At 33.2% G+C, this 57,671-nt stretch carries 36 protein-coding genes and 2 tRNA genes (2 of these 38 cut by a window edge); 24 read left to right on the forward strand and 14 right to left on the reverse strand.

Annotated elements, in window-relative coordinates:
- The 7 genes from FND99_RS13060 to FND99_RS13090 form a co-directional block, all read left to right on the forward strand.
- Nucleotides 1-84 carry the 3' portion of a MerR family transcriptional regulator gene (locus tag FND99_RS13060; RefSeq protein WP_144338395.1) on the forward strand. It extends 249 nt beyond the left edge of the window, so 84 of the gene's 333 nt are visible here — the last part of the coding sequence; its start codon lies beyond the left edge, outside the window; its stop codon occupies nt 82-84.
- Nucleotides 85-118: 34 nt separating this feature from the next.
- A complete protein-coding gene (locus FND99_RS13065; protein WP_144338396.1) occupies nt 119-700 on the forward strand; it encodes a LemA family protein in 582 nt (193 codons plus the stop codon).
- 31 nt (nt 701-731) lie between these two features.
- Entirely contained in the window at nt 732-1,169 is a 438-nt protein-coding gene (locus FND99_RS13070) for a TPM domain-containing protein (protein ID WP_144338397.1), read from the forward strand.
- Between the two features lie 3 nt (nt 1,170-1,172).
- Nucleotides 1,173-1,988 carry a TPM domain-containing protein gene (locus tag FND99_RS13075; RefSeq protein WP_144338398.1) on the forward strand — a complete coding sequence of 272 codons (816 nt, stop codon included), beginning with the start codon at nt 1,173-1,175 and terminating at the stop codon, nt 1,986-1,988.
- 94 nt (nt 1,989-2,082) lie between these two features.
- Entirely contained in the window at nt 2,083-2,496 is a 414-nt protein-coding gene (locus FND99_RS13080; RefSeq protein WP_026730483.1) for an RrF2 family transcriptional regulator, read from the forward strand.
- A 251-nt stretch (nt 2,497-2,747) separates the two neighbouring features.
- Complete coding sequence (locus FND99_RS13085) at nt 2,748-5,294, forward strand: TonB-dependent receptor (RefSeq protein WP_144338399.1); 2,547 nt, start codon at nt 2,748-2,750, stop codon at nt 5,292-5,294.
- Nucleotides 5,295-5,460: 166 nt separating this feature from the next.
- A complete protein-coding gene (locus FND99_RS13090; RefSeq protein WP_144338400.1) occupies nt 5,461-6,198 on the forward strand; it encodes a DUF2490 domain-containing protein in 738 nt (245 codons plus the stop codon).
- Nucleotides 6,199-6,386: 188 nt separating this feature from the next.
- On the opposite strand, the gene FND99_RS13095 is transcribed toward FND99_RS13090, so the two are convergent.
- From FND99_RS13095 to era, 3 genes are all read right to left on the reverse strand, one after another.
- Nucleotides 6,387-9,143, reverse strand: coding sequence for an outer membrane beta-barrel protein (locus tag FND99_RS13095; protein WP_144338401.1), 2,757 nt, complete (start codon nt 9,141-9,143; stop codon nt 6,387-6,389).
- Nucleotides 9,144-9,264: 121 nt separating this feature from the next.
- Nucleotides 9,265-10,578, reverse strand: a complete 1,314-nt coding sequence (gene der / locus FND99_RS13100) for a ribosome biogenesis GTPase Der (RefSeq protein ID WP_144338402.1) — start codon at nt 10,576-10,578, stop codon at nt 9,265-9,267.
- Nucleotides 10,579-10,915: 337 nt separating this feature from the next.
- Nucleotides 10,916-11,797 (reverse strand): GTPase Era, encoded by an 882-nt coding sequence (gene era / locus FND99_RS13105; protein ID WP_144338403.1) that lies wholly within the window; start codon nt 11,795-11,797, stop codon nt 10,916-10,918.
- A gap of 116 nt (nt 11,798-11,913) precedes the next feature.
- Between era and FND99_RS13110 the strand changes: the two genes are divergently transcribed.
- Nucleotides 11,914-11,986, forward strand: a tRNA-Met gene (locus tag FND99_RS13110).
- Here the strand turns inward: FND99_RS13110 and FND99_RS13115 are convergent.
- The 4 genes from FND99_RS13115 to FND99_RS13125 all read right to left on the reverse strand — a co-directional run bounded on the left by FND99_RS13115 (nt 11,946) and on the right by FND99_RS13125 (nt 15,070).
- Entirely contained in the window at nt 11,946-13,502 is a 1,557-nt protein-coding gene (locus FND99_RS13115) for a recombinase family protein (RefSeq protein ID WP_170245704.1), read from the reverse strand. The two genes, FND99_RS13110 and FND99_RS13115, sit on opposite strands and share 41 nt — an antisense overlap.
- Nucleotides 13,459-13,668, reverse strand: a complete 210-nt coding sequence (locus FND99_RS20185) for a hypothetical protein (RefSeq protein ID WP_162615554.1) — start codon at nt 13,666-13,668, stop codon at nt 13,459-13,461. Before FND99_RS20185 ends, FND99_RS13115 begins: the two co-directional genes overlap by 44 nt.
- Nucleotides 13,669-13,863: 195 nt before the next feature.
- Complete coding sequence (locus FND99_RS13120; RefSeq protein WP_144338404.1) at nt 13,864-14,217, reverse strand: hypothetical protein; 354 nt, start codon at nt 14,215-14,217, stop codon at nt 13,864-13,866.
- Nucleotides 14,218-14,221: 4 nt separating this feature from the next.
- Entirely contained in the window at nt 14,222-15,070 is an 849-nt protein-coding gene (locus FND99_RS13125) for a hypothetical protein (protein WP_144338405.1), read from the reverse strand.
- 172 nt (nt 15,071-15,242) lie between these two features.
- Between FND99_RS13125 and FND99_RS13130 the strand changes: the two genes are divergently transcribed.
- The 8 genes from FND99_RS13130 to FND99_RS13165 all read left to right on the forward strand — a co-directional run bounded on the left by FND99_RS13130 (nt 15,243) and on the right by FND99_RS13165 (nt 32,511).
- Nucleotides 15,243-15,638 carry a helix-turn-helix domain-containing protein gene (locus FND99_RS13130; protein ID WP_144338406.1) on the forward strand — a complete coding sequence of 132 codons (396 nt, stop codon included), beginning with the start codon at nt 15,243-15,245 and terminating at the stop codon, nt 15,636-15,638.
- 96 nt (nt 15,639-15,734) lie between these two features.
- Nucleotides 15,735-15,995, forward strand: a complete 261-nt coding sequence (locus tag FND99_RS13135; RefSeq protein ID WP_144338407.1) for a hypothetical protein — start codon at nt 15,735-15,737, stop codon at nt 15,993-15,995.
- Nucleotides 15,996-16,933: 938 nt separating this feature from the next.
- Nucleotides 16,934-21,784: an NB-ARC domain-containing protein gene (locus FND99_RS13140; protein WP_144338408.1), complete on the forward strand. Its 4,851-nt coding sequence runs from the start codon at nt 16,934-16,936 to the stop codon at nt 21,782-21,784.
- A gap of 365 nt (nt 21,785-22,149) precedes the next feature.
- A complete protein-coding gene (locus FND99_RS13145; RefSeq protein WP_144338409.1) occupies nt 22,150-23,601 on the forward strand; it encodes an ATP-binding protein in 1,452 nt (483 codons plus the stop codon).
- A gap of 618 nt (nt 23,602-24,219) precedes the next feature.
- The gene (locus tag FND99_RS13150; protein WP_144338410.1) at nt 24,220-24,660 is read left to right on the forward strand and encodes a T9SS type A sorting domain-containing protein; all 441 of its coding nucleotides are present in this window, start codon (nt 24,220-24,222) and stop codon (nt 24,658-24,660) included.
- Between the two features lie 6 nt (nt 24,661-24,666).
- A complete protein-coding gene (locus FND99_RS13155; RefSeq protein ID WP_144338411.1) occupies nt 24,667-30,969 on the forward strand; it encodes an RHS repeat-associated core domain-containing protein in 6,303 nt (2,100 codons plus the stop codon).
- Nucleotides 30,966-31,568 (forward strand): hypothetical protein, encoded by a 603-nt coding sequence (locus FND99_RS13160; protein WP_144338412.1) that lies wholly within the window; start codon nt 30,966-30,968, stop codon nt 31,566-31,568. The genes FND99_RS13155 and FND99_RS13160 overlap by 4 nt, the downstream gene beginning before the upstream one ends.
- Nucleotides 31,569-31,971: 403 nt before the next feature.
- Nucleotides 31,972-32,511 carry a DUF4468 domain-containing protein gene (locus FND99_RS13165; protein ID WP_144338413.1) on the forward strand — a complete coding sequence of 180 codons (540 nt, stop codon included), beginning with the start codon at nt 31,972-31,974 and terminating at the stop codon, nt 32,509-32,511.
- A 307-nt stretch (nt 32,512-32,818) separates the two neighbouring features.
- On the opposite strand, the gene FND99_RS13170 is transcribed toward FND99_RS13165, so the two are convergent.
- Nucleotides 32,819-34,831, reverse strand: a complete 2,013-nt coding sequence (locus FND99_RS13170; protein ID WP_144338414.1) for a M13 family metallopeptidase — start codon at nt 34,829-34,831, stop codon at nt 32,819-32,821.
- A gap of 398 nt (nt 34,832-35,229) precedes the next feature.
- Here FND99_RS13170 and FND99_RS13175 point away from each other — a divergent pair.
- Together FND99_RS13175 and FND99_RS13180 are read left to right on the forward strand one after the other, a co-directional pair.
- Nucleotides 35,230-35,301, forward strand: a tRNA-Glu gene (locus tag FND99_RS13175).
- A 409-nt stretch (nt 35,302-35,710) separates the two neighbouring features.
- Nucleotides 35,711-36,805, forward strand: coding sequence for a Ppx/GppA phosphatase family protein (locus FND99_RS13180; RefSeq protein ID WP_144338415.1), 1,095 nt, complete (start codon nt 35,711-35,713; stop codon nt 36,803-36,805).
- A gap of 74 nt (nt 36,806-36,879) precedes the next feature.
- Here FND99_RS13180 and nagA read toward each other — a convergent pair whose 3' ends face one another.
- From nagA to FND99_RS13210, 6 genes are all read right to left on the reverse strand, one after another.
- The gene (gene nagA, locus FND99_RS13185; RefSeq protein ID WP_144338416.1) at nt 36,880-37,998 is read right to left on the reverse strand and encodes an N-acetylglucosamine-6-phosphate deacetylase; all 1,119 of its coding nucleotides are present in this window, start codon (nt 37,996-37,998) and stop codon (nt 36,880-36,882) included.
- A 127-nt stretch (nt 37,999-38,125) separates the two neighbouring features.
- Nucleotides 38,126-39,427: a serine hydrolase domain-containing protein gene (locus FND99_RS13190; protein WP_144338417.1), complete on the reverse strand. Its 1,302-nt coding sequence runs from the start codon at nt 39,425-39,427 to the stop codon at nt 38,126-38,128.
- The gene (locus tag FND99_RS13195) at nt 39,427-40,914 is read right to left on the reverse strand and encodes a glycoside hydrolase family 10 protein (RefSeq protein WP_144338418.1); all 1,488 of its coding nucleotides are present in this window, start codon (nt 40,912-40,914) and stop codon (nt 39,427-39,429) included. The genes FND99_RS13190 and FND99_RS13195 overlap by 1 nt, the downstream gene beginning before the upstream one ends.
- 213 nt (nt 40,915-41,127) lie before the next feature.
- The gene (locus FND99_RS13200; protein ID WP_144338419.1) at nt 41,128-42,963 is read right to left on the reverse strand and encodes an outer membrane protein assembly factor BamB family protein; all 1,836 of its coding nucleotides are present in this window, start codon (nt 42,961-42,963) and stop codon (nt 41,128-41,130) included.
- A 409-nt stretch (nt 42,964-43,372) separates the two neighbouring features.
- Nucleotides 43,373-46,288, reverse strand: a complete 2,916-nt coding sequence (locus FND99_RS13205; RefSeq protein WP_144338420.1) for an FAD-binding and (Fe-S)-binding domain-containing protein — start codon at nt 46,286-46,288, stop codon at nt 43,373-43,375.
- A gap of 470 nt (nt 46,289-46,758) precedes the next feature.
- Entirely contained in the window at nt 46,759-47,508 is a 750-nt protein-coding gene (locus tag FND99_RS13210) for a DeoR/GlpR family DNA-binding transcription regulator (RefSeq protein WP_144338421.1), read from the reverse strand.
- 243 nt (nt 47,509-47,751) lie between these two features.
- Here FND99_RS13210 and FND99_RS13220 point away from each other — a divergent pair, with 243 nt between their 5' ends.
- From FND99_RS13220 to FND99_RS13245, 6 genes are all read left to right on the forward strand, one after another.
- Complete coding sequence (locus tag FND99_RS13220; protein ID WP_144338422.1) at nt 47,752-51,024, forward strand: SusC/RagA family TonB-linked outer membrane protein; 3,273 nt, start codon at nt 47,752-47,754, stop codon at nt 51,022-51,024.
- Nucleotides 51,025-51,056: 32 nt separating this feature from the next.
- Nucleotides 51,057-52,799: a RagB/SusD family nutrient uptake outer membrane protein gene (locus FND99_RS13225; protein ID WP_144338423.1), complete on the forward strand. Its 1,743-nt coding sequence runs from the start codon at nt 51,057-51,059 to the stop codon at nt 52,797-52,799.
- Between the two features lie 245 nt (nt 52,800-53,044).
- Nucleotides 53,045-54,244 (forward strand): exo-beta-N-acetylmuramidase NamZ family protein, encoded by a 1,200-nt coding sequence (locus tag FND99_RS13230; protein ID WP_144338424.1) that lies wholly within the window; start codon nt 53,045-53,047, stop codon nt 54,242-54,244.
- Nucleotides 54,245-54,367: 123 nt separating this feature from the next.
- Nucleotides 54,368-55,189, forward strand: coding sequence for an N-acetylmuramic acid 6-phosphate etherase (gene murQ, locus FND99_RS13235; RefSeq protein ID WP_144338425.1), 822 nt, complete (start codon nt 54,368-54,370; stop codon nt 55,187-55,189).
- 326 nt (nt 55,190-55,515) lie between these two features.
- Nucleotides 55,516-57,021 carry a sodium:solute symporter gene (locus FND99_RS13240; protein WP_144338426.1) on the forward strand — a complete coding sequence of 502 codons (1,506 nt, stop codon included), beginning with the start codon at nt 55,516-55,518 and terminating at the stop codon, nt 57,019-57,021.
- Between the two features lie 78 nt (nt 57,022-57,099).
- On the forward strand, nt 57,100-57,671 hold the beginning of the coding sequence (locus tag FND99_RS13245; protein ID WP_144338427.1) for a glycoside hydrolase family 3 N-terminal domain-containing protein. Its footprint extends 2,422 nt past the window's final position; the window shows 572 of its 2,994 coding nt (coding positions 1-572); its start codon is at nt 57,100-57,102; the stop codon falls past the right edge of the window.

Consider the following 57,671-nt stretch of genomic DNA (forward strand, 5'->3'; position numbering starts at 1 on the left):
AAGAAAACATTAGATAAATTCGAAATAATACGTAAATTAGAGTCCATTAAAATACAGTTGAACGACATCAAAAACGAATTGTAATTAAAAATAGAAATAAACTTAAATCAAAACAGATATGAAAAAATGGTTAATCCCCGTAGGAATTATTATTGCACTAATTGCGATCATTGCTTTTTGGTCAATTGGAATAAAAAATACTGGTTTGCAAAAAAGTCAAGCAGTTAATAAAGAATGGGGAAATGTTCAAACAGCTTATCAAAGACGTAATGATCTTATTGGAAATTTAGTAAACACTGTGAAAGGTGCAGCTGATTTTGAAAAATCGACTTTAACGGCAGTTATTGAAGCTCGTGCAAAAGCTACTTCAGTAACAATTGATCCAAGTAATGTGACTCCAGAGCAATTAAAAGAATTCAACCAGGCTCAAAGTGGCGTAAGTTCATCATTGTCAAGATTATTGGTTTCTGTTGAACAATATCCAACTTTGAAGGCAAATGAGAATTTCTTGAAATTACAAGATGAATTAGCAAGTACAGAAAATCAAATTTTAACAGCTAGAACTCGTTTCAACGAAGCTGTACAAGATTACAATGGTTACGTTCTTTCGATTCCAAACAAATGGTTCTTGGACTATAAGGAAAAACCATATTTCGAGGCCTCTACTGGAGCAGACAAACCTGTTGAAGTAAAATTCTAAAATCTACAATCTAAACTCTAAAATCATTCCCATGTCACAAGTAGAAGATTTTTTATCCAAAGAAGAAGAACAAGAAATTGTTGAAGCTATTCGCGTGGCCGAAAATAATACTTCTGGCGAAATTAGAGTACATATAGAACAAACAACTTCTAAAGTTCCTTTTGACAGGGCTTTAGAAGTTTTTCATGAATTGCGAATGAATGAAACCCAGCAACAAAATGGCGTTTTATTTTACTTTGCCGTAGCCGATAAAAATTTTGCTATTTGCGGAGACAAAGGAATAAACGATGTCGTATCTGATGATTTTTGGGATAGTACCAAAGACAAAATGGTCGAACAATTTAAGGCTGGAAACTTTAAAAAAGGTATTGTCGAAGGTATTTTGAATGCTGGAGAGCAATTAAAAAAATACTTTCCGTGGTCTGAAGACGATACTAATGAATTATCTAACGAAATCTCAAAAGGATAAATAATGAAAAATTCCAATCTTAAAATCTCAAATTCCAATAGAATTTTTCAGTTTACTTTTTTATTTATCGCGTTTTTTATCTGCAATACTATTTTTGCGCAATTTACAATTCCCGAAATTCCAAGTGAACAAACTTCTGTTTATGATTATGCCAATCTTTTAAGCCCGACTGAAAAAGCACAGCTTGAAGAGAAACTTATTCGCTACTCAGATTCAACTACCACTCAGATTGTTGTCATAACAATTGAAAGCCTGAAAGGAGAAGATGTGAGTCAATTAGCGACAAATTGGGGGCAAAAATGGGGAATTGGAGGAACCGCAAAAGATGATAACGGTGTTATTATTCTACTAGCAAAAGACGAGAAAAAAATCGCCATAAATCCTGGTTACGGACTCGAAGATCGTTTGACAGCAGGAATTGGCGGTACTATAATTAGAAATATAATTGTCCCTGAATTTAAGGCGGGAAGTTTTTACAATGGCCTTGATAAAGGTACAGATGCTATAATTGATGTTTTTAAAGGAAAATTCAAAGGAGAACGCAAACAATCCAAACAAAAAGATTTCCCGATATTGCCATTTATCGTTATTATTGTAATCATACTAATCTTGCTTTCTCGCAATAAAAGAGGTGGCGGAGGAAATTCTGGGAATAATGGTGGAGGCCCTAGCCTTATGGATATCATTCTGTTAAGCAGTCTTGGCAGAAGCAGCGGAGGCGGATTTGGAGGTTTCGGCGGCGGATCATCTGGAGGTGGCTTCGGCGGTGGTTTCGGTGGCGGCGGATTCTCAGGAGGAGGTTCTAGTGGAGGCTGGTAAGAATTTTTGTTTGAAGTTTTCTTTGTTTCACGTTTCAAAGTCTAGGTTTCAATCTTAAAAAATCATACATTTACACTTTACAATTTATTAATAGATGTTATCACATAAAGCAAAATACGCCCTTAAGGCCTTACTTTATTTAGCTGAACAAGATGAAAATCACATTTCTAGAACTATAGAAATTGCTGATGGAGCCAACATACCTAAAAAGTTTTTAGAACAGATTCTTTTAGATCTAAAACGAGGACGTTTTGTAAGCAGCAAGCAAGGAAAATTTGGTGGATATTATCTGATAAAATCAAAAAATGACATCACTTTGGCAGAAATTCACCGATTATTTGACGGTGCAATTGCACTTTTGCCATGCGCTTCTTTAAATTTTTACGAGCCTTGCTCTGATTGTAAAACCGAGTCTGAATGCAGTCTGCGTCACGGTTTAATGCTAATTAGAGATAAAACTTTGAAGGCTATGGAAGGCATCACAATTGCTTCATTAGTAAAAAAATAAAAAAATATTTTCTAAAGTCTAGTAAATCGATAGAATTAATTATATATTTGCCAAAAAATAATTAACAAACCATTACAAATATTTAACTCATGAAAGTAGATTTCGGTTTATTAGGCGTAACAACAAGTCTTTGGCAAACAAACTCAAATAGTCAGTTCAAAACTGCAAAAAGCATTTCCTGTATGATGTGTATGTGTTGATAAAAAAAATTTTATTATAAACTCTACTAATCATATATACTTAATATAAAAATGAAAAATTCGATTAAAAATATACTTACAATATTAGCCGTTTTAACTGTTTCAATCTCATTTGGACAAAACATAGAAGGTTTCGTTAAAACAACAGAAAATACTCCATTAGAAGCCGCAAATGTTGTTATTAAAGGAACAACTACAAATACAATTACAGACGCTACCGGAAAATTTACTATCGATACAAAAGGAAAACTTCCGGTAACACTTTTAGTTCAGTATGTTGGATATAAAACAACTGAAATCGAGATCGATGATTTACCTGCAACGCCTTTGCAAGTCATTTTAAAAGAAGAAAATGAACTTGTTGAAGTGGTGGTTTCTTCTCGACGCAGAATCGAAAAAGTACAAGATGTGCCAATTGCTATTTCTGTAATTACAGGAAAGCAGGCTGAACAAACAGGAGCTTTCAACGTTAACCGCATTAAAGAACTTGTTCCATCGCTACAACTTTATTCTTCAAATCCAAGAAATACGGGAATCAACATTCGTAGTTTGGGTTCTCCATTCGGATTGACAAATGACGGAATCGATCCTGGAGTTGGTTTTTATGTTGACGGTGTTTATTACGCTCGTCCGGCTGCAACTACTTTGGACTTTATTGATGTTGAACAAATTGAAGTTTTGCGCGGACCACAAGGTTCTTTATTTGGAAAAAACACTACTTCGGGCGCTTTCAATATTACTACTAGAAAACCGAGTTTTTCTACAGGAGCAGATTTTGAAGTAAGCTATGGAAATTACAACTTTTTACAAGCTAAAGCATCGGTTACTGGGGCTTTGGGCAAAAAAGTTGCCGGAAGAATTTCGTTTTCAGGAACTCAAAGAGATGGTTTGATTGATAATATTGCGACAGGAAGACCAACAAATACTTTGAACAATCAAGGGATTAGAGGACAATTACTTTGGACGCCTTCTGTAAATACAAATATTATTTTGGCTGCTGATATCACAACACAACGTCCTGACGGATATGCACAGGTTGTGGCTGGTGTTGCTCCTACTCAAAGAGCTGCTTACCGTCAGTTTGATGCAATCATCAAAGATTTAAATTATCAATTGCCAAGTTTAAATGCTTTTGACCGTAAAATTGATCAAGATACACCTTGGCGTTCAAATCAAGATATGGGAGGTATTTCGCTTAATATTGATACGAAAATTGGCCCAGGAACTTTGACTTCAACAACAGCTTGGAGATTCTGGAACTGGGATCCATCAAATGACAGGGACTTTACAGGACTTCAAGTATTGGCTAAATCACAAAACCCAACAAGACAAACGCAGGTAACGCAAGAGGTTCGTTATGCGGGTCAGCTTTCTTCAAAAGTGAGCGGTGTTGCTGGAGTGTTTTTTATTGATCAAACTTCACAAACTGATGGTACAGAAGAATCTGGAAATGCACAATGGAGATTCTCTCAAAGTACAACGAGCCCATTATGGAAAACTCCGGGACTTTTTGAAGGATATGGAATCAAAACCGATGCAAACATTAGATCATCAAGTGCTGCAGTATTTGGACAAATTGATTGGGCGGTTACAGAACGCTTTCACGTTTTGCCTGGTTTAAGATATAACTTCGATAAAAAAGATGCTCATTATGCACGTACAACTTACGGAGGTTTGCAAACTAATGATCCAGCATTGATTGCTTTGAAAAAATCAGTTTACTCTGATCAGGCTTTTGATTCAAGTACAGACAATACCGATTTTTCAGGAAACTTGACATTGACCTATAAAGTTACAGACAAAATCAATGCTTATGCAACATACGCTAAAAGCTACAAACCAGTTGGTGTAAACGTTGCTGGCCTTCCAACAGATGCAAAAGGCAATCCTATGCTTGATCTTGCGGTAATTAAACCAGAAAAAGTTAATCATTATGAAATTGGAGTAAAAACTTCTCCATTCAAAAATTCGATTTTCAACTTGACGTTCTTCAACACAGATATTAAAGATTTTCAAACAAACGTTCAAGCTGCTGAATTAGGTGTAAACCGTGGTTATCTTGCAAATGCTGACAAAGTACGCGTAAGAGGTGCCGAATTAGATGCGAGCTTTGTTTTCAGCACACATTTAACTGTAAATGCTGCCGCAACTTATACAGATGGAAAATATGTGAAATTTACAAATGCTCCGCTTCCATTAGAAGAAACTGGCGCTCCTGTAGCTTTCAAAGATGTTTCAGGAACTGAATTACCTGGAGCTTCAAGATGGGCAGGATCATTGGGCGGTGAGCTTTCTGACAATGCAACATTCTTTGGAAACAAAGGGAAAATATTTGTAGCTGTTGATTCATACGCACGTTCTGAATTTTCATCAAGCCCTTCGGCTTCAAAATATTTAGTTGTACCAGGTTATGCTATTTTTAATGCACGTTTAGGTTTCCGCGCTTCGCAAGGTTTATCTGTTCACTTTTGGGGACGCAACTTGTTGAATAAAGATTATTACGAGCAATTATTGCCTGCTGGAGGTAATGCAGGACAATATGCTGGTGTTCTTGGTGATCAAAGAACTTACGGAGTTACTCTAAAATATTCTCTGTAAGCGGTTAAGTTAGTTAGTTTAAAATCATTAAAACGAGGCAAGTTTATAAAATTTGTCTCGTTTTTTTATTTTCTGAAATCACAAAATAGTACTGAAACCAAATTTTAATCTGCTCTAAATCAATTCTGATTTATATATATTCGCAGCCTGAATGTATAGAGATTAAATGAAATTTCTCAAATTATTGGTTTTATTCGGATTAGTAAGTCCGCTTTTATCGGCACAAAATGTAAAAAAAACTGATCAGCAGACTTTAAGCTGGATTCGTTATTACAACATTTTGCCTTTAAGCGAAAAATGGGCACTTCATTCTGAATTTGATAATCGTTTTTTTCTCAATCCAGTTCACGAAAATCTTTTTGTACTAAGATCTCAGGTTCGTTTTCGTGCCAGCAAGCTTGTCGAATTAGGAGGTGGTTTGGCTTTTTTCAGCGTAAATACACAAAACCCAGACATTGATCCAAATTTTTCTGTTCCAGAATATCGAATCCAGCAAGATATTACGTTGATTAATGACATTGCAAAAATCACTTTTCACAATCGTTTTCAGCTTGAAGAACGCTTTATCGAAAAAGCTTCACGAACAGAATTACTAGACACTTTCTCATTTGCACTCCGATTCCGTTACCGATTACAGTCGACTTTTGATCTTTGGAAAAAAGATGGGAGAAGCTTAAAAGGTACAATTTCAGATGAAGTAATGTTCAATTTTGGAAAAGACAACAAACTAAATACTTTTGATCAAAACCGATTTTACGTCGCGCTCCGTTATCACTTTAATCCCAATTTAGGTTTAGAACTTGGTTACATAAAAAACTTTCAAAGACGCGCCAGCGGTATCGATTTTTATGATCGCGATATTATTCGTTTTACAGTTTATCATCGAATTGATAGGAAGTTTTGAAAAAAGGTGCAAAGGGACAGAGGGTCAAAGGTCCAAAGTTTAAAGGAGTAAAATCAAAATAGAAGTTTGATTTACCCCTTTTTTCACAATTTTAAAACCTTTGTTCCTTTGATCCTCAGCTCCTTTGAACCTTCAAAAAAAAGCCTTAAAGAGACGCACTTTCATACGTCTCTAAAGAAAGACAAAACCTACTCCTCTCTTTCTCGGCCTCTTCTCTTACCTTTTTCATTTCCTGCAAAATTCCCGATTTTGTAGGCCAATGAAAACATGATATATCTTTTTAAAACGGTGTTTTCTTCATCGCGGATTGAAGTTGCTGAAATTGTTCTTACAGCACTTTGATTCTGATTTAAAACATCATATACTTTCACTTTTGCGTACAGTTTTTTATCTAAAAATCCGTATGACAAACTCGTATTCCATAAGTAGAAATCTTTTTTGAAATCGCTTGAAATATTCGAATTGTATGTATATCCAAAATCATTTCCAAAAATCAACTTAGCAGGCCAGTAACTTGTTGTCTGCAAATTGATTCGGTGTACAACATTTGAGGTTGCATCGCGGGTATAATTCTCATATTTCGTCTCATTATACGTCAAACTATATGATGGCGCAATAACCAGCAATTCGCCATATTCATATGCCAAATAGATTTTTGGCGTTACGGCAGTACCTTTTGCATTATACAAAACTCCATTTGTGTAGCCTTTATCAAAATTGTAAGTTCCGTTTAACTGTAAACCGTAACGAAGCGTGTGCGCATCTCTTTTAACCGACTGATTCCAGTTTCCTCCGACAGAAAAAGTATAAGTATCAGACAAATTCAGATACGTTGTAGTTCTTTTTCCACTATCGTCATAAAATGAAGTCGAATAAATATCATTCGCATAATAGTCTCCTCGTGCATAAAGACTATAACCTGAACGCGTACGGAAATCAAAATTTCTGAAACTGAAATTGATACTGTTTTTTTCAATTGGATCCAAATTTGGATTTCCAATAATGGTATTCAGCGGGTTACTCAAATTAGCAATTGGCAGTAAAAAACTCGAAGCCGGGAGCGTATTTGAATAGTCGTATTTAAATGTAAAATTCTTTGAACGGCTAAACTTGTAACGAAACTGTGCAGTAGCATAAGGCAACGCATATTTCTGATTCAAATCGGTTGATTTTCCTAAATAAAAACCGTGATTGTCATAATCAATAATCGAAGTTTTTGTGTCTAAATTTACCGTGAATTTATTTTTTTGAAGCGTAATTCCAAACTTCGGACTAATCGAATTTTGCTTTGAAGTCGTATAAGTTGTCAACGATTCATTTATCTGAGAATATGACTGAGAACTAGCATCAAAATCAAATGTTTTTTGATCTTTTATTTCTTTCTGCCAATCAAAATCAGAACCAAATCGAATGCGCAATGAATCTGTAATTGGTTCCGTATATTCAATATCTAGCGAATAAGCATCGTTCACGTTATCATTTCTCGTTTTTTGATTTCGCTCATCATTTGGTTTGTTGTCCTGATAAAAAATAGTTTCCGAAACATTGACTCCATCTGTAATTGCATCAGTATTATTGTTATCAAAAACAAAACTCAAATTACGGTTCTTTTTCGCAAAAGCTTTGTTGAAATTAAGTGTATTTGCAAAATTGGTCGTCGTATTTTCTCGATGAGAAACCGCCGTACTTTCGTTTAAGGGCTGATTATTTTCATCTTCAGAAGAACTTGAAGAAGACGAATCGCTATCAACTCTTGTTTGATTAAATTTTGGAGTAAAAACAATTCGGGTGCTTGGATCTAGTTTGTATTCAAATTCAAAATTGGCTTTATTTCCTGTATTCTCATTTTTGGTTTTAGAATCAGAAGCGGTCAAGATATTTCCCGTCGGCAAAAAATTCAGCTGATTTGCTTTGCTGTCGTTATTTGTAATGGTGTTCGAAAAATTATAACTTCCTGTTGCTGTAAAATCTTTAAACCAGTCATCAGAATAATTGATTCCGGCCAAATTAGATTGTGTAATTCCCTTGCCAGTTGTCGTGCTGGCCTGATTTACACTATTATTTCTTCCGCCTCCCATATTGTCAAAAACATCATCCATAGAGAAACCAGTCGAATTAATATTATTTGACGAAGCCAAAACACTAATCTTCTGATTATTATTGAAGAAATTCATCAACAAACTGCTTTCATAACGATTATCAGAACCGTAACCGGCAAGTGCTTTTTCAAAAAAACCTTTATTTTTCTTTTCGTCGATTGTGAAATTAATTGATGAATTATCGGAGCTGGATTCCTGCTTGGCAAGTTCTTCTTTCTTGGTTTTATAATCGGAAACCTGAACTTTTTTAATTATTTCAGCTGGCATATTCTTCAATAAAAGCTGTCCATCTTTATCAAAAAATGCTTTTCCGTTGACTAAAAACTGCGTTACTTCTCGCCCATTTACAGTGACTTTTCCGTCATTATCAACATCAACACCAGGCAGTTGTTTTAATAAAGTTTCAACATTGGCATCTGGCCTCACTTTAAACGCCGAGGCATTAAATTCCAAAGTATCTTTTTTAATGGCGACTGGAGGCGCTTCGGTTTTAATGACTACATTTTCAAGCGCATTTATATTTTCTGCCAAATAAAGCTTTCCAAAATCCTTGCTTTCTATCAGCTCTTTCTGTTCTTCAACCAAAGTTTGATAGCCCATATAATTGACTTTCAAATAAACAGGCTTATTTATTTTTTTTGTATTTATTCTGAAAACTCCATTTTTGTCGGTAGTTGCATATTCAATTACAGCAGAATCCTTTACGGTTGTAAAATATACAGTCGCCATTTCAAGCGGAACCTGTGTGTTAAGATCTACGACGGTTCCTTTGAGAATAATATCATTTTGCGCATTGGCGGCAACGCAAAAAAGAAAAAATAATAAATAAGAAAAATACTTGGTCATAATGGGTTGGTTAGAACTATTAAGACCCAGAAACAACTTAAAGGTTTAATTTTAAGTTTAACAATTAGCGCGCATTTTGTTTAAAAACAAAAAAATCCCCTTTTTACAGGGGATTTCATTTTTATTTTTCTCGGATATAAATATCGATCGGCACTCCGGCAAAGTCCCAATTTTCTCTAATTTTATTTTCAAGATATCGTTTATACGGCTCTTTAACGTATTGCGGCATATTGGCAAAAAACACAAACTGAGGCGTTGGTGTTGGCAACTGCATACAATATTTAATTTTTACGTATTTACCTTTTGTCGCTGGTGGCGGATATGCTTCAATCACCTTCAACATATATTCGTTGAATTTTGAAGTCGAAATTCTTTGTTTTCTGTTTTCGAAAACCTGAACTGTAGCTTCCAATGCTTTCAACAAACGTTGTTTTGTTAATGCTGAAACGAATAAAATTGGCACATCAGTAAAAGGCATTAATTCTTTTTTGATTTTCTCTTCGTAATCACGCGTTGACATGGTATCTTTTTCAACCAAATCCCATTTGTTTACCAAGATTACAACGCCTTTACGGTTTTTCTCAGCCAACCAGAAAATACTCTGATCCTGGCCTTCAAATCCGCGGGTTGCATCAATAACCAAAATACAAATATCGGCATGCTCGATTGCTCTTACAGAACGCATTACAGAATAAAATTCTAAATCTTCCTTAACTTTTGCTTTACGACGAATTCCAGCAGTATCAACCAAGTTGAATTCGAAACCAAAACGGTCAAATTTTGTATCAATTGCATCACGAGTTGTTCCTGCAATATCTGTTACAATATAACGATCTTTACCAATCAAGGCGTTGATAAAACTAGATTTTCCAGCATTTGGGCGTCCAACAACTGCAAAACGAGGCAATTCAACTTCTGGAGTTTCAGGTTCAGGTTTTTCTGGAAAAGCTTCAATCAAAGCATCCAACAAATCTCCTGTTCCACTTCCAGAAATACTTGCAAAAGTGTAATATTCACCTAAACCAAGGTTATAAAACTCCACTGCATCTTTCTCACGCATAGCATTATCCACCTTATTTACGGCTAATAAAACTGGTTTTGTTACTTTACGAAGCAATTTTGCAACAGTTTCATCCATTGGCGTAATTCCTTCTTCAACATCAACCACAAAAATAATAACATCGGCTTCGTCGATAGCAAGTTCTACTTGTTTACGGATTTCACCTTCAAATACGTCATCAGATCCGCGAACATATCCGCCGGTATCAATTACAGAAAACTCTTTTCCGTTCCACTCGCTTTTACCATAGTTTCTATCACGGGTAACCCCAGATACTGAATCTACAATAGCTTCTCTTCTTTGTATCAGCCTATTAAAAAGGGTCGATTTCCCTACATTAGGTCTTCCTACTATCGCAACAATGTTATTACTCATTTTATTGAATTTTAGTCCCGAGGCTTCGGGATTAGATTTTGGATTTCAGATTCTTAGCTTCCTAAAAACCTAATCACTTGTAATCCAAAATGCCTTATTTAAATTTTTTGCAAAGGTAGTTAAAAAAAGTTGCTGAGACGCTAAGTTTCTTAGTACCTAAGTTTTTATTGTTTTTTGTGTAATTTTCAGGAGCTAATCCAGCTATCCGCTATATCTTTTCCTGGCTAAAGAAGCCAGAAAAAGGATACCGCTCCTATCTGGGCTAGGGCACCTATTTTCAAAAAGAACTTTTCGTTTAACGATTAAACAAATCAACGATTAACCGATTAAACAAAAATTACTGATTATAACCAAATCGTTTCAGCATATTAGCGTTGCTTCTCCAGTTTTTGTTCACTTTTACGTAAAGTTCGATGTGAATTTGTTTTCCGAAGAATTTCTCTAGATCAGCTCTTGCATCGGTTCCTACTTTTTTCAACGCTGCACCTTTATGTCCAATGATGATTCCTTTTTGTGTATCACGTTCAACCATAATTACAGAACGGATTCTGATGATATTTTCATCTTCATGAAATTCTTCTGTCACGATTTCAACTGCATACGGAATTTCTTTGCTGTAATTCAGCAAGATTTTCTCGCGGATGGTTTCGTTTACAAAGAAACGTTCTGGTTTGTCTGTTAATTGATCTTTTGGATAATAAGCTGGAGATTCTGGAAGCAACTCGATAATTCTGCCAAAAACTTCCGGAACATTGAAATTCTGTAGAGCCGAGATCGGAAAAATTTCAGCATTTGGCACTTTTTCTTTCCAAAATGTAACTTGCTGTTCTAATTGTTCCTGATTTGAATTGTCGATTTTATTAAGAAGAAGCAAAACCGGAATTTTAGCATGAATGATTTTCTTAAAGAAATCCTCATCTTTTAAGTCCTGCTCGCCTATTTCGACCATGTAAACTAAAATATCAGCATCTTCAAAAGCCGATTTTACGAAATTCATCATCGATTCCTGCATTTCGTACGCCGGTTTAATGATTCCCGGAGTGTCCGACAAAACCAATTGGAAATCCTCTCCATTTACAATTCCAAGAATTCTATGACGTGTTGTTTGTGCTTTTGATGTAATAATTGATAATCTTTCTCCAACGAAAGCGTTCATCAATGTTGATTTTCCAACATTTGGATTCCCGATAATGTTTACGAAACCTGCTTTATGTGACATTTGCATACTATTTTAAGGTGCAAAGGTAGTCATATCAACTCAATAGAGAAAATAAAACATTTTTTAATATTTTCGTTGGATTTCTAAAAAATCGACTTATCTTTGCACCCGAACATCGCGGGATAGAGCAGTAGGCAGCTCGTCGGGCTCATAACCCGAAGGTCACAGGTTCGAGTCCTGTTCCCGCTACTACTTGGGACAAAGAAGAGATATTCTTCTTTGTCCCTTTTTTATTTAAGGATATTTGCCTGTTAATATAGTATATCAGCCACACAACTTCATTTATTCTAGTGGTTCGAAACTCATTTTCTGAAATCGTGAAATTTTCAGGATAAATCGAACCTATCAAATCTCGTGAATCTGCCCAATTGCCTGTATCGTAGTATTCATTGAGCTTCAGAAGGTTTTCGATTCCTGCTTTTAACAACCCTTCAATATCTTTGCTGTCAGTTTCAATTGCTGACAATTTTAGCTCCAGCCTGTTTACCATATCCCCATAATCAGATTTCATATCCCTGTAATCCACTGCATCAATCTGTTGTGTTGAAAGCAAATCTCTGGCATGTGAAATTCTCTTTTCATAATCTTTGATCTGATTCATGATACGATCTTTTTCTTCAAAAACTTCTTTAGTCTGCTCTTTATAGCATTCTGACAAAACAATTGTATACACATTTTTGATTTCACGCATAGGTATATACTGCTTCAAATTATTTATAAATATTTCATTGGCTGTATCTGAATTTATCCTGTATCTGCAACCTGCACTGCAATGATAATATGGATAGTACTTGTAGCGTCCTTTTGAGATGCTGGCTGTAAGTATTTTTCCGCAGTCTGGACAAAGAAAAAATCCTCTCAACGGAAAAGGTTTGGCAGTAATTGCCTTTGGCAGATAAGTCTTCGATCTGCCATCCAATATATCCTGCACTTTATAGAATAATGATTCAGAAATTAAAGCCTCGTGCTGTCCCCTTACATAGCGCAGTTCTTCGTCTTTGTATTTAGGCACGACTATTTTTCCACAATAAAGCGGATTGCGGATAGCACGCCAAAAATGATTTTTGCCTGCTTTAAGCCCTTTTTCCTTTGCCATGTGCAAAACCTGTTCAGTATTGAAGATCCCTTTGGAAAGCTCTTCAAATGCCCATTTCAAAATCGATGCCTCAGGCTGATCAAATGTTATGTATTTGGTTCCGTCTTCCTTTACGCGATTTATATATCCTACAGGCGCGTAACCCATGTATCTCCCCTCTTTTCTTGCTCTTCTCATGCCATGAAAAGTATTTAGGGCTCTCCTGTCATTTTCAACTTCAGGAGCCGCAAGGTAAAAAGCAAGCATCATTTTATTCTCAGGAATAGACAAATCAAGTGGCTGTTCAATCGCTTGTGGCTCAACTCCCTGTTTTCTTAAAATACTTATCATCTGGTAGGCATCTCCCGCATTCCTGCTGAACCTGTCCCATTTGGTAAACAGAACCAAATCTGATTTGTTTTTCATCTTCTTTAAGTTCATCAGGAGCTTCTTCCACTGTGGTCTGTTGAAAGTCTTTGCGGAATGATCCTCATAAATTACAATTCTTATTTCAATAGAATTGATATCGCAATACTTGCGAAGCATTTCTTCCTGATTTCTTTGTGAGTAGCCACGATCTGCCTGTTCATCTGTACTCACTCTCACGTATAGGTCTGCTATTCTTTTCATCTTTTGTGTTTAAATAGTTAGAAACTGCCATGTTTGCCAGTTTTCTCAAAAATTCCAAAATCATTTCCGCCTGTTCAAGCGTCACTTCCACTCCTTCATCTTTCAGCATTTTTAATGTTTTCTCAGCCGTCATTCTCCCTCTCTCATTTCCTTCATCTTTCTCCATTTGACAATCCTTTTCATTAAAAAAAGACCATTACTGGTCTTTTTTGTTCCACAATCATTTATCGCTATAAAGCTAAAGCGTATTTTTCATTTTACCCCCATCAAAATATGGCGGGGATAATAACAAAGATAAAAGCTAAATCAATGGCAATCATAAGTAAAATATACTCATCAAAGAGCTTGATTTTCTCAATGATCAACTCTCTTTAATTGAGTCAGGTTTTTGACTTATATAAAACTGATGCAGTTCATCAAATAATTCAAATTCTCTCTGTGGCATTAACTGAAGTGCTAATTCCAATATTCCCAATACATTTATCTGTGGATTCCGTATCAGCTCTGAAACATATGGAGGATCGCTTTCTAAAGCCAGTATACTTACTTTAAGCAGATCTGCAATCATTATGCTCAGTTCATTATAACCTGAAACTTTTACTTCCAAAACAAATGAATTCTCCTTTTCCTGATCCGTTTTCAACTTTGTGAAAAAATCAATTTTGTTCATGAGGCTGACAAAATCTCTGTGCGAGTCTTTTTCTTCAATTTCCATGACTCTAGTTTCTAAGTTTTAGACTTTCCAGACGGTTAAGTTCTGTCTCTGCCAGTTCAATTGCATTCTGTTGAAAGAGATTACATCTTTTCTGCAATAATTCCGTATTCAGAAAATTTATGCTTTTCAATTTAGTCCAACGAAGTTTGCTTGGATGCATTTTTATAAGATCAAACAGTTTTTTATCCTCCTGTGTATTTCGAGGAAATATCTCAGAAGTCAGATCTGTGAAGATCTCACACAGGTCAAATAAATATGCAATAGAAAAATGATTGGGATTATATCCAAGAAAAATATCAATCAAGCCCAGACACAGCTGTTCAACAGCAGTATGCATCATTGCTTCCTGAATAATTTCAGCATCATTTCCGTCAATCTGATTTTCGCTTTCAAGATAAACCTCAGCAATTCTTTTTCTATTGTTCCAATAGGAGCGTACAGATTCAAAATTACGTATAGGTATTTCGTCAAAAGCAATATTCGGAGGAACATTCACATGTTCATATACAATCTGGCTTTTGGTCAATACTTCATGAAAGAAAAACATTTTATGAGGTGCTAAAAATCTGACTGACGTAGCTTTATGAAGCAATAAAGTAACTGTGTAGCGATTGTCTGTTTTAGTCTTGATTGCATCGGCAATATCACATGAAGCATTTTCTATGATTTCATTAGTAATGACCAATAAATAAAAATGAGTATGCTCTTTCTGTTTGGATAAAGATTCCTGAAAAGGATTCTGAACAGCCTGAGTTTTCTTTTTCTCCCCAAAGCAATAAATACCGCTTGTTGAGATTTTATCAATGATAATGTTGCTGATTAATTGTAATCCTGTGCTGTCGATTGTTTTCATAATTTTACTTTTTTTAATTAATACTTGTCTGAAAAGTTGTATTTTTGTTTAATACACAGCAAGTAAGCAATTGATTGTACCGTACCGAACTAATCGAAATTGTATCAAACAAATTGACGCTTGTATTTTACCAATACAGAAAATTTAAAAGAATTTTAAATATCTTTGAACTATGAACACAGCTACGAAACCAAAACATATTGGAAGAAATATAAGCCGAATTAGAGAGCTTAGAGGAATGAAACAAGAAGCCCTTGCAATAGCTATTGGAGTTAGTCAGCAGTCTGTTTCTAATATTGAAGCAAGTGAAGTAGTTGATGAAGAAAAACTTCAAGCTATAGCTGAAGTTTTGGGTGTTTCTGCTGAAGCTATTAAAAATTATAGTGATGAAACAGTTCTAAATAATATTCAGAATAATTTTGAAGGATCTGTTATTAATAGTGGACCAACTGTAAATCATAACTGCACATTTAACCCACTTGATAAAGTGGTCGAGTTATACGAACGTTTAGTTCAAGCTGAGAAAGATAAAGTTGAATATTTGGAAAAATTGCTAAAGGATAAATAACCTTTATAAAAGATATATTAATTCCAAGTAAGAGACTCAAATTGAGTCTCTTTTTTGTTTTACTATATTCTTCAAACCATTACAAAAAACAATACTATGGATAAGACTATAAAACTTCGAGTAAAAAAAGAAATTAACAGGGACAACGAACTTAAAATATTAAAACTAAAAGGTAATTTGATTACTAAAGGATACACTGAAATTATTCATATTGCAGATGAAAATGAAGACTTTTATTTGAACTCTTTTTCAACTTCTTCTGACTATAAAATAGAAGCGGAAAATTTTGTATTGGAATATATCTCATTAAACAATCTCAGCGATACAATTACTTTACTTAGTGCTTCACATAAATAAAATTTCAGACCAAATTTAAGTTACTAATTCATCCAAAAAACCTTCAGATAAACACCCAAAATTTTAAAGATTACAGCGGAGCAAGCTGTTCAACACTACGTTACTTTCTTTTCTTTATTTTATTTTTCGGATAGGTTTTATATTAAAAAAGAAACAGTTTAAAACACTTCAAAAAAGAATAAAAAGTAAGCCAAATTATGATATTTTGATAAAGTAAGTGCGCATAATGACACTCCTCGTTCCTCGTCCTGCCACCCTTCGGGACTTATAGCACTTACTTCACCAAAATCCCATTTTAAAACTGCTTTCTTTTTCTCCTTTTTCTTTTGAAAATATATTTATCGGAACAAAAAATTAACCTCTCAACTGATCAATTAATAAAGCATTACATCTAAAATAATCTTTACTGATCTGATTTAAAATATTGTATTTAAATTAGTTTTCATCCTTTAAGAGTCTCCAAGATTGCCACGTTCCTGCAATCTGCAAGATGTCCGGTTGTATCACAACCGATATCTTGCCACCTATTGCCTCGGAACTCGGCTGTGGAGAAACTGAAAGGATAAGAGATTAAAAACTTCTTTAATAGTTAACAACTATTAAAGAAAACACAGTACCGTAAAATTTATACTACGTAAAAATACCTGATTAAAATATTTACCAAATATTTTTAATTTAACTTGATAAAGTAATTCTATATTCGCTAACACAAAAAAATTACGATATAGCCAAAAGTACTTGCTAAAAGAATTTCAAAAAACTGATAATAAAACTATTTATGAATTTCAGAATTGTATTTAAAATTAAGATTTAACAAAAAATAGTTTCAAACATTCATTACTGGCTTTAGGAACGCTACAAAGTATTACAAAACGTATTAAAGGTAATTTTATTCTTTATATTTACGAAATTTCTTTCTAATAAATAAATAAACTCAAATGTCTCTAGAAGCAAAAATATTACATACTTACGATTTCTCAATGGGTTTTAATTATAATATTATTCCTAGTATTGACAGGATACAATATATTACAGAGCTAGAGGAATTATTGAATGAAAATCAGGTAGTTTTTTTAAAAGGTGAAGAAGGTTCTGGAAAAACAATTATCTGTCAAGAGTTTGTGAAAAAATATGATGAAATTACTTTTTCAGTTTTTTTTAATCCTCACAATAAGATGGACTATTCGGTGAATTATTTTTTAGAAAACATAATAAATCAAGTATCTTTTAAACTTGGAGAAAGTGAAAATGACGAATTAAATGTTGATCGTTATCGAACTTTACTTACTAAATTAAGAAGGAATTTTAAAGGAAAGAAAATTTATTTTGTGCTTGATGGATTAAGTGACTCCATCAGCTTAATGAAAGAGATAGAAGAACTATTATTTTTAGGGCAGACAGAATTTCGTTATATAATCACAGCCGATGATAAAGTTTTTAAAAAAGAAATCAAAAGTTTTAGTAAAATTACTCTTCTAACAAGTATTAAGGTTGTTGGGATTTCAATTAATGATATTAAATATTACCTGAATTTATCTGAAATTAGTAAAAGTCAGGAGGATGATATATTTAAAATCACAAAAGGCCTTCCTTCTAGATTGTTTTTAATAAAAAGACAATTGGATAAAAATATTTCATTATCAAAGATTATGGAATCGGAAAATTATAAAGAGTGGATAAATATTGAGTTAGAAAAAATTGATCTATCTGATAACATTAATGCTAAAATCTTGTCTTTATTGTCATTAAGCCCAAATAAGCTAACTCTAGAGGATATTTCATTTATAATGGATATTAATAAAGAAGAAATATCTGCTATAATTTCAGAAATTGATTTTATTTTTTATGACGATAGCAACTTGAGATTTATTTCAGATTCATATAAAAATGCTATTGCCGAAAAGTTTAAAAATAATTTAGAGTGGGTTGAAAATGGTTTGATAAAATTATTAAACAAGACAGCTGATCTGGATAAAAAAATAGAATTAATTAAATTACTTTTTGATAGAAAAAGATGGACAGATATAAATTCTGAAATGACTGATGAACTACTGATCAATTCATTTAGACATACTGGTAATTTAAATAAAATTAACTCAATAATTAATATTGGAAATAATGCATCAAATCAATTAAAACTGCAAAACAATCTTGTTCACTTATCATTTAAAGGTAGTTATTTTAATTATTTACAAAATAATCTTGAATTAGTATCAGATGTTACGACTAAGCTAGCTTTCAAAGATTACGATGGTGCATTAAATATAGCAAATAAGTCAGTTATCAATGTTGAAAGGTTAAAATTATACTGTCTAATTGCAAAGAAACAAAAATTAGACAATAATATTATTGAAGAAACTTTACTTTCTGACATTGGAGAGCTATTTGATAAAAGTGATTTTTCAAATAGTGGAGATGTCATTTATGATATTATTTCTGATCTGTTATATATTGATCCTTCAATGGCTTTAAAAATTCTTGACAGTAAAGAAATTGATAGTTCAAATATTAATGACTTGATCGTAGCTAAACTTTCTATAATGTCCCTAAATAATGAAGTTGACAATGAGAAAAAAGAATCTGCGAATGAAAAACTTGAAAAATTCAATAACGGAAAATCTAGAAAGTTAAACCGTGCGTTATCTTTTATTTTAGGTAGCTTTTCATTAGATAAAATTTTGAATGAGATTGATAAAATTGATGATTCTATTGAGAAAATAAAGCTAACAAGATTATATTTAGAAAACATTAAGGACGTTACCGAAGGATTAGAAAAACTTATCGATAAAACTTTCGATATTCTTTTATCAACAAATGTAAATAATTTGATAAACTTAGAAATACTAATTCTACTATCTTCAAAAATAACTCTAGTAAAAAGTATAGATGATAAAAAAAATCTACTAAAAAAATTAAACTCAATCGACCAGTTGATTGTCGATAAAGGATTATTTATTAATAAAATAAGATATAAAATTAATATTTTTAATATTAAACTTTCTGAAGCTCCCGATAAATCATTTACAATTTTAGAAGAAATTATAAATGAAATTGAGTTGGAGGAAGATTTATTAATAAAAGCTGAAAGTTTATCTTTAGTTTACAAATCTCTTCATGATTGCAATAGCTCAATTTTGAAAGACTTGAAATCTAAAAATCACAATTCCCTACGTAAAACCATAGATTCATTACTGCAATGTACAGCAAATCAACAATCTGTATTTAGCAATGTTATTAAGAATATCAGTTTAGTTGATTTAAATTTTGCTGTTGAAATTTCTAAAAGATTAAATAATTCAAACAGTAGAGATTTTTGTCTATTGACAGCCATTGAAAACAATATTGATAATGTTGACATTAAGTATATAAATATAGACAATATTATTTCTTACCTAAATTTGTTTAATGAGGTATATTTTAAATGTTGGGCAGTATCTTTAATTTTTGAAAAATTTTCAGAAGAAGATTCATTAAAAAATTACTACTTAATAAAAATCAAAGAAATATATTTTTCAATTGAAAAGGAAATAAATGCAGATGGATCACTTGTTTTTCTAAATATCCTATTATTCAAGATCTTTAAAAAAAATATTAATACTAATAGAAAAGATTTCATAAGTACAAAAGATAGATTAAAAATCTTAATTAATACTTTTTCGCAAGATTGGACTAGGTATGAAATAGTCAATACGATTTGTGCAGAGTTAGCAGAGTTCGATATTCACTTTACTACTGAAATATATAGTAACATAAAAAATATTAAAGATAAAGATGTATTTTATTCTGAACTTTACTGCAAGAGTTATCATTATAATTTGGAATATTTAATTTTTTCCATAGATTGTTTAATTGGTAAAAAAGTAGACATTGAGCCTTTTATTGAAAATATAATTATAGCCATAAATAAAATTCCTTCCGATCTAGCTAGGCTAGATTATTTTTCAAAATTAGGTTTTGTTTTTCATATGCATAATCTCAGTGATTTAAGTAGCAAATTGTTAGATAAAAACATCTATCCACTCTTAAATAATGATAAAATTAATTTAGAAGACACTAATATTGTAATTTTTATTTTTATAAATAATGAGGATTATGCCAAGAAAATTATTGGCAAATTTTCTTATCATTTTAAGAATGAAGCTTTTTACAAGATTGCGCTTTTTTATTTGGATGGAAATAATCCATATAAGATCTATGAAGACAAAGTCGCTATATCAGGTTTCACATATAATAATTTATCTAAATGTATTTCTGTTCTTAGAAATATTGAAAGAGATTTGAATATTTATAAAATTATTGAAAGGATAAGTGATCAGATGGCACACAGAGAAACCAATTTATCTAAAGCTCAGATAAACTATGTTGTGAGTGAATTGGAAATAATCATTGATTCAAAATTGCCTGAACAATTAAATGTACAACATCAAGGATATAAATTAATAAGCAGTTTACAATTAATTAGAATTAAAAAGGATTATCAAAAAATTGACGGCATTTATCAAGATTGTCTAAATATCCCTAATCTATCAGATAGAATATTTATTAAATCAATCATTCTTAAAAACCTTCAAAGTTCTAAAATTGCAGAGAAAAAAAGGTTATTTGATGAGATTATAGCTGATTTACAGTCCTTAAAAGTTACTTTCGAATATATTGAAAGGATAAATGAAATCTCGGAAACAATGTATGCTACCAATAATTCTGCATGGAGTCGAATAGTAAAGTCTGCCTTAACAATCTCAAATAATTTAGACGATAAATATGAGGTATATAAGTATCAAAGAAATCTGATAGATACAATTCATAAAATAGACGAAAAACTATGCAACGAGTTAATTGAATCAGTAGATTGTGTAGACAAAATTGACAATAAAGATCTTGTAAAAAAACATCACGCTAGATTAGAATTATTAAAAAAAATAAAAAATAATCAGACCGTTGAAGAAAAGGAAAAGGAAAATCAACATAATATGTTATATGCAATATACAACTCTTTAATGCTTTTAAACTCTGGTAAATTGTTCCCAAAAAAAATAGGCGATATTAATAAATTTCTTGATGTATCCCATAGTATCCCAATTGATAAGTCGATCATCATTTACATATACTATTTAGAAAATATTGCAAAGAAAGTTTATCCTAAAGGTGAAGAGGAAAAGATTAAAGAATTACTAATTGAAAATTTAAAATCTACTTTTGAAAATTTTGACTTTCTAAAAAGATTGCATATGTATAACTTTAAAGAAAAAAGTGATGTGACATTTAATGTCATTGATGAAAGTAGTAATTTAAGTGTTGAAATTGGAGAACGTGATAAAGCAAAGACATTTATTAAAAATTGGATTTTAAATGATTCAGAAAATAAAATAGTAATTATTGATTCATATTTCGATTATGAAGATCTTGAACTAATAAAATTAATTGCGTCGATTAATAATGATGTTGAATTGTCAATATTAGGAAATAAGATCTTGGAGAAAAGTGAAACATTAGGTAAATGGAAACAATTGTCTTCGGAAAATTTCCCTATTAGTGAGTTCATTTTTGCTTCCAAATCTGATTCTACCTCTCCGTTTCATGATAGATATATTTTCTCACTTTCGAATAAAAAGGCTCTTAGATTAGGAACTTCTTATAATCAAATGGGAATAAAAAAAGCAACAGAAATTTCTAAACTAGAGGGAAGCGATTATCAGCATATATATGATACTGTAGTTAAGAATTTTGTTATTGAACGAAATAGAATAATAAATAAAGAAAGAATTAATTATGACACATTCCAATTTTGATCTCTAATTAATGATGATTAATATTGTCGTAAATTAATTGGCTTGATAAAAATAGTAGATGCTTAAAAGCTGTCAAACGAAATTTTCATTTTTTGGAATTATGATTAAAATAATCGGCATTCCTGATAGACATTTTTTTCTAGATTGTTGTTCCATAATTTTAACTTAGAGGATTATGGAAGAAAATGACAAAGTTTGAATTTGGTTTAATATTATTAAAAAAATTATTCCAAAAATACAATAAAAAGTTATTAACAATTGGATGTAAAAAATGAATCTTATTTGATCCTTATTTGATGAATTGACGTATTTTTACAACAAAGCCCAGTAAACACAGGCTATTCTTATTTGATGGTTATTTGATTATGGAGTTAAAAAAGTTAATAAATATAGTAAACGATTTGATTAAACAACCTAACGAAAGTGAATGGGTTGAATTCAAATTAAATTATCATTCAGCTGAAGAAATAGGCGAACGTATATCCGCATTGTCAAATGGAGCTTGTTTGCACAATCAACCTTATGGTTATTTAATTTTTGGTGTAGAAGATAAAACTCATAAAGTTACAGGCACAAGTTTCAAAATAAAATCACATAAAAAAGGTGGCGAAGATCTAGAAAGTTGGCTAATTAATAGGCTCGCCCCTAAAATTGATTTTAGAATGTATGAATTTGAATATGAAGATGGAATTCGTATTTCAATGATAATAATTCCATGTGCAGACAATCGACCTGTTGATTTTCTGCATGTTTCATATATCAGAATAGCTAGTTACACAAGAAAATTAAGTGAATTTCCAGAAAAGGAAGGGAAAATTTGGCGGAAAGCCCCAGATAAGCCATTGGAAAATCTTATAGCTAAGGCAAATGTAACTTCTTCTGAAATAATTAGTTTGCTTAATTCTCAAACCTATTTCGAATTATTAAAATTGCCTTATCCAAATACACAAGATGGAGTAATTGAAAAATTTATTTCAGAAAAGTTAATAAAAAAGAACAAAGATAACTACGATATTACCAAATTAGGTGCAATATTATTAGCTAAAAACTTAGAAGAATTTGATGAAATAGGTAGGAAAGCTGTTCGAGTAATTGTATATAAAGGGAAAAACAAAGTTGAAACCATAAGAGAACAAATAGGGAAAAGAGGATATGCAGTTGGTTTTGATGGATTAATTGATTGGATAAACGGGCAATTACCCGCAAATGAGGAAATAGGTAAAGCTTTCAGAAAAGAAACAAAAATGTACCCTGAAATTGCAATAAGAGAACTAGTTGCTAATGCTCTCATTCATCAGGACTTTAATGAAAAAGGATTTCCTATGATAGAAATATTTTCGGATAGAATTGAAATTTCAAATCCTGGTTTACCGCTAATAACTCCCCAACGTTTTATTGATGAATATATATCTCGAAATGAAAAATTAGCGGATATATTAAGAAGATTTGGAATATGTGAAGAAAAAGGAAGCGGAATTGATAAAGTAATTTTTTACAATGAAATGTATCAGTTACCCGCTGTAGATTTTATTGTTTCAGAAAAAAGAACTAGAATTACAATGTTCAGTTATAAGGAACTTAATCATTTAGACAAAAAAGACAAGGTAAGAGCTTGCTACCAGCATGCCTGTTTACGCTACGTATCAAATGACATAATGACTAACCAAAGCCTAAGAGAGCGTTTCCAAATTGAAGAACAAAATTCTGCTATAGCATCAAGAATTATAAAAGATACTATAAATGAAGATTTAATAAAAGATGACGACCCTTCCAGCAATTCTAGAAAATATAAAAAATATATTCCTTTTTGGGCATAAAACGAAATGTACAAATTGCTTTTCTTAATATATTAAATTACAGTACTAGTCTATATAGATAGAGCGAAGTAATATTTTCAATACAAACAGAAAATTTAAATCTTATTCAATTTTGTTAAATCACTAACAAAATGGTTCGAGAATTGTCCCGTTAGGGCTACTAATAATTTTAAAAGCCAGAGAAATCTAGATTTCTCTGGCTTTTTTTGGTTCGATAAATTAAACTTTCATTTATCGGAAACACTGCACCTCAGTAATTTCAACAGAACTTGGTTCGAGTCCTGTTTAGTTATCATAAACATAATACTTTACAAAAATTAAATTATTGATATTCTACAAATTTTATATTTCAAATAATTTGTAGAAAATATTACTGGATCTTTTTTTCTTGCATAGATACACATTGATTTTAAAAAAAAAGTAAAAAACACTTACAAAAAAATATGTTAATATTTTAACAATTTGTAATTTACATAATCATGAAAAATAGTTTCATCGATAAAATCATACATTTTATCGATGAAATTGAAGATTTAATAAAAATTACATAGGTATAATATTACATTTAAATTTTTTATTTATTTGTAATGAATTAACAATTGTTTAACAAGATTTCATATGAAGAATTTTCTCTGTTTTCTCCTTTTGGGATTTGCCTTCTTTGCAAATGCTCAACAAAAAATCACTTTTACTTATGATCAGAAGGGCAATCAGACCTTTAGAACCTTATGTTTAAGCGGGTGCTCAGCAAAACCTGCTAAAAATATAGATGTCCCCTCAGAAGCAGATTTAGAAACTTTTTTTCCTGGCGATGTAATTTCTTACTACCCAAACCCAGTTAAAGAAGAACTGTATCTTAAATGGAAATTGATCGATGATGATAAAGTCACATCAATAACAGTTTATGGAATAAATGGACAAGTTTTAAAAACTTTCTCCAAAACATCAACAACGGATAACCTACTCATTTCTTTTCAGGAATATCCTGTAGGTGTTTATATCTTGACTCTAAACTATCTAAAAGACGAGCAAAAAACAATCAAAATAATTAAACAATAAAATCTTATGAAACAACTCTACTTTTTCATTGCATTTTTATTTACTTCTTTTGTTTTTTCACAAAACTTTACTGATACAAAAGGTGAATTACAAATTACGACATCAGGTGCAGCAACATATAATTTGCCAATAGTTATTCCTCCAAGCTTAAAAGGATTTGCACCAGCGATAAATTTGACTTACAACAGTGCCCAAAGGGGCGGTATTGCTGGACAAGGATGGAATATTAATAGTATCTCTATAATAAGTAGAATAGGAACCAGAAAAGACATAGACGGCTTTATTGATGGAGTAGATTTTGACGACAACGATAAATTAGCATTGAATGGTCAACGGCTGCTACTAAAATCAGGAACCTACTGGGCTAGTGGCTCAACTTATGAAACCGAATTTAAGAGCAATACAAAAATTGAATTATTTATCGAAGGAACAAAAAGTTATTTTATTGTCACTTCTCCAGATGGGTCACGAAGCTGGTATGGATCTGTAGGCTCAGGCAATCTACAAGATTCTGTTACCTTAGATGCATGGTATATTGTAAGATCTGAAGATGCAAACGGTAACTTTATAAATTATTCATATGATTCGTACGGGAAACTTCATCTTAGATTTATTTACTTTAGCGGTAATACAACAGCTGGAATTTCTACTCAAAACAAAATTGAATTTAAATATAGAGATGCAAAACGTTTCGAACGAGAATATGTAAAAGGTGTTGCTGTTTTTTCACAGCATATTTTAGAAAGTGTAGATGTTTACAGTAACAATAGCCTTTATCGTACATACAAACTTTCACATACAACAGATTCTCAGTTAGGTTATGAAAGGGTATCTAGTATCAAAGAAATCACTGCGCAAAATGAAGAATCAAACCCAGTTACTTTTACTTATGCCTCTAGTCCAGTCAATCAGGAAAGGACAGAAAAAGTATATGTAAACAATCTCAATTTTGACAAATATGACATATCTGGTGATTTTGACGGAGATGGTCGTTTAGACTTTACTATTGACAATCAATTGTATACCAATTTATTCAATGGAAGTTCTGGTAGTGCACCAATTACAATGCCTGTATATACCTCATCTGACAGATCATTTACAGCAACTACATTGACTAATAATAAATTGAATCAATTTAACACCATTGTCAATGCAGAAGTAGATCTTTACTCATTGACGTTTAAATATTACAATTTGACAGGAGGTTCTGTAAACCAAGTATATGCCAAGACAGTCCCTATATCTAATGTTGTCTCCAATGATATTCAATGCAGTACGGGAGGCGGAGGTGGAGAAGAACAAAGTCGAGGAACCACGACATCAGCATATGAATATCCCGAGGCTCTTAATCTTAACAATCAATATCTAGAAGGCGATTTTAATGGTGACGGCATTTCTGAGGTTATAATATTTCAATATTCGCAAATTGACCATTATGGTATGGACAGCCCATGTACTGGACCAAGAGGAGAGGCTTTAAATTGTAATTGCATTTTACAATATTCAAGTATTGGGAACTGTGCAAATGGAGCATATTACTTAAATTTAGATCCTAATGGTTCAACTACGCTCAATACCAAAGATTTTGTATATATGCCCGATCTTATGTTCTGTAAAGAATATGAGGATAAATTTACAGCGGATTTTAATGGAGACGGAAAAACAGATATTTTGGTAGTTAATAAAACCACTAAAAATTACAGAATCATATCTCTTCAACAATTAAGCAGTGCCCCATGGGTTTCCTTAGAAATTATTGGCACTGGGAATTTGGACAAATACTCTCCTACCAAACAGATTCTTTTTGGGGATTATAATGGGGACGGAAAAAACGACATAATGTTGCCCGATTCTGAAGGCGGACCAGGACAAGATCTATGGTATATTTATTTCAGCAATGGAAATCCTTCTGGTGGTGAATATTTTACAAAAGGGTATTGCAATATCGTAGAATACCGCCCAAATACTTCTTTGGAAGTTCCCAACCCTTATACTACTCAAATTCATTACAGCACATATTATGCAATGGATATTAATAAAGACGGAAAAACAGATTTAGTTCGAGTTTGGCGAAAATATTATAGCCCGTCATCATTCTTTGATCCTCAAAATCATAATACGCAATGGCAAGTAACCGGCTTTATTAATAATATTGACTACGTTGGTGCTGTAAAATATTCGCTCGCATATGATTCTGGTGTTTTTACTTCTACTTCTCCTGACAAACCAATAGCTGTAGGAGCAAATTATAAATACAAGGGCATTGACACTGATCTTGTTTTAGTCCGAGGTCATTATAACAGAATTGAATATTACCAGTTCAATAAAAATGTTAATACCGAAAATAGGCTCATAACAGTATCAGAAGCAAGTGGAAATATAACTCATAATATCGAGTATAAATCAATGGAAGCAACTGATGCTGGGCTAGGCAATGCTTCAAGTGATTTTTATTCATCGGAAAATGTTGCAACATATCCATATGTTGATATTATTCGTGATTATAAAAGTTATTTTGTCTCTCAATTAACAACGACTATTAATGGCGTTTCTAAATATCAAGAATTCAGATATAGAAGTTACATCCATAATTTTGAATTTGGGGCAGTCGGATTTGCTCGTACAACTAGAAGTAATTGGTATTTGTCCTATTCAGACACCAAAATTTGGAACACTCAATTTAACGATCCAAACTTAAGAGGAATAAACACAATATCATGGACGAGTACTAATGGAACAACAGTTTTCGATACTACTCCAACTGATTTATTAACAACTAGCACAAGTACTTTTCTGACTTATATTAATCCATCTTCAAAATTGTTTAACATCTTATTAGACAAGCAAATTAATACGGATCATTCTAGGGATACTAGAACAGAAACGACCTTTACATATGATGGAACTGTGCAAAGTACTGATTATTTTGGTTTGCAAAGTAAAATTGAAACTAAATCTTTCATCAGTGGATCAACTCTTCAAGGAACTAAGACCGTTGACAAAGAATATTATAATTCTCTAGGAAGTGGTGCAAATTACTTTATTGGACGACCTAAGAAAAATACTTTTTCGAACACAATTTATACAGGAGGAGGAGATACTCGAACATCAAACGAAATCTATACTTATACTGGAGTAAATTTAACCAGGATCGAAAATAATGGAAATAATACTTTTGCTGTTTTCCAAGATTTTACATATGATTCAGTAGGTAATATATTAACTACAACAATTAGTGCTCCAAGCGCTCCAAATCCTGCTTCCGCGAGAACATTCACAAATGAATATGATAGCAGTAAACGCTTTGTCGCAAAACGAACAGATCATCCGAATTTCATTTCTAATTTTACTTATAATTCACAAGGACAAGTTACTCAATCAACAGATCCATTAGGAGTAACGAATATTTATACATATGATAATTGGGGAAAACTTTTAACTACCACTACCCAGAATACTTCAATAACGCCTCTTGTCAATACGAACACATATGCCAAATTATCTAACGGAGGATATACTATAACAGCTACTGATAATTTAGACCGAAAAACTATAATTCAATATGATGCCCTAGATCGACCTGTGATTACTTCAACTAACAGTTTTGCTCCAGGGTCTACCATCTCTAAGCAAATAGTTTATGATGGATTAGGAAAAATGAAAAAAGAAAGTGAACCTTATTTTTCTTCTCCTAACCAATGGACAGAATATGATTATGATTATCAAATGCGTCCTACTCAAATAAAGTCTCCAACTAACAAATTTCAGACTTTCTCTTATCCGCTTGGGCAAACAATAACAAGCAGTGATGATGGCAAAACAACGACCGTTACAATCGATGCCTTAGGAAACCGAGTTCAAACAACTGATCCTGGCGGGACTATCGATTTCACTTATTATGCTGATGGTCAGTTGAAGCAATCTAATTATCAGGGAGAAACTGTGGGAATTTCGATTGATGGATGGGGTAATAAAAATGGAATGTCTAATTCCGGAGCTGGGACTTACTCGTATTCATACGATTCTTTCAATCAAATAAAAACAGAGACAAACTCACAAGGAACAACTACTTTTACTTACAATAATTATGGAAAACCAATTGAAAAAACTGTTACAGGAAATACTAACAGTGTAACAACATATTCATATAATGGATTTGGACAAATAACCAACAGTACTCTAGTTGAAAATGGGAAAACTTCTACAATTCTGTATGATTACGACAATTATAACAGATTATATAAAACAACGGAAAGTACACCGTATGCTCTTTTCGTAAAAGAATTTACATTTGATTCCTTAGGAAGAATAGATACAGAAACAACGACAGCATCTGTTTCAGGAAAAACCAGTTCTAATGTAATTAAGAACTATTATCAGAATGGCTTTTTATATCAGATAAAAGACAATACTACACAACAGGTCTTATGGCAACTCAATTCACTAAATGAAAGGGAACAACTTACTGGAGCTTCTTTAGGAAACGGAATTGCAATAACAAATACCTATGACCAATATGGATATGCCTCTCAATTTAAATTCGATAAAACTGGAGCAAATCCGGCAAATATTTTGACTTTGACAACTGCATTTGAGCCTAAAAGAGGAAATTTAAACAATCGAACTAATAATATATTTAATTGGAACGAAACTTTTGGCCATGACCCTTCTGATCAATTATTGACATACAATAACGCACTAGGTCAGCAAGAGTCACAAAGTTACGATGCAAAGGGCAAAATTACACAAAATAGTATCGGTACATATGATTATACAGTTCTTGGAAAAACATATCAAAACAATTCCATTACTTTAAGTCCACAAGCATTAGCATATTATCAGAACAGAGGTACTGGTACTAATTCGGCTCCTAAACTAGATTTAGAGATTAGTTATAACTCGTTTAAAAGCCCATTTTGGATCAAAGAAAGAGGACGTGATGGAAATTTAATCGATTATATAAATTTTATATATAATGATGATAATAATCGCAGCACAATGTTTTATGGTGGATCTCAAGATGATATCGAACTTCGTCCCTTCCGTAAACATTATTCTGCTGATGGCACAGTAGAAATAAAAGAAAATAGGACAACAGGGAATGTAGAATTTTTCACTTATATTGGAGGAGATGGTTACAATGCGTCAATAGTTTTTAAAAAAGATAATTCATCTGAAAATTATCTATATTTACATAGAGATTATCAAGGAAGCATACTAGCAATTACGAATCCCGCTGGAGCATTAATTGAAGAACGTTTATTTGATGCTTGGGGAAGCATCTTGAAAGTCCAAGATGGCAATGGAAATATTTTATCTGGTTTAACTGTATTAGAGAGGGGTTATACAGGCCATGAGCATCTTCAAAATATTGGATTAATCAATATGAATGCAAGATTATACGACCCAATGCTTCATAGATTTTTACAGGTAGATGATTACATCCAAAATCCTGCAAATACACAGAATTATAATCAGTATGGATATGTTTTGAATAATCCTTTAAAATATACAGATCCAAGTGGAAATGCTATACCAGAACCTGGTAAGGGAGGCAACACAGATGGACAAAACAGTGGGTTGGCTAATTTTGCTGTATCAATTTTTCAAACAATAAGTGCCAATTGGGATAGCTGGGGAATTAAAGATTGGGCTAACAAAAACATTAATTATAATAATTTTGAAGATGGCGTAAATTTTGTAACTAGAAATATTAAATCGTTTGGAGACAATATTACGTCCCATTTCAGAAAAAGCATTGGAAACTCTCCTTCACCATCTGATTTTAATCTAAGTAATTCAGGATCTTTTGGAGGTGAAATGCCTGGATATAAACCCTTCCAAACGCAAAAAGGAGCGCAACAGAATGCAAATTTTTATTATGATGCTTTAGATGGAATACAATTTAATAATGGATCAATAAAACACAGAACAGATTTTGTACTTACATTTAACCCAGATCCAACAGCAAACGCTGCTCTTCTAAAATTTAAAAACGGAAAATATTATATAAATTTTGACATTTCAGATTTTGAAGTTACAAAATCAAATATACGTGCTTTAACAATTCATGAAGCATATGGTCATGGAGATATGGGCTATGGAGATCGTAATAAAAATCATTACAGAGCATATACAGCAACAATAGATAGTAAATACTGGGAGGCAACAACTTATGCATTCAAACATAATCAAGTTATTAAAATGTGGTATTATTTCTACAATGAAGTTGCTATTAAAAGTGAAAATCCTATAAGGATGCGAGAAAAATATATGACTGAATATGATAAATATATAAATAGAAGATGATAAAGAAATTATTCACACTACTACTGTCAATAATATCGATTAATTCATATTGTTGTGATTGTAAAACTATTTCTAAAGAAACTGAATATCGAAATTCTGATTTTATTTTTCTAGGAAAAATTATTAGTGTCAACGATAAATTTTTCGAAATAGAAACATTAGAAGTTTTTAAAGGAAAAACTATAAGAAAAATTAAATCTTATATAAGCGACTGTAGCATTTATCCAAACAAAGGGGAAATATGGCTTTTATATTCAAAAAAAAATAGCAAAAATGCTTTTTTCATTAGTGCATGTGGGAATTCACGAAGTTTTTCAAAACCTTTCACTATAAATTACACAAATTTGCCACCACCACCACCACTCGATATTCCTGAGGCTTGTAATGACTTAAATGGAAAAAATTATTTTAAAATTGCTTTATTGCAACTAGAATTGGATATAGCAAAGTTGAGGCAAATTAGAAGCCAAAACAAATTCATAGTTCTTACAAATAATTATCAGAGTTTACAAAACCAAATAAAGTTATTAAAATTAATTACTGTATCGATAATTATTTTTGTACTCTTTTTAATTTTTAGGTGGCGTAAAATTAGATAATATTAATAAGCATTGTAGATACTATTATCTTGATTACAAACTAATTAACCATTAACAAATCTCCATAACAAACAATTAAACTCGATCTTAAAAAGAATTCTTTTGAACAATCAATTCTTTGAACTCCAATAAGAAAATCAAAAAGATTTTGGTATTAGATGTTATATTTTAAAAAGAATAAAAAAATTTAAATAGAAATAAAACTATTAATGCAAACTGATATACGTCAAATTAGGTTCGTGTTTAATAATACAACTGATTAATTTTTCTTAAATCATTTGTAAAATGGTTCGAGAATTGTCCCGTTAGGGCTACTAAATAAAAACACCACTTCAACAAGTGGTGTTTTTTATTTATAGCAATATTTATCTTTTTATATTTGATATAAATAAATTTTACTGCAATGAGAAAAACATCATTAATAATTCTCTTATTTGTTTTAACAATTTCATGTAATTGTTTTTCGCAATCTTTAGTTTTTGAAAAAATTGTTCAAGTCGACTCTACGAAATCAAAAGAAATTCTTTTCGAGAGACTTAATACTAAATTGATTGATTATTATGGAGGACAAAATAATTTTAATAAAAACATTATTCAATCTGATAAAGAAAATGGAGTTATTAAAATTAAGCAAGAGATGCGCTATAATAAAAATGAGTTTATGAATAGCGCTAATGGTGTGATTGATTTTAACATTAATGTATTTTTTAAAAAAGGACGATGCAAAGTATTAATAGATAATATTACACATACGGGTATGGGTATATCTATGGGAGCGATTACTGAAGACAAAGAATACCCTCATACTGACAAAGATTACTTAAAATTTCGTAAAAGAAAATGGATAGAAATTAAAGACTTTATTTATTCTGAAATGCCAAAGAAGATTTTGATGATCGAGAAAATTCTTAATACACCTTTAGAGCAAGAAAATGAGTGGTAAATCATAAGACTGTAAAAGCTCCCGATTGCACAGGTCTAACCTCAATCGTTAGCGCAGATTTGCAATTTGTGCCCACAAAGATTGTAAATAATCACTTTTTATACAATAAAACAACAACTTGTACTCGTATAACCTACACGAGCTTCACTATACGGGCACAGATTGCAAATCTGCGCTATCGTTGCCTATATATTGGAGCAATCGAGTTCGTGAATTGTCCCGTTAAGGCTACCAAAAAAAAAGCTTCAGATTTCTCTGAAGCTTTTTTCTATTTGCTAAATGAGGCAATAAATGTTGAAAAATCGAATTACCAAATCGTTATCCTATCCTTCTCTGGCAAATACATTTTGTCTCCCGGTTTTACATTAAATGCATTGTAAAAAGGTGTTGTATTCATTAGCGTACCATTAACGCGCCAGTTTGGTGTAGAATGCGGGTTATTATTGACCCATAAACGCAGAAATTCGTCTTTCATTTTTACTCTCCATATTTTAGCCAAAGAAATAAAGAAGCGCTGATCTGGCGTAAAACCATCGATTTTTTCGTTTCCTTTTCCTTGTTCAGTCATTTTAAAGGCGTCGTAAGCAACTGCTAAGCCTGCAATATCTGCTGTGTTTTCACCAACAGTCATTGCACCATTAATATGCAGATCTCCTAGAACAGTATAAGTGCTATATAAATTAATAACTTGTTGTATTCTTGACTTAAACTGTGCATAATCTTCTTTTGTCCACCAGTTTTTCAAGTTTCCATCTTTGTCATATTGCGCACCTTGATCATCAAAAGTATGGGTAATTTCGTGACCTATCACCATTCCGATACCGCCATAATTAAGTGCATCATCTGCATTGTTATCAAAATATGGAGGTTGCAAAATACCTGCAGGAAATACAATTTCATTTGCAGTTGGGTTGTTATACGCAGTAACTGTTGGAACTGTAGTATACCATTCTGATTTATCGACAGGCTTGCCCAATTTCGCCAATTGAAATTGATACGCAGCTGTAGAAGCCGAAACCACATTCTCAAAATAGGCATTCCTAGCAATATTTACATTGCTATAATCTCTCCATTTATCTGGATATCCTATTTTCTTGGTAATAGCAAACAACTTTTCTTTGGCTTTTTGTTTCGTAGCTGGACTCATCCATTCCAGTTTGTCGATTCTTTTTCCGTATGCTTTTTGCAAATTATTCACGAGAACCAACATCCGTTTTTTAGCATCTTCCGAAAAATATTTCTTGACGTACAATTCCCCTAGCGCTTCGCCCAAGTAATTATCAATGACATTCGCCATTTTTTCGCCACGTGTTTTTTGAACCGCTTGACCAGAAAGGACTTTAGTATATTCAAATGAGGCATTTACAAAAGGTTTGCTTAAATCATCTGCATATCTTTCAAGAGAATTTGCCTTTAAGTAAATTTTCCAATCATTAACCGGAATAGTTTTTAAAAGCTTATTAAGAGCATCATAATAAGCGGGTTGGCCAACATTAATGAAATCGGTTTTGGCACCTAATTTATTTAGAAAAATCGTCCAATCTATGTTTGTATGTTTTTTTACAAGATCTGCAACAGCGGTTTTATTGTAATTTGCTTGCACATCTCGAAGCTCCACTTTTGTTCTGTGCGAAGTGGCAAGTTGTTTGTCAATACCATAAACCAAATCTGCATTCTTTTTAGCCTCTTCGGCATTACTGCCTGTTTGCTGAAATAATGTTGAAAGGTATTTTTTGTATGCTGCTTGTATAGCAACAGTTGATGAATCTGTTTTGAAATAATAATCTCTATCTGGCAAACCGATCCCCGTTTGATAAAGTTGAGCAATATTCATACTGCTGTTTTTATCATCTGGCGAAACTCCAAAAGCTATAATTGAAGAGTTGCCTACTTTTGTTTCGTTCACCACAAAGTCCATTAAAGATGGTAAGTCTTTAATTGCATCAATTTTAGCAAGCAAAGGTTTGACAGGCGAATAACCGCGCTTGTCGATAGTTACAGTATCCATACCAGATGCATAGAAATCACCGACTTTTTGCGCTACACTTCCTGTTGAATTTTCGCTTTTCGATATACTGTCCAATATACCCTGCAGGCGCATTCGTTGCGGATAATTCATAAACATATAAACACCAACTCCCGCTTGAGATGCTGGGATTGGTACTGAATCGTACCATTTGCCATTCACATATCTAAAAAAATCATTTCCGGGTTTTAATGTGGAATCTATTCCGGTGATCGCGGTATTTTTTTTACCTTCATGTTTTGAGCACGCTGTTAAAGCTAAGAATGCGGTAAAGAGTAGTAATGATTTTTTCATAATCTAGATAATTTCTATTAAAATGAATTGAAAAACGTTGAAAGCAGAAATTTTAAAATGAATTCCTTGGCATCTAAAATTTTAGCAGAACAATATACAAAATCAGTTTTTAATTTTAAACTTTTTGTCAGCATTACTAGTTTAAAAAATCAGAATTATATGTCATTATTTATCGACTATGCAGCAATCTTTTTTAATGTTTTGGGTCATTTCAGAGAAAAAACAAAATTTCTATTCAGTTAAACGCATTTAAGAGCTCTTTTTTAAATACGATTCAAAAAATATCAAATTTCAAAATACTGAATTTCAGCATTTTCAAAATAATTGAAAAATTTTTCGCAAAAACGTTTTGTACATTCCAAAAATAGTTGCACTTTTGCACCCGCAATAACAAAGCAGGTCCGTTCGTCTATCGGTTAGGACGCCAGGTTTTCATCCTGGTAAGGGGGGTTCGATTCCCCCACGGACTACAAAACAAAATAAAAGCTTCAGAGAAATCTGGAGCTTTTTTGTTTTTACATCCTTTGGAAAATATTCGCAGATTTTATCCGTTTATAGTTCTACCGAAAATCAGAAGAAAAAAATCAGAAGTTTTATGACATTGATTGAAAAATTTCGTTAAACCCAATAATCCTTCAAATAGTAACAATAAAAAAACATATAAGTTCTTTTTTCTTCAAACAAAATGTCGGATTTTTGCAACACCAAATTAAAAGCCAAATCTATAAACACTACAACAACCTACACCTTAAACTCATTCGATTTTTAAATGCTCCCTACAGCTAAAATCTAGAACAACTTTCGGTACTAATTATACAATCAAATCATTATCGTACACAATTATTCAAAACTATATTACAACAACAACAATTAAATCCAATGATTAAAAAAAACAAACCCCAAATTTTATTTTTTATTCTTTTAAATTTATTCTTTACTCTTAACGCATTTTCTCAAAAAAGCCTTTACGCTGGAATTGAAATTGGCCGAAGAGCAATCAAAGTATCTGTTATCGATGTAAACAACATCAGAAAAGCGGATTATAAAATTTTGTACTTCGCTACTGAAAGGCTTGATTTTGCGGCACACATCGCAGAGAAAGGTGAACTTCCACAAGAAGACATCAACAAAATCAGCATTACAGTTGTTGATCAATTGAAAAAAATCAAAACTGACTTTAAACTTCTTGAAGAAAATATCTTTATTGTTGCCGCGCCTGTTTTTTCATCGGCAAGAAATGTTGAAGTTTTGAGAAGCAAAATCACAACACTTACCAACAAAAAACTTGATATTTTGAATGTTGATGAAGAAGCTAAAACACTGGTTAAAGGCGCTATGCCTCCTGTTGATTATGCTAACGCTTTTTTACTTGATATTGGAGCTCAAACAACTAGAGGAGGTTATATTGACGAGCTAGAAAATGACAAACTTGCATTTATTCCTTTAGAACTTGATTTTGGTACAATGACACTTACTGATGCTGTAAAAAAGACGGTGGTGAATCCAAATCAAGCTAACGATATGTCAACATATCAAGAAAAGTCTTTTGACTTTAACCCTATTTTGCGCAAGAAAGTAAAAGCAATGCTTGACGCGAATCCGCTTTTATTGAAAAAAGACAAAATGTATTTATCCGGAGGTGCTGTATGGGCTTTTGCAACGCTTTATTATGATGAAAATGTAAAAGATCACTACATTCCTTTAACCTTGGAAGATGTAATCAATTATGACGCAATTTTGAAAAACAACTTTGTCAAGTTTAGCAATATGGCAAAAACTAACAAAGAAGCTGCAAGGGTTTTAAGCACTTATGATCAACAATATCTTATTTCGGCAAATAACATTTTAGTGACTTGCCTTGAAAGTATTCCGAATTTACAATCAAAGAAAATATACTTTGTAAAAGAAGGACAAGTAATCTGGTTGATCTCTTATATCGCAGATCGTTCTAAAAAAGTAAATACTAATTTTTAAGTATTCGCTTTAGAAAAGAAACAAAAAAAGCTTCAGATCTCTCTGAAGCTTTTTTTTGTTTGATATCGTTTATTTTAAATAAAATTCAGTGTTTCAATTTCAGATAAATCAACATCGAATTTCACAAAACTTGCCGGAAATCCCGGCTTTATTTTTCCTAATTGCTTTTCTAAACCAATTGCTTTTGCTACTCTAGAAGTTGCCATTTTTATTGCCTCATCTGTCGAAGCGTTCAAATATTTATAAGCATTTTGCACTGCTTCCTGCATCGAAATTGATGCGCCAGCTAAATTGCCTTCGTTGTTTCTGTAAAAGCCATCTTCCAAATGAGCATCAAAATCTTCCCATTTAAAGCTTTCCACTTTTCGTCCTAAAAAGGCAGCATCAGAAATTAAAAATAATTTTTCTTGTTTCAATTTGTACGTCACTTTTGCGGCCGCATAATCGCAATGCGCTCCGTCTAAAATAACTGGCGCATACACATTTTCATTTTCAAAAACCGCACCAACTAAACCGGGTTCACGATGCCCAAATTGCGTCATTGCATTAAACAAATGCGTGACTAAATTTATTCCTTTTGAAAAATAATATTGTGCTTCTTTATGTGTCATTGTCGAATGACCTGCCGATATAACAATCCCACTTTCCAATAACATATTTAATTGGTCGTCTGTAAAACACTCGGGTGCAATTGTAATAACTTTTATCACATCTTTCCCGAGTCTGATAATTTCTTCAAGCTCCGAATTTGTAGGCTTTCGAACCTGACTTATACTATGTGCGCCACGCTTTAGAGGATTCAAAAAAGGTCCTTCTAAATGCATTCCGATTACGCCATTATTATATTTTTTTCTGTAATTGCGAACCGCTTCAATTCCTTGCAGAATGGTTTCGTGAGAAGACGATATCAAACAAGGAAGCACGTGAGTTGTACCATATTTAAGGCTAGAATTGTAGATGTCATCAATAGCTTCTTCGGTTGGAGTTTGGCTAAAATAGAATTTTTCGCCACCATTTATTTGAATATCTATAAAACCTGCTGCAATGTGCTTTCCTTTTAAATCGATTTTCTCAACATCATTCGGAATTTCATTTTGTATTGAAACAATCTTTCCGTTCTCAATAATAATAGCATCATCAGTAATTATTTCATCACCGGTATGTATAATGCCATTGATAATTGCTTGTTTCATTTTTTATGTTTTTTAATATTTATTTTTCCGCCACTAATTCACGAATTAATTTGAAAATCTGTACGTGAAAAACAGTTTTGAATTACACTAATTTATTTTGAAGTAATTCGTGAATTTATGGCTAACTCTAATTATTAATTTGTTTCCAAATTTTAGCACTAAAATCATCCTTGTACATCAATCTGTTTGTTCTTGTTGGGTTTACGCGATTGGTCAGGATAATCAGAAACCTATTATTGTCTGGATTCATGAAGAAAAATGTTCCGGTAAAACCTGTATGACCAAAATCATTTGCTTTAAAAAACTCGTCTGGTTTTCGCTTATCAAAACCAAGTCCGCGGTAAATCCCTTCTTTGGCGAGCGGTGAATCTCTGAATTCTTTTATCACATTTGCCTTCAGAATTTGTTTGCCGTTGTATTTTCCATTATTCAACAGCATTTGGCAGATCACTGAGATCGATTGTGCATTTGCAAACAAACCTGCGTTGCCTGAAACTCCACCAAAAATCGCCGCCGCTTCATCATGAACATATCCTTTAATAGTATCTTTTCTGAAGAAATTATCCAATTCTGTTGGCATTACATTTTCGTTTGAAGTCCATTTTAAAGGATTATAGCCAATTTTTGAGATTCCTAATTCTGAATAAATTTCTTTCGCTAATTGATCTAATTTTGAACCTGTTTTGGCTTCGATCATTTGTTTTACCAAAATCAAATTCAGGTCGCTGTAAACATATTTTCCTCGCACATTGGTATTTGCAACCGAAATTTGCTTGTAAACCGAATTATAGAATTCTTGATTCAACCACATATTTTTATAAACTTGAACCCAATTTTCTTTCGGCGTAAAAGAAAGATAATTAGCATCATAAACGATATTCTTGCTCACATACATTGTATCAAACAAATCAGGATAAACAGCTGACTTGTCTTTACTTAACAAAGGTGATCCATCTGGTGTTGAAAGCAGATCTTGATAAAAAGTAATACTGGCTTTTAATCCTGAAGTATGCGTTAATAATTCAAAAAGGGTTAAATCGGCAATTGGTGTATTTTTGTATATCGGCACAACATCCCCTACTTTATCTTTCAAATTCATTTTGCCTTCGCCAACCAGACGCATCGTCACTAACGTTGCCCCCAAAACTTTAGACATTGAGGCTAGATCAAAAACATCATCTGATTTTACAGCCTGTTTTTTTGAATAATCGTGAAAACCATAGTTTTTCGAAATTACAACAGCATCTTTATTTCCAACTATAATTTGAGCTCCCGGAAAAAATCCTTTTTCAAGCGCGTTTGTCATCATCGAATCGATATATACTTCGCTTTTCTCAACTGCATTTACCGGCTTCGAATTTAAATTTTGCGCTTGTACTGAACTAAAAGAAATCAGAAAAACAGCAATCAGCAATAAACTTCTTTTCATTATTTTATTTTTTTTATAAATTCTATTGGCGCACTTTCCGTTTGAGTCTGACTCAAAGCAGAAATTGCGTAGATATAATTCTCCAAATCAGCATTTTGAACTTCTAATTTTGTGGATGTTGTTACGTAATAAATATTTGCAGGATTAGAAAAATCGGTAATTTTTCCTTTTGGGAATTTATAAATTACATACTTCTTGTCCTTCAAACCTGCCTTCCAAGTTAAAATCGCTGAACTTCCTTTTTTAACAGCTACAGCACTTGTTGGCGGCTCTGGTTTTATTCTTGTAATTCGGTTTGCTTCAGGCGTTAAGGCAATATATTTATACGGCTTTTGAATGAGAGCATTTCGCAACGTGTCTCCTTTTTTAAAGAATGTGTTTGCTGTAAAATGCATGGAACCATCAATTTGAGGTATTTTCCGAATCATTTCTATCTGTTTTACGATTTGATCCGGACTCTTCCACTCTGGTTCTTTGGCATTATTCGAAATTTTATAATCACCATGTCCGATATAAACATTTGCTCCAAATTTGTGCGATGCCCACCATTTTGCCAAAACCTCAAAATTGGCTTTGTCAAAACCAATGTGCCAATACAATTGTGGCGTTACATAATCGATCCAGTTTTCTTTTTGCCATTTTATAATATTCGCATACAAATCGTCATAATTGGTCGCTCCTGCCTTAGTATTTGATCCATCAGAATCTTTAGCAATATTGCGCCAAACGCCAAAAGGTGAAATTCCGAATTCAACTTCCGGCTTATTGGCAATTATGGTATCTCGAATTTGTTTGATAATCAAATCGACATTGTCTCTTCGCCAATCGTCTTTATCTTTAAACTGGCGCGGTTCTTTTGCAAAAGCTTTTTCATCTGGAAATTCTTGTCCTGCAATTTTATAAGGATAAAAATAATCGTCCATGTGAACGGCCTGAATATCATAATTTCGAACAATTTCGCCCACTACAGACGAAACAAAATCTCTCGTTTCTTTATAACCCGGATTAAAATACCTTGATTTTCCGTATGTTAAAAATAATTCTGGCTTCTTAAAAAATAAGTGTGATTTAGTCAATACATCTTTTAAAGTATCTTTTTGCACACGATACGGATTCAGCCAAACATGCACATTCATCCCTCTTTTTCCGGCTTCATCAATCATCATTTGCAACGGATCAAATCCCGGAGCAACGCCTTGAATTCCTGTTATCCAATGCGATGAAGGTTCTTTTGTTGATTTGTAATACGCATCGGCAGTTGGGCGAATTTGAAAAATTACGGTATTCAAATTATTCGATCGTAAATTATCCAAAATAGAAATCATTTCGGCTTTCATTTCCTTGTCTGATAATCCCGGTTTTGATGGCCAATCGATATTGTCAACGGTCGATATCCAAGCCGCACGCATTTCTCTTTTTGGCGATTCCTGACTGAAAAGTTTCATCTGAAACAGCAGTACTAGGATTATGATTTTTAGACTTTTCATGTAATTGTATTTTTGATTAGCTAATTGTTGTTGAATAATTTAACCGCAATCCCGATAGCTATCGGGAGCTAAGATTTACGCAAGGTTCGCCAAATTTTCTTTTTAATCTCGCAAAGACGCGAAGCCGCAAAGCATTATTAAAAGCTTAAAAAAACTTTGCGACTTCGCGACTTTGCGAGAAAATCTGTCTGCTAGAGAAAAAAATCTTAAAAATTACTCCAATAAAAAGATTCCGCCTTCAATTAGTGATGCCCAAATTTGTCCTTTATCATCAACCGTAAAACCATTAATGCTTGAACTTCCTAGATTGATTTGTTTTATAATTTCAAATTTAGCAGCATCGACAATTATAACTTCTCCTTTTCGGCTTCCGATATAAATTTTATTGTTTTTTTCTAATATTCCTGCCGGATTGTGCTCATATCCAAGCTTTAAATCCAGAACTTTACTTTGGTTTACAAAACTTTCTTCAGTCAATTCAATGTCGTCATTAAGTGGCACTCTTACCAACAAACCGTCCATTGTTTTGCCATAAAACCATTTTCCGTCCTGGCTTTTACCCATCGATTCTCTGATTTTCCACTTTTGAGTTCTTAAAAGCGTCTTGCCTGTTTCAATATCTAAAACGGTCAAGAAACGTTGAGGCGTAACAAAATAAAGTCTGTTTTTTGATGAAACCATATTTACATTTCCTGCAGAATACAGAATTTGTGTGTCATTGCCATTATTCCATTTCCAGATCAGATTTCCTGTGTTTTTATTCAGGCAATAAATATACGAATCCCAAACACCAAAAATTATTTTATCGCCTTGAATCAGCGGCGTTCCCTGTGAGTAAGACATTGGCAAATTATTCTGCCAAATTACTTTGCCAGTAACTGCATCTGCACAAATAAATGCTTTAGAACTGGCTGTATAAACTTTATTATTTTCTGCAATTGGCGAACCTACCAAAACACCTCCAACTGGAATTGTCCATTTTTGTTTACCAGATTGTGTATCAAAACCTAATAAGCTTCCTTCTATTGTTCCAATAACTAAATTATTTTTTACAATTATTGGTGAAAAATAAATCGAATTCCCTGTTTCAGTTTTCCAGTTCACACTTTTATTTTTCAGATTAACCGATTGTATTTGCCCAATTGAATTCGTAAAATAAATATTCTTTTTATCAAATACTGGAAGGCTGTAAATGGATGCAATATCTTTTAAGAAAGGAGCTTGAAATGTCACACTATCTTTCGGAATTGTAATCTTTGAAGGTTTTGACGGAAGCGAAAATCTAAAAACTCCCGGTTTATCTATTTCTTTTTGATAGATGCTGATACTGTCTTTACTGATGATCAACTCATTATAACTTTTTTTTTTTCCGTCAAGCGAAGTTATCGAAGTTCCCATCGGACCACTCAAACCAGAGAAATCATATTTTCTTAAAGTGTGTCCGTGACCACAGAAAGTAGCAACTGTTGGATATTTTTGTAAAACCGAAAGCACTTCTTTATAATTGCTCACGCTATTGTCCAACGGATAATGAGCAAAATTCAGCACTTTTTTATTATTGCCTTTTAGACTGTCTTTTAAGGTTTTATCAAGCCAAAGAACATCTTCGTGTTTTACGAAACCATCTCCCATTTTCATGTAAGGCCCACACGGAAAACCGATAAAAAGATAATCGCCTTTTGAAAACACAAATTTATCTTCGCCGAATATTTTTTTATACGTCAAACCGGCACTTTCGCTCCAGTTGGTTTCGTGATTTCCGGAAATTACATAATACGGTTTTTTCAATTGAGAAAGTATCGAATGAACTTCTTTTAGCTCGTCATCGGCACCGCGATTGGTCAAATCTCCCGTTACAACCACAAATTCATTATCAGAGTTATTGATTTCTTTTACGATATTCTGTAATAAAAAATCATTGTCATTTCCCACCGAAACATGTAAATCAGTCAGCTGTACAAACTTAATATTTTCAGATTTTTCTGCATTTTGAGAAAATCCGGAAGCAATTATGAAAAGCAATAATATTCTTAAAAATAGATTTTTCATTGGTATTTTTTTTATTTATTGAACCTTTTTTAAAATTCTATTGTGGTTGCGTTGTGGTTACGTTGTGTTAGATGCACTGCTGTGCATCTCTACGATTCATCTTTGTGTTTTTTTATCTCGCAGATTTGGCAGATTAGCAGATTTAATTCTTGGTAATTCTTGACAACAAAATCATTTTAATCCTTTAATGTGGCTAATAAAAATTTCTAAAAAATTCCTAACAGGCCATAGAAACCTGTTAGGACTGGTAACCAACCAAAATTTATGTACCACTTTTTTGAATTCACAAAATTGCAACACACAATCTCTTTATATAAAATGTTTTCATCTTTAGACGAAAAAAAAATTACACCTCTACAAAAACCTTTGAACCTCTACCTCTTTGCACCTTTGAACCTCTAAAAAAAACCTATTTCAAGCAATCTCTTAAAATACTAACCGGATGCATTGCTTTTCTGTTTGTCCCGTCAAAAATTTGATGGCGACAGCTTGTTCCCGCAGCCGCAATTGCTGTCGTAGCTTCAGTTGCACGAATTTTTGGAAACAAAGTATCTTCGCCCATTTGCATACTGATTTCGTAATGCTCTTTTTCATATCCAAATGAACCTGCCATTCCGCAACAACCCGAATTATAAATCGTAACCGAACTGTTTTTCGGCAAATTCAGCATTGCAAATGAAGCTTCAACAGTACTTAATGACTTTTGATGACAGTGTCCGTGAATTTTTATTGTTTTTTCTACATCAGAAAATTGTCCAGAATGAATTTTTCCCGATGTAATTTCTCTTTTGAAAAACTCCTCGACAGTAAAAACATTTTTTGAGAGTTTTTCAGCACTTTCCTTGTCTTTTGCTAATCGAAGATATTCGTCTCTAAAAGTCAATATTGCAGAAGGTTCGATTCCGATTAATGGAATATTTTCAGAAATCAAATCTTTGAAAATTGTCACATTTTTATTTGCGATTTCCTGCGCTTCTTCCAGAAAACCTTTAGAAATAAAAGCTCTTCCGCTTTCTTCATGATCTGTAATAATGACTTCATATCCTAAAGCGGTTAGTAGTTCGTAGGCATCGATACCAACAGTAACATCGTAATAATTGGTAAATTCATCACAAAACAGATATACTTTTCCGTTTTTAAACGAATTATTTTCTGCCGATTTTTTATTTTTTTCGTACCATTTTTTGAAGGTTTTTGGCGCCAACATTGGAACTTGTCTTTTTGGCGCAATTCCCATGCTTTTTTTGACCAAAGACAAATTGGAAACAAAATTGGTCATCGACGGAACGATACTTCCCAGTTTATTTAATTTTGAATTGAAAGCAAATATTTTGTTTCGAACCGAAAATCCGTTTGCTTTTTGATATTGATATAAAAATTCTGCTTTTAAAGTTGCCACATCAACATTGCTTGGGCACTCGCTGGCGCACGCTTTACAGCTTACGCACAACTCAAAAACTTTATATAATTCTTCGTGGTCGAATTTATTTTCTTTTTCAGAATTGGTCAAATATTCTCTCAAAGCATTGGCTCTGGCACGAGTTGTATCTTTTTCGTTTCGGGTCGCGCGATAACTCGGACATAAAGTTCCGCCTGCTGATGGCATTTTACGGCAATCTCCAGAGCCGTTGCATTTTTCCGCCGCTCTTAAAATCCCCAAACTGTCTGAGAAATCCTGAATCGTTTTTATTTCTGGTTCAATTCTTCCTGCTTCAAAACGAAGATTTTCATCCATTTTTGAAGCGTTTACAATTTTCCCAACGTTCAAAATCGTATTTGGGTCAAATGCTTTTTTTATTCGTTTGAGCAATTCATAGTTTTTATCCCCAATCATAAAAGGCAGAAACTCGCCTCGTAGAATTCCGTCACCATGTTCACCGCTTAACGAACCTCTGTATTTTTTAACCAAATGAGCCACTTCAGTCGATAAATTTCTAAACTGATGCAATCCTTCTTTTGTCTTTAAATTTATCTTCGGACGTAAATGCAATTCTCCGGCACCGGCATGTGCGTAATAAATTGCACTTTGTCCGTGTCTTTCCATCATCGCAGCAAAATCGGCAATATAATTTGGTAAATCGCTTAATTCAACTGCAGTATCTTCGATAGAATCGGCTGCTTTGTCATCGCCAACAATACTTCCTAAAAGTCCGAGACCAGCTTTTCGAACATCATTTACTTTATCAATATCGGCACCGTAAATTTTAGGCAATGCGTAGCCAAAATTATTATCCTGAAGATCTTTAATCAAAGCATCTGCCTGCAATTCTGCATCTTCCATGCTACTATGGGAACCGACTTCAAGCATAATAACTGCTTTAGGTTCGCCCACAATAAAAAATCTATTTTTGGCTTGTTCTCTATTGGTTTTGGTACAATCTAAAATCGTGTCGTCCATCATTTCACAAGTGTACAAATGATGTTTCATTGCAACAACAACCGCTTCTAAACTTTCCTGAATCGTATGAAAATGTGCCACAACCATGATATTGTTTGTTGGCGGCAAATCATCTACTTTTAAAGTTATTTCGGTTGTAAAGGCGAGAGTTCCTTCGCTTCCGCAAAGCAGCTTTCCTAAATTTATGGTGTTTTCAGTTCCCGAAAAAAGTTCCGATTTTAATAACGCATCAATTGCATAACCTGTATTTCGTCTGTGAATTTCAGGTTTTGGAAATTCCCTCGTAATTTCTTCCTGATTTTCCTTATTCGAAAGTTCCTCGTAAATCGTTTTGTAGATTTTACTTTCTAAAGAATCTCCTTTTGTCTTTTCCAGAAACTCCTCAGAAGTTAAATCTTTAAAAACCGCGATACTTCCATCGCTCAAAACAGCTTTGATTTCTACAATTTTATCTCGAGTAACGCCGTAACGAATCGACGTAGTTCCTGACGAATTATTCCCAACCATTCCGCCAATCATGCAGCGATTTGTAGTTGAAGTTGTGGGGCTAAAAAATAATCCGTGTGGTTTTAAATATAAATTCAGTTCATCGCGAATTACTCCGGGCTGAACCGTAACGGTTTTCTTTTCGGCATCAAAAGCAACAATTTTGGTGAAATGTTTTGAAACATCTACAATAATTCCGTTGCCAACCGTTTGTCCAGCTAATGAAGTTCCGGCGGTTCTTGGTGTTATTGAAATTTTATTTTTTGATGCAAATTGAATAATCTTGACAATATCTTCTTCTGTTTTAGGAACAGCAACGGCTTCTGGAATAATTCGGTAAGCAGAAGCATCTGTGGCGTACAGTTTTTTATGAAGTTCATCATAAAAAAGCGACCCTTCTAAGGAATCAGACAATTGTTTTAATTGAAGAGAATCGGGCATTTATTTGGTTGTATTGCTTTTGGTTGGTAATTCAAAAATCTATTCTGATTGTGTTACTTAAACCTGACGGCCTCTATCCCGAAGCTTCGTGACGGAATAAAAAACCGTCAGATTCATAACTAACCAATAATCAAAATGTGTGAAAACTTTATTAGCTTTCTTTTCTTTCAAACCTAATTCAACAAATAGAATTACGACAAACACCTATTTCTCCGGCAGCAGTTTTTGAAGCCACCACAACATTTTTAAAAATCATATTATGATCTTTTTCAAATCGGGTTTCTTCAAATTTCCTAGATATATTTTACGCTAAAGAAAAAGTGATTTTCATATTATATCTATAAATCGTTAAAATTAGTTTTAACAAATATAGATACAAAAAACAAAACAATTACATTATTTTGCGTTTTTTAACAAAATTAAATTCAAATAACGCATAAAAACGCATAATAATTTGATTGGGTTTCAAATTATAAGATAAAAACACCAGATTTTCGGTATTCTTCTAATTGAATATCATCTGGGCTTAAATTTGTCACAATGGTATCCAATTGCTTCAAATCACAGACAACGTGTGCCATTTTGGTATTTAACTTATCCGAAGAAAACATTGACACAACCTTGTCAGATGCTTCTATCATTGCTTTTTTAACCATTGAGACTTCATAACCAATTTCTGTAAGTCCTTGTTTTATATTAATGCTGCTCGCTCCGATAAAACAAATATCTGCTTTAATTTTTGACACCACCTGAATTACATCCATACCAATTGTAACCATTGCGTTTTTCTGCATTTTTCCACCAATAAATATCAAATCAATATTTGGATGTTGTGATAATTGCATTGCAATTGGAAGACTATACGTATATATTGTAGCTTTCAAATCGGAAGGAATAAGTTTTGCAAACACCAAATTTGTGCTTCCTCCACTCATTATAATAACTTGATCGTCGCGCAATAATGACAACGCTTTTGTTACGATCTGTTTCTTTTCTTCTTCATCTGAAATATGAATATCAAAAACGTTTGCCGATTTCTCTTTAACCTGCACTGCCCCGCCATACACCTTTTCCAGTAGTTTCTTGCTGTCAAGTTCGTTTAAATCTCTTCTAATCGTGTCTTCTGACAAATCCAAAGCCAAAGCCAAATCAGTTGTGACAACCCTCTGTTCTTCAACAAGCTTAGTCATTATATATTTATGTCTTTCGGCTTTCAGCATTTTTTAAAAAGTTAAAATTCAGGACAAATATATCAAATAATTCTATTGATTACGTAGGACTAAGCAGAAACTGCAATAGTTTGCATTTTTATGATATAAATATTAAAACAGAAAAAATAAAAGTAGTAAAATTGCGTTATTTTGCGTTATTTAAGTTAATTTTTCAAAAAAAATACAAAATAATGCATTTGTATGCAATAATTAAATATATTTGCTTGACAACCATAAAAAAACCAAATAATCATGAAAAAACTATTTCTTATTTCATTGTTGGTTTTGTTCATTCAAGCAACATTTGGGCAAACAAAAACAATTACTGGAACTGTAAAAAACAAAGCCGATGGATTCCCCATACCAGGAGTCAGTGTCCTGATTCAAGGAACCAACAGCGGTACAACGACTGATTTTGATGGAAACTACAGCATAAATGTAGCGCAAGGTCAAAGTCTAAGTTTTAGCTACATGGGATCTGAAACTCAGGTAGTAAAAATTGAAGGACAGCAAAAAATTAACATTTCGCTTGCTTCGGCTACTGCAAAACTTGACGAAGTAGTTGTAGTAGGATTCTCTTCTCAGAAAAAAGTTAATCTTACAGGAGCAGTTGCTAATGTAAATGTCAAAAAAGCTTTAGGAAGTATTCCTATTACAGATATTACAAAAGGTTTGCAAGGAACTACTCCTGGACTTAATATTACCTACAATTCAGGAAGTATCGGAAAACAATCAAAAGTTAATATACGTGGAGCTGGAACTATTGTAAATGGAGTAGCTTCAGGATCACCACTTATTTTAGTTGACGGTGTTCCGGGCGATCTTTCAATGTTAAATTCAGAAGACGTAGAAACAATGTCTGTACTTAAAGATGCTGCTTCTGCTTCTATCTATGGTGCGCGTGCGGCTTTTGGAGTTATTTTGATTACAACTAAAAGCGGTAAAAATGCTAAAGGAAAAGTAAGATTCGCGTACAGCAACAATACAGGGTGGAGCAATCCTATTTCTTTGGTTCAATTTAATGATCCTACTGTAGAGCTTCCTGTAATGATCGACGCACAAGCCAGAGCTGGTAATGCAAATCCAGAATCTTTTGGTATGAACTACAAAACATTATTGCCAGGTATCATCAACTGGAAAGAAAAGTATGCTGCAACAAGAAACCCTAATGACAAAAATATGATCTTAGGACAAGATTTTGATGTGATTGGTGGTAAAGAATATTTCTACAGAATTTGGAATCCGCATGATGAAATGCTGAAAAAGAATGCTGTACAAACACTTCACAACTTATCTGCTCAAGGTTCTTTGGGTGAAAAAAGTTCATTTATTGTTTCGTTAGGTCTTGCTAACCAAGAAGGTGTAATGAAAATCAATAATGAAACCAACCAAAGATTCAACCTTAATATGGGTATGACTACACAGTTGGCAAGCTGGCTTACAGGAGATTTTAAAGTTTTGGGAACTTTCCAAGAATATGATTCTCCTTTCAACTACTACAACAGTGGTCTTGATACTGCTGGTAATGGTTATTTTGGTTACTACATGCGTTGGGGTTCTTATTTCCCTTATGGTACTTACAACGGTACTTACTTTAGACATGCACCAGGTTATATGGCAAATGCTTCTCAAAATGAAAATAAATCAAATGATATGAGGATAAGCACAAAACTTACTGCTCAAATCACAAAAGATTTTAACATTATTGGAGAATACAGCATCAACAATAATTTCTCAAGCCTTAAAATGAACGGTGGACAAATCCCTATGTGGGATTGGTGGACTAGTGCCGCTGACCTAGTTGCCGGAAAACCTACAATGATGGAATCTGGAAATGATTTTGTTGCACAAGCTAAATCATCTTATTCAAGAAATGTAGCCAACTTTTATGCAAATTATACTAAAACATTGGGCGAAAACCACAATTTTAAAGTACTAGGCGGTTTGAACACAGAATGGTATAATTTTGAAAGAACATATGCTCGTAGAAATACACTTTTGGATAAAAGCAAACCAGAATTTAATTTAGCTATTGGTGATCAATTCACTTCACCTCTTTCTTCTAACGACATTTTAAATCCAGGTTTATCACAATACGCAATTGCAGGATTTTTTGCCCGTGTGAATTATGATTACAAAGGAAAATATTTAGTGGAGATAAACGGTCGTTATGATGGTTCTTCAAAATTCCCAACTGATGAGCAATGGGGGTTCTTCCCTTCTGCTTCTGTTGGATACAGAATTTCGGAAGAAGGTTTCATGGAAGGTACAAAAAGCTGGTTGAATGATTTAAAAATTCGTGGATCTGTTGGTTCAATCGGAAATCAAAACATTGCTGCAAATGCCTTTTTAGCAACGATGCCAAGCAAAAACCCTCTTTGGATGGGAAGCGGCGCAACAATACCCCCTTCTGTTGATTTGCCAACAAACGTTGATCCTAATCTAACTTGGGAAAAAGTAACTACTCAAGATATAGGTATTGATGTTAGAATCTTCAACATGTTAGGTTTGACGTTTGATTACTATCAACGTGATACAAAAGGAATGTTAGCTCCAGGTAAAACACTTCCTGGTTCATTTGGTCAGGCTGCTGCTAATACAAACTCAGGAAATTTAAGAACAACTGGTTGGGAACTAGCGCTTAACTTTAATAAAAACATAAACCAAAACATAAGCGTTTATGCTGATCTTTCTCTTTCTGACAACACTACAGAGGTAACAGAATGGAATAACTCTTCAAAGTTAATCAGTACTACATCTTTCTATGCAGGTCAAAAATTGGGTGAAATCTGGGGATTAGAAACAGACCGATTAATTCAAACTACAGACAATGTTGATGCAACTGGATTAATTGTAAATGGTGTTGATTATAAAAACATAAGAAGTGGTACTTTTAAATACGGTGCTGGAGATGTAATGTACAAAGATTTAAATGGAGACGGCGTTATCTCAAGAGGAGATGGAACTGCTACAAATCCTGGAGATTTAAAAGTTATTGGTAATACAACTCCACGCTACCAATATGGTATTCGTTTAGGAGGTGCTTTATATGGATTTGATATTGATGCTTTCTTCCAAGGGGTTGGAAAACGTCAATACTGGACAACTTCTGACTTAGTATTGCCTTTCTACAGCAGAACAGATGCTATGTACGAAAACCAAAACGACTATTGGACACCACAAAATACAGATGCATATTTCCCTAATCCATACCCAGGACATTCTACTGATGCTTTTGGAGCTTATGCACCGGGATCAAATAACTTTGTTGCGCAAACACGTTATTTATTAGACATGTCTTATTTACGTTTAAAATCGATGACTATTGGATATACTTTCCCTAAAAGTATTACAGATAAAGTGGGTATCGATAAAATCAGACCGTACATTTCAGGTTTAAACTTGGCTACTTGGAAAAGCAGCAAATTACCAGTAGATCCTGAAATCAATGAAACTGAAGCGGTATGGGGAAGAACTTTCCCTTATTCTAAAACATGGTCGGTTGGTATACAACTTGCGTTTTAAAAAATGTATTTAAAAATTAAAAATTAATCAAAATGAGAAAATTAATAATAAACTCTAGGATAAAACTATCAGTTGCCTTGCTTACTCTTGCAAGTCTAGCGGTTAGCTGTTCAGATTTTTTGGATACACCGCCTGAAGATGTATTTTCAGATGACAATTTTTGGACTTCAGAAAATAACGTAAAAACATACTCTTGGTTAAACTATAATACCTTCAACGGGTACGGAAATAATACGGGTGTTACCGCTGATTTTTACTTTCATTCTACCTCAACGGGAACAGCTTTGTTAGACGACAACTTGGCTAACAACGTATTTACTAACTTTCCAACAGCTGCAAGTTCGACGAACTCAAACTGGAACGAATACTACACTTTGATTCGTCGTTGTAATTTGATGCTTGAAAGAGTACCAAATGTTCCAATGGATCAAACGAAGAAAAACCACTACATAGGTGTTGCAAAGTTTTTTAGAGCGCATACTTATTTTCGTTTAGCACAGCAGTTTGGTGATGTACCTTATACAGATAAATATTTGGCTCAAAGTGATCCTAATGTTTACAAACCATCGATAACAAGAGCTGAAGTAATAGACAATGTAATCAAAGATTTAGAAGAAGCGATTCCGTTGTTATTAAACGTTGATGACAGTAATGTTACTGTAAACAAATACACTGCTTACGCGTTGTTAAGCCGCGTATGTTTGAGCGAAGGTACATACAGAAAATACAATTTAGGACAGAATGGAAATGCTTATCTTCAGAAAGCAAAAGATGCTTCTTTAGCGGTAATGAACAATAATTCATTCAAATTAAATACAGATTGGAAAGCACTTTACAATTCTGTTGAATTATTAGGAAATACTGAGGTTATCTTGACAAAAAGATACGTAAAAGGTGTTTTAGGAAATTCAGTTCAATCGTATACAAATACTTCAACTGTTCAAAACGGGTTGACAAAATTTGCTGCTGAAAGTTATGTAACTACAAACGGATTGCCTATCAAACAAGCTGGAAATGCTCAATATTTAGGCGACAACACTATTGCTAATACTTTTGCGAACAGAGATCCAAGATTTGCTAAATCTTTTAGCACAACAGATTACGGTTATTCTGACAAACCATTCAACGGATTGACATCTGTTACAGGTTACGTATTTCAATTGTACAACAACCCTGCTACAACAGGAACTGAGGTTACAACAGGAGGGCAAAACCAAATTGATGCGCCAGTTTTTACACTAAGCGAGGTTTATTTGAATTATGCTGAAGCATGTGCCGAATTAGGAACAGTTACTGATGCCGATCTTAATTTATCACTTAACAAAGTTCGTACACGTGCAGGAATTGCTGCCTTATCTACAGATGGAACAAATGCTTCTGCTGGCGGTGTACAAATTAACGATCCGCAAAGAACAACTGCATTAGAGCAAATTTCTGGAATTGTTAATCCGATTATTTGGGAAATTCGCCGTGAGCGCAGAATTGAGTTCATGAGCTGGACTACTATGAGAAAAGAAGATCTTATGCGTTGGAAAAAAGGAGATTATTTAGATACTAATACGAATCCAGATGTTGCTTTGGGAGCTAAAATTGTTGCTTTGATAGGAACTAATTCTAAAACAAAAGTAAACTCAGACGGATATGTACTTCCTTATGCAGCTGGTGTTTCAAGATTATTTGTATCACCAAAAAATTACTTGAACTCAATTCCAACAAATGATATTAGTTTATATGCTGCCGAAGGCGTGACTATAAAACAAAATCCAGGTTGGTAATTCGGAATTCATAAATAGACTATTTGCCCCTCAAATAATTAACTGCCTCTGGAAATCTAAATCCAGAGGCAGTATTTAAAAAACTTTTTCTCATTACGGTGTCAATGAGCAAAACTGATAAAATAAAAGCCTCAATCTGAAATCTCAGATATTTATTCTCATCATTAATCAAAAACAGCACAGGAATCAAATAATAACTTAATTTTATTAGTTCATTTTTGCCTTAACTATTAACTGTAATTACAATGATAAAATTCATAGCAAAAAGTGTTCTTATTGTAACTTCTTTAGTATTTACGTCTTCTTATTCTAATACCCTTTCAGCGGTGTCTGCAAACAGCACCTCAGCAATTAATCCGCCGGCAATTAAAACCGGAGCCGATAATTATGAGAAATACTTGCCGCTTTTAAAGGACAAAAAAATAGGAATCGTTACCAATCAAACCGGAATTTTGTCTGACAAAACTCATGTGGTTGATTTTTTGCTAGAGAAAAAAGTTGCAATACAAACCATTTTTGCTCCTGAACACGGATTTAGAGGAACTGCCGATGCAGGCGAACATGTTGTGGACGGAAAAGATCCTAAAACCGGCTTATCAATCATTTCTCTTTACGGAGACAATAAAAAACCAAAACCAGAGCAATTAGCTGGAATCGATATTATGATTTTCGATTTGCAAGATGTTGGTGCTCGTTTTTATACTTACATTTCTTCCTTGCATTATGTAATGGAAGCTTGCGCCGAAAACAATGTGCCACTTATAATTTTCGACCGACCAAATCCTAACGGACGCATTGTTGATGGTCCGCTTTTAGAAAAAGAGTTTACCAGCTTTGTCGGCATGCACCCTATTCCGCTTCTTCACGGAATGACAATTGGCGAATATGCACAAATGATAAACGGAGAAAAATGGCTTAAAAATGCCGTTCAATGTAAACTAACCGTTATTCCATGCGTTAATTACGATCGAAAAATGGATTACAGTTTATTGGTAAAACCATCTCCAAATTTACCAAACGATCAATCCATAAATCTATACGCTAGTTTATGCCTTTTTGAAGGAACGAACGTGAGCGTTGGCCGCGGAACCGAAAAACAATTTCAAATTTATGGCTCGCCTTACTTGACCAAAACCGATTTCAGTTTTACGCCGAAACCAAATTTTGGAGCCAAAGATCCGCTTTATAACGGAAAAGAATGTTTTGGAGAAGATTTGACTTCTTATCCGAAACTAAACAAATTAGAATTAAAATGGCTGATTAAAGCCTATCAAAATACCAGTGATAAAACGAAATTCTTCAATGCTTTTTTTACCAAACTTGCCGGAACAAAAAAACTGCAGCAACAAATTGAATCTGGAGTTTCAGAAAAAGACATTCGAAAGAGCTGGGAAAAAAATCTGAAGGCTTTTCAAATCATTCGAAAACGCTATCTGCTTTATTAAATAAAACCCCTTTATAATCCCAAAACCGACTATTTTTTACCAAAATAGAGACCCGTTATACAAAATATCGAAAGCATAAATATCAAAAAATCTGCTGTTTCAAAACCAAAAAAGAAAAGAAAAATGAAAAATAAAAATCCTGAAACTGAACAAGAATCTTTGTACAAAGACTTGGATCAAATGAGCGTGAAAGAACTTCTTACAAACATTAATACAGAAGATAAAAAGGTACCGCAAATTATTGAAGAACAAATTCCTAAAATTGAAAAACTGGTTAAGGCAATTGTAAAAAAAATGCAATTGGGCGGCCGATTATTTTATATTGGTGCCGGAACTTCTGGCCGAATTGGAATTTTGGATGCATCAGAATGTCCGCCAACTTTTGGTGTACCGCATGATATGATCATCGGAATTATTGCCGGTGGCGATACAGCAATAAGAAAAGCCGTTGAAAATGCGGAAGATGATACCGAACAAGCATGGAAAGATTTAGCTAAATATGAAATTTCGAGCTTAGATATGATTATCGGAATTGCGGCTTCTGGAAACACGCCTTATGTTTTGGGAGCATTAAAAAAAGCTAAAGAATACAATATAAAAACAGGAAGTATTTCCTGCATCAGCAACGGACTTATTGCTCAAGAAGCAGATTATCCAATTGAATTAATCGTAGGCCCAGAATTTTTAACCGGAAGCACGAGAATGAAAGCAGGTACGGCTCAAAAGCTGACTTTAAACATGATTTCTACTTCGGTAATGATCAAACTAGGAAAAGTAAAAGGCAACAAAATGGTTGATATGCAGCTGTCTAACGAAAAACTGGTAAAACGCGCTATCAAAATGATCATCGAAGAACTCGGAATTGAATATGATGCAGCCGAAGAATTATTACACAAACATAAAAGCGTACGAGCAGTTTTACAGGCTCAAAACAAAAATCTGTAAAGCAAAAAACTTTTATAAATTTATAATGATTAAACCGAACTTGACGCAATTAAATTTTAACACATAGAAACATAGATTTAGGACTTTAAAAAAAGGCGTTTCACTTATTTAAAACAAACATAGTTGGCTATGTGTTAGAAACTAGTTTCTTTTTAATTTCTTTTTCGCAAATAAAATCTATCCCGAGGCTTCGGGACTATGTGTTGAATAAAAAACTATAAATTACACTGTATGGATTAATCAAAATGTAATCTAAAAGTTTCAATTCAACAGAGTCCTGAAAAGTTTAAAAAATACTCGCAGGTCTAAAAAAACAAAACTATAAAATGACACCAAGTACCATCCTTCTCCTAATTATCGCCTATTTCGGAACATTATTCTATATCTCGCACAGAGTGAGCAGAAAAGATAGCGGAAATGACGCCTTTTTTACTGCCAATAAAAACTCTAAATGGTATTTAGTTGCTTTTGGAATGATTGGAACAGCGCTTTCAGGAGTTACTTTTATTTCCGTTCCCGGAGAAGTTGGCGCACCAAGCGGTGAACAATTTAAATATTTTCAGTTTGTTTTAGGAAATGCACTCGGATTTATCGTTATCACAAAGCTTTTATTGCCGTTATACTATCGAATGAATCTGACTTCAATTTATGGTTATATCGAACAACGAATGGGACATTACAGCTACAAAACCGCTGCTTCTATTTTCTTGATCAGCAGAACCATAAGTTCAGCGTTCAGACTCTATTTGGTGGTTATTGTATTGCAGCGTTTTGTTTTTGATTACTACCATATTCCGTTTGCTTTTACGGTATTGATTTCGTTGTTGCTTATTTTTTCTTATACCTACAGAGGAGGATTAAAAACGATTATTATTACCGATACTTTGCAGACATTTTTCCTTGTAACATCGGTTTTTCTGACGATTTATTTCATTTGTGATAGAATGGATTTAACTGCAATTGGCGCATTCGAAGAAGTAAAAAACAGCAATTATTCTAAGATATTTTTCTTTGATGATTTCTTTGGAAGCAAATTCCATTTTGTAAAACAAATTCTAGGCGGAATGTTCGTAACCATTGCCATGACAGGCTTGGATCAAGATTTAATGCAGAAAAACCTCAGCTGTAAAAACATCGGCGAAGCACAAAAAAACATGTTCACTTTTACAGGAATCTTTGTCATCATCAATATTTTCTTTTTGAGCGTTGGTGCGTTATTATACATTTATGCGAACAAAAACGGAATCGCCATTCCAACAGATTTGGTGACTGGCAAACCCAGAACCGATTTGCTTTTCCCTGAAATTGCTCTAAATCATTTAGCTTTAATTCCTGCCATTGTATTTTTACTCGGAATTATAGCAGCCACTTTTGCCACAACAGATTCGGCTTTAACGGCTTTAACAACTTCTTTCTGCGTTGACTTTTTAGGGATGGACAAAAGTGAAAATTCCCGAAAAAACACGGTTAGAACAAGACATTTAGTACATATCAGTTTTTCGGTATTGATTTTCTTTGTGATTATTGTTTTCAATACTATTAATGACAGTTCGGTTGTGGGAATGATTTTTAAAGTCGCTTCTTACACGTACGGACCTTTGTTGGGATTATATGCTTTTGGTTTGTTCCAAAAATCAAGAAATGTCAATGACAAACTGGTTCCGTTAATGTGTTTGGCCGCTCCTTTCCTAACCTATTTAATAAATGAAAATTCGAAACTCCTGTTTTCAGGATACGTTTTCGACAATGAATTAATCGTCCTCAACGGATTAATAACCTATGTAGGATTATTCCTTACAAGCTCAAAAACACACGAAAAAATAAGTTTTTAAACCGTTTAAAAACACAATAATTTACTAATCAAACACAAGGTTAGAACCTAATCTTCAATTGATTCAAAAAACAAAACTATGAAAGATTACATCATAAAGATCGGCCTTTGTGCTTCATTTTTATTTTTAATCACCAATTGCGCTGTCAAAAAAAACACCGCAGTTACAGATTCAAAAAAAGATATTCCGTTAAAAGACACCGTTGTTTACAAAGCTGATAAAGCGACAAAAAAAACGTTTTTCAAAGATTCAGATAAAGAAACTGCTTGGGTTGACAGTATTTACAGTAAAATGTCACTTCGCGAAAAAGTAGGACAGCTGTTTATGGTTTCGGCCTATTCAAACAAAGATTCGGTTCACGTTAATCAAGTCAAAAATTTAATCGAAGAATTTAAAGTAGGAAGCGTTATCTTTTTTCAGGGTGGCCCTGTTCGTCAAGCAAAATTGACCAATTTTTATCAATCTAAAGCAAAAGTTCCTTTGTTCATTGGGATCGATGCAGAATGGGGATTGGCAATGCGTTTAGATTCAACTTATCGCTATCCTTGGAACATGACTTTGGGCGCGATTCAGGATTTGAGTTTAATTGAGAAAGTGGGAAGAAACATGGCCAATGAAAACAAGCGAATTGGAGTTCATTTCAACTTTGC

The sequence above is a fragment of the Flavobacterium daemonense genome, from assembly GCF_007341385.1.
Lineage (GTDB): Bacteria > Bacteroidota > Bacteroidia > Flavobacteriales > Flavobacteriaceae > Flavobacterium > Flavobacterium daemonense.

Excerpts from the sequence above, each read along its gene's own strand:
- FND99_RS13065 (WP_144338396.1), top strand. The coding sequence starts at position 119 with ATGAAAAAATGGTTAATCCCCGTAGGAATTATTATTGCACTAATTGCG.
- FND99_RS13070 (WP_144338397.1), top strand. The coding sequence starts at position 732 with ATGTCACAAGTAGAAGATTTTTTATCCAAAGAAGAAGAACAAGAAATT.
- FND99_RS13075 (WP_144338398.1), top strand. The coding sequence starts at position 1,173 with ATGAAAAATTCCAATCTTAAAATCTCAAATTCCAATAGAATTTTTCAG.
- FND99_RS13080 (WP_026730483.1), top strand. The coding sequence starts at position 2,083 with ATGTTATCACATAAAGCAAAATACGCCCTTAAGGCCTTACTTTATTTA.
- FND99_RS13085 (WP_144338399.1), top strand. The coding sequence starts at position 2,748 with ATGAAAAATTCGATTAAAAATATACTTACAATATTAGCCGTTTTAACT.
- FND99_RS13090 (WP_144338400.1), top strand. The coding sequence starts at position 5,461 with ATGAAATTTCTCAAATTATTGGTTTTATTCGGATTAGTAAGTCCGCTT.
- FND99_RS13095 (WP_144338401.1), bottom strand. The coding sequence starts at position 9,143 with ATGACCAAGTATTTTTCTTATTTATTATTTTTTCTTTTTTGCGTTGCC.
- der (WP_144338402.1), bottom strand. The coding sequence starts at position 10,578 with ATGAGTAATAACATTGTTGCGATAGTAGGAAGACCTAATGTAGGGAAA.
- era (WP_144338403.1), bottom strand. The coding sequence starts at position 11,797 with ATGTCACATAAAGCAGGTTTCGTAAACATTATCGGGAATCCAAATGTT.
- FND99_RS13115 (WP_170245704.1), bottom strand. The coding sequence starts at position 13,502 with ATGAAAAGAATAGCAGACCTATACGTGAGAGTGAGTACAGATGAACAG.
- FND99_RS20185 (WP_162615554.1), bottom strand. The coding sequence starts at position 13,668 with ATGGAGAAAGATGAAGGAAATGAGAGAGGGAGAATGACGGCTGAGAAA.
- FND99_RS13120 (WP_144338404.1), bottom strand. The coding sequence starts at position 14,217 with ATGGAAATTGAAGAAAAAGACTCGCACAGAGATTTTGTCAGCCTCATG.
- FND99_RS13125 (WP_144338405.1), bottom strand. The coding sequence starts at position 15,070 with ATGAAAACAATCGACAGCACAGGATTACAATTAATCAGCAACATTATC.
- FND99_RS13130 (WP_144338406.1), top strand. The coding sequence starts at position 15,243 with ATGAACACAGCTACGAAACCAAAACATATTGGAAGAAATATAAGCCGA.
- FND99_RS13135 (WP_144338407.1), top strand. The coding sequence starts at position 15,735 with ATGGATAAGACTATAAAACTTCGAGTAAAAAAAGAAATTAACAGGGAC.
- FND99_RS13140 (WP_144338408.1), top strand. The coding sequence starts at position 16,934 with ATGTCTCTAGAAGCAAAAATATTACATACTTACGATTTCTCAATGGGT.
- FND99_RS13145 (WP_144338409.1), top strand. The coding sequence starts at position 22,150 with ATGGAGTTAAAAAAGTTAATAAATATAGTAAACGATTTGATTAAACAA.
- FND99_RS13150 (WP_144338410.1), top strand. The coding sequence starts at position 24,220 with ATGAAGAATTTTCTCTGTTTTCTCCTTTTGGGATTTGCCTTCTTTGCA.
- FND99_RS13155 (WP_144338411.1), top strand. The coding sequence starts at position 24,667 with ATGAAACAACTCTACTTTTTCATTGCATTTTTATTTACTTCTTTTGTT.
- FND99_RS13160 (WP_144338412.1), top strand. The coding sequence starts at position 30,966 with ATGATAAAGAAATTATTCACACTACTACTGTCAATAATATCGATTAAT.
- FND99_RS13165 (WP_144338413.1), top strand. The coding sequence starts at position 31,972 with ATGAGAAAAACATCATTAATAATTCTCTTATTTGTTTTAACAATTTCA.
- FND99_RS13170 (WP_144338414.1), bottom strand. The coding sequence starts at position 34,831 with ATGAAAAAATCATTACTACTCTTTACCGCATTCTTAGCTTTAACAGCG.
- FND99_RS13180 (WP_144338415.1), top strand. The coding sequence starts at position 35,711 with ATGATTAAAAAAAACAAACCCCAAATTTTATTTTTTATTCTTTTAAAT.
- nagA (WP_144338416.1), bottom strand. The coding sequence starts at position 37,998 with ATGAAACAAGCAATTATCAATGGCATTATACATACCGGTGATGAAATA.
- FND99_RS13190 (WP_144338417.1), bottom strand. The coding sequence starts at position 39,427 with ATGAAAAGAAGTTTATTGCTGATTGCTGTTTTTCTGATTTCTTTTAGT.
- FND99_RS13195 (WP_144338418.1), bottom strand. The coding sequence starts at position 40,914 with ATGAAAAGTCTAAAAATCATAATCCTAGTACTGCTGTTTCAGATGAAA.
- FND99_RS13200 (WP_144338419.1), bottom strand. The coding sequence starts at position 42,963 with ATGAAAAATCTATTTTTAAGAATATTATTGCTTTTCATAATTGCTTCC.
- FND99_RS13205 (WP_144338420.1), bottom strand. The coding sequence starts at position 46,288 with ATGCCCGATTCTCTTCAATTAAAACAATTGTCTGATTCCTTAGAAGGG.
- FND99_RS13210 (WP_144338421.1), bottom strand. The coding sequence starts at position 47,508 with ATGCTGAAAGCCGAAAGACATAAATATATAATGACTAAGCTTGTTGAA.
- FND99_RS13220 (WP_144338422.1), top strand. The coding sequence starts at position 47,752 with ATGAAAAAACTATTTCTTATTTCATTGTTGGTTTTGTTCATTCAAGCA.
- FND99_RS13225 (WP_144338423.1), top strand. The coding sequence starts at position 51,057 with ATGAGAAAATTAATAATAAACTCTAGGATAAAACTATCAGTTGCCTTG.
- FND99_RS13230 (WP_144338424.1), top strand. The coding sequence starts at position 53,045 with ATGATAAAATTCATAGCAAAAAGTGTTCTTATTGTAACTTCTTTAGTA.
- murQ (WP_144338425.1), top strand. The coding sequence starts at position 54,368 with ATGAAAAATAAAAATCCTGAAACTGAACAAGAATCTTTGTACAAAGAC.
- FND99_RS13240 (WP_144338426.1), top strand. The coding sequence starts at position 55,516 with ATGACACCAAGTACCATCCTTCTCCTAATTATCGCCTATTTCGGAACA.